The organism is Chitinimonas sp. (assembly GCF_036568685.1).
GTDB lineage: Bacteria > Pseudomonadota > Gammaproteobacteria > Burkholderiales > Chitinimonadaceae > Chitinimonas.
Map to the genome: position 1 here is coordinate 1 of NZ_DATCSC010000046.1, position 55,155 is coordinate 55,155.

The following is a 55,155-nucleotide window of genomic DNA, read 5'->3' on the forward strand; positions in this document are numbered from 1 at the left end:
TCCCCCTCTGGGCTGTAGCGGCAGACCCGGCTGCCACCCCACTGGGCGATCCAGATGCAGTCCTCGGCGTCCACCGTCATGCCGTCGGGTGAGCCTTCGGTCGCGGCATCGAACTGCCGCCACAGCTTGCGTGCGCCGAGCGAACCGTCCGGCTTGAGTGCGTAGACGTAGGTACGGCCCAGCCAGGTGTCGGAGTGGTAGAGGCGGCTGCCATCACGGCTCAGTGCCGGTCCATTGCAGATATGGTAGCCCTCGTCGTGCACCTGCCAGCTGCTATCCGGCGCAAACCGGGCCAGCTTGCCGGCGTCGCGGCCATAGTCATCGTTATGCATGGAGCCGAACCAGACCCCGCCCTGGGCGTCGGCCTTGGCGTCGTTCAGACGCACGCCGGCTTGGCCAGTGTAGGGGCGCAGCAGGTACTCGATCTGCAACGATGGCGCCAGGCGCAGTTGGGCGATGCCGTCGCGCATGCCGGCCAGAAAACCCTCGCCATCGCGCCGCGGCAGCAACCAGCACAGCCAGTCCGGCAGCGGCCAGCTCTGTTGCCGGCCGCTGGCCGGCTCCCAGGCGTGCAGGGTCGAGCGCTTCAGGTCAGTGAAATAGAGCCGGCTCTCGGCAGCATGCCAAAGCGGACCTTCGCCCAGTTCGGCCGCCACAGGCCACAGGCAACGTACCTCCATGCGGGTCTTGCTCCTAACTCAAACAAACTTCTGCCGCCGATAGATCTCGCTGTCTCGCGTCAGCGAGGCTCCCTCGCGGCGGCGAGGGCGGGGGGTGTGGATTCAATCAAGCAAAGGCCGATGGATTGGCTGCTGCCTCTAAGCGCCCGGCTATGCCGGGCGTAGCGCTAACGTAAACGGTTGAGACTTACCCAGGGAAGACATACGCGGTTTTTACTTGGGTGTAGAACTCTGCCGCATAGCGGCCCTGCTCGCGCGGGCCATAGCTCGAGCCTTTGCGACCGCCAAAGGGCACATGGTAGTCCACACCGGCTGTCGGCAGGTTGACCATGACCATGCCCACCTGGGCATGACGGCGGAAGTGGCTGGCATGCTTGAGCGAGCTGGTACAGATGCCGGCGCACAGGCCAAAGGGCGTGTCATTGGCCAGGGTCAGCGCGTGCTCGTAGTTGTCGGCCTTCAGCGCCACGGCAACCGGGCCGAAGATCTCCTCACGGGCAATGCGCATCTCGGGCCGGCCCAGGAACAGCGCCGGTGCCTGGTAGTGGCCGCGAGTGGCGCGCTCCAGCTGCTGGCCGCCATACAGGAGCTCGGCACCTTCCTCGCGGCCTATGCGCACATAGTCGAGGTTCTGCTTGAGCTGCTTGGCGTCCACCACCGGGCCGATATCAATACCGTGCTCCAGCGCGTTGCCCACCTTGAGGGCTTCGAGCTTCTTCTGCACGGCTGTGATGAAGCGGTCATGGATGCCGGCTTCGACGATAAACCGGCTGGAAGCAGTGCAGCGCTGGCCGGTAGAGAAGTAGGCGCCGTTGACCGCCGCGTTGACCGCCAGGTCCAGGTCGGCATCGTTCAGCACCACGAGCGGGTTCTTGCCGCCCATCTCCAGCTGTACCCGGGCACGCCGGGCGGTGGCGGTGCGCAGCACCTGCTCGCCCACGCCCACCGAGCCGGTAAAGCTGATTGCGTCCACCAGCGGGTGCTCCACCAGCCGGTTGCCGACCTGCCGGCCGCTACCCATGACCAGGTTGAATACCCCGGCCGGAATGCCGGCGCGGTGCAGCATATCGGCCAGCTGCCAGCCACAGCCCGGCACCAGTTCAGCTGGTTTGAACACCACCGTGTTGCCGTAGGCCAGTGCCGGCGCAATCTTCCAGGCCGGTATGGCCAGGGGGAAGTTCCAGGGGGCGATCACGCCCACCACGCCGATCGGCTCACGGCTGAGTTCCACTTCGATGCCGGGGCGCACCGAGGCGAGCTTTTCGCCGGGGATGCGTAGCGCCTCGGCAGCAAAGAACTTGAATATCTGCCCGGCGCGTGCGGCCTCGCCAATGGCTTCGGGCAGGGTCTTGCCTTCCTCGCGTGCCAAGAGGCGGCCCAGTTCTTCCTTGCGGGCCAGGATCTCGTTGCCGACCTGGTCCAGTATCTCCGCCCGCCGCTGCACCGGCCCCAGCGCCCAGGCCGGCAGGGCATCGGCAGCGGCCTGGATGGCGGCTTCAGTGTCGGCGACGTCGGCACGGGCGTATTCCCCGACCGGGTCGTTCGCGTCGGAAGGGTTTTCCGATACCGCCACGGTGCTGCCGGTCTGCCAGTGGCCGGCAATATAGTTCTTGAAGACATGGTTCATGGATTCAGCCTCGCTCATTGCTATCACGCTCACAGAACACCCATGCTGCCGACGGCATAGTGGTTACGCGCTCGCCCCAGGGGGTTGCGAAGGGGGGCGCCAAACTCGGGCAGCGCGACTTCGAATACATCGCCTTCCTCCACCCGTACGCCATCGGCAAAGCTCAAGGTGGCGGTGCCGAAGAAGTGCAGGTGCACGTCGCCGGGGCGCAGGAATTGCTGGTATTTGAAGTGGTGGAATTCGAGATTGGCGAAGTCATGGCACATATTGTCTTCACCGGTCAGGAAGGGCTTTTCCCAGCGCACCGTGTCACCGCGGTAGATGCGGCTGTGGCCTTCCAGGTGGCGCGGCAGGTTGCCTACCCGCAGCTCTGGCCCAACGGCGCAGGGCCGCAGCTTGGAATGGGCCAAGTAGAGGTAGTTCTGCCGCTCGGTCACGTGGTCGGAAAACTCATTGCCCAGCGCGTAACCCAGCCGCCATGGGTGGCCATCCGGCCCGATCAGGTAGAGTCCCACCAGCTCGGGCTCCTCGCCGCCATCAAGCGCAAAGTCTGGCGAGGGCAGGGCCGCGCCGGGTGCAGTTACGATGCTGCCGTCACCCTTGTAGAACCACTCTGGCTGTACCCCGGGCAGGCCGGGTTCGCTCTTGCCGCCACCCAGCCCCCACTTGAACATGCGCATGGAGTCGGTCAGCTGCTCTTCTTCGCCACCCAGCTTCTGGTGCATCTTGTCGCGTGCGGCGGCGCTGCCCAGGTGAGTCAGGCCGGTGCCGGTCACATAACAGTGCGCCGGGTCGGGGTGGTGCAGTGGGGGGAGTACACGACCCTCGGCCAGCAAGGCCGGGTAGTCCACCGCGGCGGCCAGTCCCAACTCCTCGATCTGGTGCGCCAGCGTGCGGCGAGCGCGTATGGCCTGGCTGGCGAGCTCGTAGGTAGTGGCAACGCCATGGACCGGGCTGGCCTGCCGGCCATCGCCGGACACGACGGCCACCCGGCTACCCTGGCCCTGGTTGTATTGGATCAGTCTGAGGCTGTGCATGGAGTCTCCTAGTTTTTGCCCAATATACTGAGTGCCAGCTATTCAAATCTAATGAATTAATTAGCCATTTCGATATTCATTTTGATATGTTTGGCCACCAAGACGGAGAAAACAATGGCGGCCAACTACTCGAACTGGTTTATCCGCGCCCGGCTCAAGACCCGGCAGCTGCTGCTGCTGGTGGGGTTGGACGAGGAGCGCAATATCCACCGTACCGCCGAGGTGCTGGGCATGACCCAGCCGGCGGCATCCAAGCTGCTCAAGGACCTGGAAGACATGCTGGAGGTGCAGCTGTTCGAGCGCCTGCCGCGTGGTATGCGGCCAACCTGGTATGGCGAGATCATGATCCGCCATGCCCGCATGGTGCTCTCCAACCTCAGCCAGGCCCACGACGAGATCACCGCCCTCAAGACCGGTCTGACCGGTCAGGTCAATCTGGGTGCCATAGTGGGGGTCAGCACCGCCTTGCTGCCGCGGGCCATAGCCCGCATGAAGCAGCAGTTTCCCTATGTGCAGATCAACGTCCAGCTCGATACCAGCAATGCCTTGCAACCGGCACTGCAGCAGGGGCGCTTCGACATCCTGGTAGCGCGTCTCTTTGAAGAGCACGACAAGAGCGGTCTCAATTACGAGCTGTTGGCCGAGGAACCGGTCTGCCTGGCAACCCGCCGTGGCCACCCCTTGGCACAGGGGGCGGGCCTGACCTTGCGCGATCTGATGTCGGCCGCCTGGGTGCTGCCGCCCAGCGGTAGCGTGCTGCGCCATCGCTTCGACCTCTTGTTCCGGCAACAGAACCTGGAGCCACCGCGCAATGTGATCGAGACCACGGCACTATCACTGACGACCGCCTTGCTGGAGGACAGCGATATGGTCACGGCCTTGCCCGTCGATGTGGTGCGCCACTATGCCGAACACGGCATGCTGGCCAGCCTGCCGATTGCCCTCGATTGCAAGATGGACGCCTTCGGCATCATCACCCGCCGTGACCAGCTGCTCTCCCCCTGCGCGGCCGCCATGCTGCGCACCTTGCGCGAAGTATCGGTGGAGATGTACGGCGAGTTGAGCGCGGCGTAAGTTAGCAAGATGCAACCGAAACCCGCGCTACGCTGCCCGCTCTGCGGCGGCCCCAACGACTGTGCCCCGGCCGCCTGCGGCAGCTTCGACCTACCCTGCTGGTGCCGCGAGGCCCGTATAGACCCGGCGGTGCCGGCGCGCATCCCGCCCGCACAGCGCGGGCAGACTTGCGTGTGCCCACGCTGCGCGGCGGGTGAAATGCCGCCGGCCAAGGCCGAAGATCTGCGCCGCTAACAAAAACCAGCGCAGCAGTTCTGGCTTCCCCGCAAGGTAGAGGCTGTGGTTGTAAAGTGCTAAAGCACCAACAACCACGCTCAGGCGTGCAAACGAAGACACGTGTGACAGGCGCGTGCCACGGACAGTACGGTTAGTAAGGCAAGTTTGCACAACAACGCCCGAAGGGTTTTGTTGGTGGCGCGCTAGACCCAGCCGCCGTCTACGGTGAACTCCTGGGCACTGCACATGGTGGCGGCATCGGACGCCAGGAACAGCACCATACTGGCCAAGTGTTCGGGCAACAGCTGGCCCTTCAGACACTGGCTCTTGGCGATCTCGGCGCGCGCTGCATCGTCCACCCACTGGCTGAGCTGCTTCTCGGTCATCACCCAGCCCGGTACCACGGTATTGACGCGGATATTGTCCGGTCCCAGGTCGCGCGCCAGTGCCCGGGTCAGGCCGTGGGTCGAGGCCTTGGCGGTTGCGTAGATCGGGTAGCCACCGGTTGCCAGTTTCCAGCCTACCGAGCCGAAATTGATGATGGCGCCACCACCGAGCCGGCGCATGCCAGCGATCACCGCCTGCGCGGCAAAGAAGGCCGGCCGCTGGTTGATGGCGATGCCGTTGTCCCAGAATTCCGGTGTCACGTCTTCGATACGGTGGCGCACATCGTTGGCGGCGTTGTTTACCAGCACTGCGATATCGCCATGCCTTGCCGCCACGCCGGCGATGGTGCGCTGTAGGGCCGCGATGTCACGCAGATCGCATTCGATAAAGTCCGGCCGCGGAAGGCCTTGCGCTGCCAGTTGCTCGCATAGCGCCAGGCTGGCCTCGCGCTGGATGTCGACAAAGGCGACCTGGGCGCGCTGGGCGGCAAAGGCGGTGACCAGGGCAGCGCCTATGCCGGTGCCGCCGCCGGTGATAAAGACCACCTTGCCCGCAAGGCCTGGGTAGTGAGCAGGGGTGAGTAGTGCTTGGGTCATGCTGGCTGTCTCCATTTTTGTGATATTAAAACTGATATCTTTCTATCAGAAATTAGCATTAGACCGTTATAGCTTACCCCGCTAGCATCCTCCGGTAAATGCAAGGGCACCGCCGGGTGTACCTGCTTATAAGAGGATGACAGATGAGCGACGAGAAGAAGAAAGGCCTGCGCAGTCAGGCCTGGTTTGGCAAGCAGGACCGCGACGGCTTCATGCATCGCAGCTGGATCAAGAACCAGGGCTACCCGGACGATATGTTCGACGGCCGCCCGGTGATCGGTATCTGCAATACCTGGTCTGAACTCACGCCCTGCAATGGGCATTTCCGCGAGCTGGCCGAGTTCGTCAAGCGTGGTGTCTACGAGGCTGGTGGCTTCCCGCTGGAGTTCCCGGTCATGTCGCTGGGCGAGACCCAGCTTCGGCCCACCGCCATGCTGTTCCGCAACCTAGCCAGCATGGATGTGGAAGAGTCTATCCGTGGCAACCCCATTGACGGCGTGGTGTTGCTGATGGGTTGCGACAAGACTACGCCCTCACTCTTGATGGGTGCTGCGAGCTGCAATCTGCCCACCATCGGCCTCTCCGGCGGCCCCATGCTCAATGGCAAGTTCCGTGGCCACGACGTGGGCTCAGGTACCGGCGTGTGGATGATGTCGGAGATGGTCCGGGCCGGGCAGATGACCATGGACGAGTTCGTCGCCTCCGAGAGCTGCATGCACCGATCCAAGGGCAACTGCATGACCATGGGCACGGCCTCTACCATGGCCAGCATGGTCGAAGCGCTGGGGATGTCGCTGCCAGAGAATGCCGCCATCCCGGCGGTGGACTCGCGTCGCTACAAGCTGGCACAGCTCACTGGCCGGCGCATCGTCGAGATGGTCAAGCAGGACCTGACCATGGACAAGATCCTGACCCGCGAGGCCTTTGAGAACGCCATTCGCGTCAATGCCGCCATCGGCGGCTCGACCAATGCCGTGGTACACCTTCTGGCCATTGCCGGCCGCATGGGCGTGCCGCTCAAGCTGGAGGACTTCGACCGCCTGGGCGCCGAGATCCCTTGCCTCGTCAACCTGCAGCCATCGGGCAAGTACCTGATGGAAGACTTCTACTATGCCGGCGGCCTGCCGGCGGTGATCCGCGAGATCCAGGGCTGGCTGCGCCCCGAGGCGCTGACGGTCAACGGCCGCACCCTGGTCGACAACAGCCGCGAGGCGCCCTGCTACAACCGGGAGGTGATCACCCCGCGCGACGAGCCCTTCAAGCCCGATGCGGGCATTGCCGTGCTCAAGGGCAATCTGGCGCCCAATGGCGCCATCATCAAGCCTTCGGCCGCCTCGCCACACCTGATGCAACACCGCGGCCGCGCCGTGGTGTTCGAGAGCATCGAGGAATTTCACGAGCGCATCAACGACCCGGAGCTCGATATCGACGAGCACTGCGTGATGGTGCTCAAGAACTGCGGCCCCAAGGGTTACCCCGGCATGGCTGAGGTCGGCAATATGCCGTTGCCGCTCAAGGTGCTGCAGAAGGGCATTACCGACATGGTGCGGGTATCGGACGCGCGCATGAGCGGTACCGCCTACGGCACCGTGGTGCTGCACGCCTCGCCGGAGGCGGCGGCGGGTGGCCCGTTGGCGCTGGTCCGGACCGGCGACATGATCGAACTTGATGTGGCCGGTCGCCGCCTGCACCTGGATGTGCCCGAGGCTGAGCTGGCCCGTCGGCGCGAGCAATGGCAGGCCCCCGAGACCCCCAAGCGGGGCTGGTACAAGCTCTATGTCGACCATGTGCAGCAAGCCCACCTGGGTGCCGACCTGGACTTCCTGGTCGGCGGCAGCGGCGCGGCGGTCCCGCGCGAGTCGCACTAGGTCCGCCCACAAACCTGCCTGGCAAGGAGGATGCAGAACGTATAGCAAGTCCGAATCCTGTTAGCGGCCAAACCCTGGCCACCGTCGTCGTTTCATAAAACCAGAACTGGAGACAACACGATGAATCTCAATCGCAGGAGCCTGTTGCAGGCTCTCATTTCTACCGGACTCTTGCTCGCTGGCGGCATGGCCATGGCCAAGCCTATCGTCCTGGGCTTTGCCCAGGTCGGTGCCGAGAGCGAGTGGCGCAGCGCCAACACGCAGTCGATCAAGGAGGCCGCCCCAGCCGCCGGCATCACGCTCAAGTTCAGCGATGCACAGCAAAAGCAGGAGAACCAGATCAAGGCCATCCGTTCCTACATCGCCCAGAAGGTCGACGTGATCGCCTTCTCGCCGGTGGTGGAGTCGGGCTGGGAGACCGTGCTGCGTGAAGCCAAGGCAGCCAAGATCCCGGTCATCCTGACCGACCGAGCCGTAGACGTGAAGGATGACTCGCTCTACGCCACCTTTATCGGCTCGGACTTCGTGGCCGAAGGTCGCAAGGCTGGCAAGTGGCTGCTCGACAACTACAAGGGCAAGGGCGATGTGAACATCGTCGAGCTGCAGGGCACCGTGGGCTCGGCACCGGCGATCGATCGCAAGAAGGGCTTCGAGGAAGTTATCAAGGGCGACGCACGCTACAAGATCATCCGTTCGCAGACCGGTGACTTCACCCGCGCCAAGGGCAAGGAGGTCATGGAGGCCTTCCTCAAGGCCGAGGGCAACAAGATCAATGTGCTCTATGCCCATAACGACGATATGGCCATTGGCGCCATCCAGGCGATCGAAGACGCCGGCCTCAAGCCCGGCAAGGACATCATCATCATCTCCATCGATGCGGTGAAGGGGGCCTTTGAGGCCATGATCGCCGGCAAGCTCAACGTCACCATCGAGTGCAACCCGCAGCTCGGGCCGCAGCTGATGGATGCCGCCAAGAAGGTGGTGGCTGGCGAGGCCCTGCCTAAGCGTATCGAGACCATCGAGGGCATCTTCCCGATGGAAACCGCGGCCAAGGTCTTCCCGTCCCGCAAGTACTGATCCGTGCCGGCAAGGTGGGAGGAGTCCTCGCCTTGTCGTTCCCCCATGCAAAACGGGCAGCTTGTACTGCGCCAGGCGCTGGTGTCGGGTGCCCGTATCCTAGGAGATCGTTTCGTGAAACTGCTGAAAAAAGTAATCGCTGCCGCCCTGGTGGCTGGCATTGCCGGCCAGGCACTGGCCGCCGACCTCAAGCTCGGCTACCTGGTCAAGCAGCCTGAGGAACCCTGGTTCCAGACCGAATGGGCCTTTGCCGAGAAGACCGGCAAGGAGTTGGGCTTTGAGGTGATCAAGATCGCCACGCCCGACGGTGAGAAGACCCTGGCTGCCATCGACAGCCTGGCCGCCAACGGTGCCAAGGGTTTTGTGATCTGCACCCCGGACCCCAAGCTCGGTCCGGCCATCATGGCCAAGGCCAAGTCGCTGGGGCTGAAGGTGGTGGCGGTGGACGACCAGTTCGTCAATGCCAAGAGCGCTCCCATGACCGAAGTGCCGCTGGTGATGATGGCAGCCAGCAAGGTGGGCGAGCGGCAGGGCAAGGAACTCTGGACCGAGATGAAGCGCCGTGGCTGGAAGCTGGAAGAGACCGGCGTGATGGCTATCACCGCCAATGAGCTCGATACCGCCCGCCGCCGCACCGATGGCTCCATGTCGGCGCTCAAGGCCGCCGGCTTCCCGGCCAAGCAGATATTCACCGTCCCGACCAAGAGCAATGACATCCCCGGCGCGCTCGACGCCGGCAATTCGCTGCTGGTGCAGCACCCCAATGTGAAGAACTGGCTGGTGATCGGCATGAACGACAACACCGTGCTGGGGGGCGTGCGTGCAACCGAGGGTAATGGCTTCAAGCCCGAGAAGGTGATCGGCATTGGCATCAACGGCGTGGATGCAGTGACCGAGCTCTCCAAGAGCAAGGCCACCGGCTTCTATGGTTCGCTCCTGCCCAGCCCCGATGTCCACGGCCGCACCAGCATCACCATGCTGTATGACTGGGTAGCCAAGGGCAAGGAGCCGGTCAAGTTCGTTGAGGTGACCGACGCGGTACTGATCACCCGTGACAACTTCAAGGCCGAGCTGAAGAAGAAGGGCCTGGGCGGCTAAGCCGCACTGGTATCACGTGGGCGGGAGCGCTGGCTCCCGCCCTGTTGTTCAACAGGCCGAGAGGCCCTTCCGAGCTGTCTTGCATGAGCCACACCGCTCCCTACCTGCGTTTTCATGATATCGGCAAGTCCTTCCCTGGCGTCCAGGCGCTGCAGCATATCGATCTGGCCTGCCGCGAGGGTGCGGTCCATGCCCTGATGGGCGAGAACGGCGCCGGCAAATCCACTCTGCTCAAGATACTCAGCGGTGCCTACCAGCCCAGCACCGGCCACTTGGAACTGGGTGGCCGCAAGGTCGCCTTCCATGGTGCTACCGATGCGCTCAAGCAGGGGGTGGCGGTCATCTACCAGGAACTGCACCTGGTGCCGGAATTGTCGGTGGCAGAGAACATCTACCTGGGCCAGCTCCCACAGCGCGGTGGTGTGGTCAGCGGCCAGAACCTGCAGGCGATGGCAGCGGCCCAGCTCGCCAAGCTGGGCGTGAATATCCACCCTGCCACCCCGCTCAAATACCTCTCTATCGGCCAGCGGCAGATGGTGGAGATCGCCAAGGCCTTGACGCGCGACGCGCGCGTGATTGCCTTCGACGAGCCGACCAGCTCGCTCTCGCAGCGCGAGATCGAACAGCTCTTTCGCGTGATCGGTGAATTGCGCGAGCAGGGCAAGGTAGTCATCTATGTCTCCCACCGCATGGAAGAGATCTTCCGCCTCTGCGACGAGATCACCGTTTTCAAGGATGGCCGCCTGGTGCGGCACTTCCCGACCACCACTGAGGTGAGCCAGGAACAACTGGTGCAGGCCATGGTGGGCCGCAACCTGGGCGATATCTACGGCTATGCGCCGCGCCCACAGGGCGAGGTACGGCTGGAGGTCCGCCAGCTGCTGGCGCCGGGCCTGCGTAGCCCCGTCGATCTCTATGTGCGCCAGGGAGAGGTGGTGGGCCTCTTCGGGCTGATCGGCGCGGGCCGTAGCGAACTGATGAAGGCCATCTTCGGTGGCAGCACGGTCAGTCAGGGCGAGGTCTGGATCGATGGTCAGCGCTGCGCCATCCGGCGGCCCTCGGATGCCATACGCCAGGGGCTGACCCTGTGTCCGGAAGACCGCAAGGGCGAGGGCATCGTCGGCATCCAGTCGGTACAGGACAACATCAACATCAGCGCTCGTCGCCGCTGGCTCAAAGCCGGCCTGGTGATAGACCGCAAGCGCGAAGCCAGCAACGCCGGCGAGATGATACGGCGGCTGGGCGTGAAGACCCCCAGCCCGCACCAGGCCATCGTGCACCTCTCGGGCGGCAACCAGCAGAAGGCCATCCTGGGCCGCTGGCTGTCCGAGGACATGCGGATCATGCTGCTTGACGAGCCTACCCGAGGTATCGACGTTGGCGCCAAGCACGAGATCTACAAGATCATCTTCGAGCTTGCCAGGAGTGGTGTGGCGGTGCTGTTCGCCTCCAGCGACCTGCCCGAGGCGCTGGGCCTGGCCGACCGCGTGGTGGTCATGCGCGAAGGCACCATCGCCGGCGAATTACTGCATGGTGAAGCGAGCGAGGCCACGGCCTTGAGCCTGGCCATGCCCCAGATGGAAGGCCGCGCCGCCGCCTGACGGGTTGAGGCGAGCCAACACAAAGACAAGTCAAAAAGACGATGGAGACAAGCAAGATGCAAGACCTCAACCTCGCCAGCGGCCAGGCCGCACCGCCGCCGGAACGCGCCGTGGCGGAGAGCGCCCTGAACGAGAGTATCTGGGCCAAGACCTGGGACCGCTGGGGCATGCTGGTGGTGTTCCTGGCCCTGTTTGTGGCCTGCAGCGTGTTCGTGCCCAACTTCCTTACCGCCATCAATATGCGCGGCCTGGCGCTGGCGGTCTCGCTTGCCGGCATGGTGGGCTGCGGCATGCTGTTCTGCCTGGCTGCCGGCGACTTCGACCTCTCGGTTGCTTCCATCGTTGCCTGCTCGGGCGTGGCTTGCGCTACCGTGATCAACCTCTCCGAGAGTGTCGGGCTCGGCATACTGGCCGGCCTGGGCATCGGGCTCGCCTTTGGGCTTGCCAATGGCTTTATCGTGGCCAAGCTCAAGATCAATGCCCTGATCACCACGCTAGCCAGCATGCAGATCGCCCGTGGGCTGGCCTACATCATTGCCGACGGCAAGGCGGTGGGGATCGCTGAAGAGAGCTTCTTCGAGATCGGCAATTCGGACTGGCTGTCGGTGCCCACCCCGGTGTGGATCACCGTCGCGAGCTTTGTGGTGTTTGGCTTTCTGATGAGCAAGACGGTATTCGGCCGCAATACGCTGGCCATAGGCGGCAACGAGGAAGCCGCCCGTCTGGCCGGCGTCAATGTGGTGCGGACCAAGATCATCATCTTCACCCTGACCGGTTTGATCGCCGCGCTGGCCGGCGTGGTGCTGGCCTCACGCATGACTTCGGGCCAGCCCATGACCTCGATCGGCTTTGAGCTGACGGTGATCTCGTCCTGCGTGCTCGGCGGTGTCTCGCTCAAGGGCGGGGTAGGGCGCATCTCCTACGTGATCGCCGGCGTGCTGATCCTGGGGACGGTGGAGAACGCCATGAATCTGCTCAATATCTCGCCCTTCGCACAGTATGTGGTGCGCGGGCTGATCCTCCTCGCAGCTGTCATATTTGACCGCTACAAGCAGCAGGCACGGCACTGATCATGGCCGCTACCGCCTCCCAACCTCTGCTCGAGACCTGCGGCCTCGGTAAATCCTTTCCCGGCGTGCGCGCCCTGCACCAGGTGGACTTTCGTCTCCTGCCGGGCGAGATCCACGTGGTCATGGGTCAGAACGGGGCCGGCAAATCTACCCTGATCAAGCTCCTGACCGGCGTCTACACGCCGGACAGCGGCGAGATCAAGCTCTCCGGCCAGACCATCCACCCCACCAGCCCTGAGGCCGCCCAGGCGCTGGGCATCAGCACGGTCTACCAGGAGGTCAATCTCTGTCCCAATCTCTCGGTGGCGGAAAACATCTTCATCGGCCGTCTGCCGCGGCGCTGGGGGCGCATTGATTGGGCCGAAGCGGAACGGCTGGCGACGCGCGAGCTGGCCGAGCTCAATCTGCATATCGATGTCAGCAAGCCCTTGGCCGACTACCCGGTCGCGGTACAGCAGATGGTCGCCATCGCCCGCGCCATGGCGCGCGAGGCGCAGATCCTGATCCTCGACGAACCGACCTCCAGCCTTGATGCCGGTGAGGTCAAGCAGCTCTTCGACGCCATGCGCTGCCTCAAGGAAAAGGGGGTGGCCATCCTCTTCGTCACCCACTTCCTCGACCAGGTCTATGCGGTAGCCGACCGTATCACCGTGCTGCGCAACGGCGAGCGGGTAGGGGAGTACCCGGTGGCCGAATTGGGCCGGCGCGAGCTGGTCAGCCGGATGGTAGGGCGCGATATTGCCGAGCAAAGCACCGCGGCGGCTCGTGCCGATCTTTGTGGCCAGGCAGCAGGGGCTGCCTTCCTCAGTGCCCGCGGTCTGGGGCGACATGGGGCGGTACGGCCGCTGGATCTGGAACTACGCGCTGGCGAGGTGCTGGGTCTGTCCGGCCTCTTGGGCTCCGGCCGTACCGAGACAGCCCGCCTGCTGTTCGGGGTCGATAGCCCCGATTGCGGTGAACTCTCCCTGGCCGAGGGCGGTACGCGCTTTCGCTCGCCGCGTGATGCCATTGAGGCCGGCCTGGGCTACTGCCCGGAAGATAGAAAGACCGAGGGCATCATTGCGGAGCTGACCCTGCGCGAGAATATCGTATTGGCCCTGCAGGCCAAGCGCGGCCTGTTCCGCTTCCTCTCCATGCGCAGGCAGCTGGCGCTAGCGCAGCACTATATCGAGCTCCTGGGCATCAAGACACCCAGTACCGAGAAGCCCATAGGCCAGCTCTCCGGCGGTAATCAGCAAAAGGCCCTCTTGGCCCGCTGGCTGGCCACCGAGCCGCGTATGTTGATCCTGGACGAACCCACCCGTGGCATCGACGTGGCGGCCAAGCAGGAGATCATGCAGCAGGTGCTGGTGCTTTGCGGAAAGGGGCTCGCCATCCTGTTCATCTCCTCCGAGACCGAAGAAGTGGTACGGGTCAGCCACCGCATCGCCGTGCTGCGCGATCGCGCCAAAGCGGGCGAGCTGGCGGGCGAAGAGATCGACGAACAGGCCGTGCTACGGCTGATCGTGGGAGCAGAAGCATGAGACACACGCTGCTCGACAAGCTGGCCCAGTGGGGCCGACATCCGCTGTGCTGGCCGGTGCTGACCTTGGTGGCGCTGCTGCTACTCAACTGGGCCTTCAACCCGCAATTCCTGCACCTGGAAATACGTAACGGCCGGCTTTACGGCAGCCTGGTGGACATCCTCAACCGCGCCGCTCCCTTGATGCTGGTGGCGCTGGGCATGACGCTGGTGATCGCTACCCGCGGCATCGACATCTCGGTCGGCGCCACGGTTGCCATTTCCGGCGCGGTGGCTGCCATGCTGATCGGCGGTACCCTGGTCATACAGGATGGCCAGCCGGTCTATGTCGCCAAGGTCCCCATGCTGCTTGCACTGCTGGCGGCCGTCGGTGCGGCCACCCTGTGTGGCTTGTGGAATGGCCTGCTCGTGGCCGGTGTCGGTATGCAGCCCATTATCGCTACCCTGATCTTGATGGTGGCCGGGCGGGGCATCGCCCAATTGCTCAGCAATGGTCAGATCATCACCATCTATTACCAGCCCTTCTTCTTTGTCGGCAACGGCTATCTGCTGGGCTTGCCGTTCCCGCTCTACATCGTGGCGGCCGTGTTCGGCCTCTTGCTCTGGCTCACTCGCCGCACGGCGCTGGGGCTATTCATCCAGGCTGTCGGCCTCAACCCGGTGGCCTCGCGCTTTGCCGGCCTCAACGCCCGCGCCATCCTGCTGTGCGTCTACGCCTTCTGCGGTTTGCTGGCGGGTATTGCCGGGCTGATTGTCTGCTCCAACGTCAAGAGCGCCGACGGCAATAACGCCGGTCTGCTGCTGGAGCTGGATGCCATCCTAGCGGTTACGCTAGGCGGCACCTCGCTAGCGGGCGGCCGCTTCAGCCTGGTCGGCAGCCTTCTGGGCGCCCTCATCATCCAGAGCCTGACCTATGCCATCTATTCGACCGGTGTGCCGCCCGAAGTCAACCTCGTGATCAAGGCCGCCGTGGTGTTCGCTGTCTGCCTGCTGCAGTCCGAGACACTGCGCCGCTGGGTCTTTCAACCGCGCCTCAAGGGGGAGGAAGCATGAAGCTCAAGCTGACTCCGCGTACCGTACCGCTCCTGGTGACGGTGCTGCTGTTCGTGCTGATGTTTGCCGTCGGCTCCTGGCGCTACGAGGGTTTCTTCGCGCCACAGGTCTTTCTCAACCTCTTTATCGACAACGCCTTCTTGCTGGTGGTCGGTGTAGGGATGACCTTTGTCATCCTCTCCGGCGGTATCGACCTCTCGGTTGGCTCGGTGATCGCCCTGACCACCATGGTCACCGCCTCCCTGGTCGAGCATCACCAATGGAGCATCTGGGCGGTCATCCTCCTGGTGCTGCTGATGGGCAGCGCGCTGGGCCTCCTGATGGGCGTGTTGATCCAGGTCTTCCGGCTGCAGCCCTTTATCGTCACCCTGGGTGGGATGTTCCTGGCGCGCGGACTCTGCTACCTGATCAGCATCGACGCCATCACCATCACTGAAGCGAGCTATAGCGTCATCTCGCAGCACCATATCGTGCTCTGGGCGGACAACTTCATCTCCTGGAACGTGGTGATCGCTCTGGTCGTGGTGGCGCTGGCCATCTACCTGGCCCACTACAGCGCCTTTGGCCGCAACGTCTATGCCATAGGCGGCAATGAACGTTCTGCCGTGCTGATGGGCTTGCCGGTGGCCCGTACCAAGATCCTGGTCTACACCCTCAGTGGCTTCTGCTCGGCACTGGCCGGCGTGGTGTTCAGCTTCTACATGCTCTCGGGCTACGGCCTGCACGCACAGGGCATGGAGCTCGATGCCATCGCGGCGGTGGTAATCGGTGGCACGCTCTTGAGTGGCGGCGTGGGCTATGTATTCGGTACCGTCTTCGGTGTACTTATCCTCGGCCTGATCCAGACCCTGATCATGTTTGACGGCACGCTGAGCTCCTGGTGGACCAAGATCGCCATCGGCCTCTTGCTGTGTGGCTTTTGCCTCCTGCAGCGGCTGTTGGAGCCCCGTGCCGGCCAGGGGGCATCGCGCTGGCGTGGCCTGCGCCGCAAGCGCGCCAAACAGGCTGCGCCCAGCGGCAACGGCCGGTTCGTGGGGGTGGATGGATGAGCGGTACGGCGGTAGCGGTGGACTGGGGCAGCACCCATCGGCGTGCCTATGTGTTCGGCGCGGATGGCACGCTGCTGCATCGCCACGCAGACGCCGAGGGCGTGCTCAAGATAGGCAGGGATTTTGCCGCCTCGCTCAACCGCCTGCTGGATGGGCTGCCAGGCCCGCGGGCGGGCAGGGTGGTGATGTCGGGCATGATAGGCAGCCGCTCGGGTTGGGTGGAGGCACCCTATCTGCCCACTCCTGTCGACGTGGCTGGCCTGGGCCAGGCCTTGCAGGCTGTGCCCTTTGATGGTGTCGAGGTTGCCATCGTGCCCGGTATCTGCGACGACACCGGGCCGGACGTCATGCGTGGCGAGGAGACCCAGCTCCTGGGAGCGTGGCTGCAGGAGCCCGTGGACGGTGTCTACCTGCTGCCGGGCACGCATAGCAAATGGGTGGCAGTGCGGCATGGCCGTCTGACCGGCCTGCATACCTTTATGACTGGCGAGCTGTTCGCCGGCCTGCGCCAGCAGGGCACGCTGGCGGGGGTACTCGGTGAGCGTGCCGATGTCTGGTCGGCTTTTGATGCCGGCCTTGCCGCCGCAGGAACGGGTGCCGCCAGCCGCCTCCTCTTCGGCGTCCGGGCTGCTGTCCTGCGGCAGCGCTTGGGGCCGGATGAGGCCCTGTCCTATCTCTCCGGCCTTTTGATCGGCATGGAATGGACCGACCCCTTGACCTCGGCACTGCGTAGCGAGGGCGAACTCAGGCTGGTGGGCGATACCACGCTCGCTGCGCTATACCGCCGCGCCGGAGAGTACTGGCAGACCCCCGTGCGCTGCATGGACCCGGACGCCGCCTATATCACCGCGGCAAGACGACTACTGGGCGGGAGCCAGAGATGAAGGAACTGATGCTACCCGCAATGCCCCTGGTGGCCATTTTGCGGGGCCTGCAGCCGGAGCGGGCGACCGAGGTGGGCGACATTCTCTACCAGGCCGGCTTTCGCCTCCTGGAGGTGCCGCTGAACCGCCCAGGCGCCTTGGCAGCCATGCAGGCGATGCGACGTCATCTGCCAGCGGATGCCCTGGTCGGTGCCGGCACGGTACTGAGCGTGGAGCAGGCCAACGCCGTGGCCGAGGCTGGGGGACAACTGGTGATTTCGCCGGATTGCAATCCGCTGGTCATTGCCCGGACCCGCGAACTCGGCCTGCTATCCATACCGGGTGCCGCCACGCCCAGCGAGGCCTTTGCGGCCCTGCGGGCCGGGGCGCATGCCGTCAAGGCCTTCCCGGCCGAAGGCTTGCCGCCCGAGGTTATCAAGGCCTGGCGCACCGTATTGCCGCCCGAGTTGCCCATCCTGCCGGTGGGCGGGATTACCCCCGAGCGGCTGATACCCTATCTGCGTGCCGGCGCCAATGGCTTCGGGCTTGGCGGGGCGCTGTACCAACCGGATTTGGCACTGCCGGAACTGGCCGAACGGGCAGCGGTCTTTGCTGCTGCATGGCGGGCTGCTGCCCAAGCCTGAAAAAACGGAGACGGTATATGCAAGGCAGACAATTTGGCCGCAGTGGCCGCAAAGTATCGGCCATTGGTTTTGGTGCCTGGGCCATCGGTGGCAGCTGGGGTGATGTATCGGAGCAGGACGCCGAAGCAGCGCTACATGCTGCCCTGGATGAAGGCATGACCTTTATCGACACCGCCGACGTCTATGGCGGTGGTCGGTCCGAGCGCTTGGTGGCCAAGGTGTTGAAGGCCCGTGGCCGGCCCGATGTGATGGTGGCCACCAAGGCCGGCCGGCAGATCAGCCCGCACGTGTCGGCGGGCTATACGCCGGCGGTGCTGGAGCGCTATATCGATGACTCGCTGCGCCGGCTGGAAGTCGACGCGCTGGACCTCTTGCAGCTGCATTGCCCCCCGACCGAGGTCTATTACCGTCCAGAGATTTTTGCCGCGCTGGATGGTCTGGTCGTGCGTGGCAAGCTCAAGGCTTATGGCGTGTCGGTCGAGAAGGTGGAGGAGGCGCTCAAGGCGCTGGAATACCCGATCAGCAGCGTGCAGATCATCTTCAATATGCTGCGGCACCGTCCGGCCGAGCACCTCTTTGCCCGTGCCCAGGCGCAGCAGGTAGCCATCATTGCGCGGGTGCCGCTGGCAAGCGGCCTGTTGACCGGCAAGCTGACGCAAGCCAGCACTTTTGCGGCCGATGACCATAGACAGTTCAACCGTCATGGCGAGGCCTTCGATGTGGGTGAAACCTTCTCCGGTGTGCCGTACGAGGTGGGGCTGGAGGCAGTCGAGGCCCTGCGGCAAGTGGCCGGCGATGTGGCCCTGGCCCAGTTTGCGCTGCGCTGGATACTGATGTTCGATGCAGTGACGGTTGCAATTCCTGGGGCACGCAACCGCCAACAGGCCGCCGCCAATGCGGCGGCGGGTACATTGCCGGCCTTGTCGGCCGAGCAGATGGACGAGGTTGAGCGCATCTATCGCACCCTGGTCAAACCCCACGTCCATCAGCGCTGGTGAGTTCGCAGGCCGGACGCCGGCGTGATGCACTGACGCCAGCGCCCGGCGCCATCAATGGTCAGCCCAGACCCTGCTTGGGGCGGCCGGCGGGGTTGGCCGAGCCCGGCATATTACGGCCGCCCTCGCCACGGCTTTCCCGGTCACCCTGCTGCTTGCCGCTAGCCGTAGTATTCCCCGACTGCTTCTGCTGGCGATGACCTTCGCCGCTCTCGATGCTCTTACGGCCATTGTCGAACGGCTTTTGGCCGCCGCTGGCCACGCCGCGTTCCTGACCCTGGCGGCGGGCTTCATCCCTTTGCTTGCTGGCGGTACTGGCCTGTTCGCGCTGCTTGTCCTGGTCCTGGGAGAAGTTGGTAGGCATGGTGCATCCTTTCCATAGTGTTGTCCGCATGGTTGGCAAGCTGGCGCGGTATTGCTCCCTCGTGGCGATGCGGATCGGCTGTGCCAGCCCTCTATGCCGGGCAAGGGGCATGCCTGCCGGTCCGGGGTGGGGCACGGCCAGCGCCCACATTTCTCTGTCCAGGGCGTGCTGCGCTTGCCGTGCCGTCTTCCCTCAAGCGCCGGCACGGCGTTTGCCGGGCGTAGGTGTCCAGACCAGCAAGGGAGGCAGCCATGACCACCATCGCATGGGACGGCAAGACCGTCGCCGCTGATACGCAGGCCAACAACAGCGGCCTGCGCTCGCGTACCAAGAAGTTGTTCCGGCTCAAGGATGGTGCCACCTACGGCTTTACCGGCGAGATACAGGATGGCCGGGTGGTCTACGAGTGGCTGGACAATGGCCAGCATGAGCCCAGGCCGACCGTCTCCGCCGGCTTTGTCGCCCTCTTGATCTGTCCCGATGGGCGGGCTTACACCATGGAAGACAAGCTGGTGCTGCTACCGGTACTCGAGCCCTTCCGGGCCATTGGTTCCGGGCGTAATTTCGCCATGGGCGCATTGGCTGTGGGAGCGGATGCGGTACGTGCCGTGGCGGCGGCCATTGCGCTGGATGTGTACTCGGGTGGGGAGATCGAAACCCTGCCGGTGGTACCCCAGATCAAGCAAGCGCAGGCCGATCGGGCGGTGTTGTAGGAAAACGCCTACAGGCGCTGTCGCCCTTTTCCTACCATCGAATCGGGTGTGCACAAATTGCCGCATCGGTGTGCAGAACCAACAATTCAGCCATAGCCACCCTCGATCTCGGGGCATGCCCCGGGTCGACCATAAAAGGAGCCATGGCCATGTTCGAAGAAACCTTCCGCCACGAGTCGACTGACCCTGCAATCTCCACCGTATTGTCGTTTGCCCGACCGGATGGTAGCCGTCGTCGCGCGGTCCGCCCGGTACTGGCCAGCGAAGATGGGCCCGACAAATTTGGCCAGCTGTACGGCGCATCCAGCGCTATGCGGCAGGTATTCGGCCTGATCGAACGGGTTGCCCCGACCGACGCCAGTGTGCTGGTGGTCGGCGAAAGTGGCTGCGGCAAGGAGCTGGTCGCCCAGACCCTGCACGACAAGAGTCCGCGTGCGGGCCAGGCCTTTGTGGCACTCAATTGTGGTGCCTTGCCGGCCAATCTGATCGAGGCCGAGCTGTTCGGTTATGAGAAGGGTGCCTTCACGGGCGCCGCCAAGACCCACCAGGGCTATTTTGAGCGGGCCGAGGGCGGCACGCTGTTCCTGGACGAGATCACCGAGATGCCGCAGGAGATGCAAGTCCGCCTGCTGCGCGTGCTCGAGACCGGGACTTTCACCCGTGTTGGTGGCGATCAGGAGATTTACTGCAATGTACGCGTGGTTGCCGCCACCAACCGCGAGCCCATGCAGGCTGTGGCCGATGGCTATCTGCGTGAGGATGTGCTGTACCGTCTGGCCGTCTTCCCCATCGAGCTGCCGCCGCTGCGTGAGCGTGACGAGGACGTACTGCTGCTGGCCCGCATTTTCCTCGACGCGCTGAATACCCAATACGGCACCGACAAGCGTTTCGCGGGTGATATCGAAGCTCGACTGCATGGCTACGACTGGCCCGGCAATGTGCGTGAGCTCAAGAACTGCATCCAGCGTGCCTACATCCTGGCGGAAGCCGTGGTGGAGCCCGATACCGCCAGCCCCTTCAAGCCGGCGGCCCGCACCATGACGAAAGATCCGCTGAGTTTCGAAGTGGGCGTATCCATTGAGGAAGCAGAAAGGAAGATCATTTTTGCCACGCTGGAGCGCTTTCAGGGCAACAAGCGGCGCTCGGCCGAGGTGCTGGGTGTCAGCCTCAAGACGCTCTACAACCGTCTCAACGAATATGCCGAGCGCGGCCTGATGGAGGCTGAACCGGCGCTGGCGGCCTGAGGACGCCGGGGAGAAGGATGGCTATGCAGACCCTGCGCACGCTGCTCGCTCAGAACGACTGGGAAGCCTGGCTGGCCGCCACCTGCATGCTGGTGGCCAGCTTCGCGGCCTTGCTCTTGTTCAAACGCCTGCTGCTGGGGCGGGTTCGTCGCTGGGCCAGCCGCACTGGCTGCGGCCTGGACGATCTCCTGGCCGAGGTGGTAACGGCAACCTACTCGCTGGTTCTGCTGATCGTGGCTTTGCACCTGGGCGCCAACCAATTGGTGCTACCCGCCCGGCTCGATACCGGGCTTGATCGGCTGCTCATGGTGGCCTTGCTGGTTCAGGGCGGGAACTGGTTGATCCGGGGCCTGCTGGGTTGGCTGCGCTACAAGGCGCAGCAAGGTGCAGGGCGCAATGATGCCGCCATGGCTACCCACCTCGCACTGGCCGGATTTCTCTTGCGGCTGGTGGTTTGGGCGGTGGTATTGCTGTCCATCCTGGCCAACCTGGGCTTCAACATCAGTGCCCTGATCGCCTCGCTGGGCATAGGCGGCGTGGCGGTGGCACTGGCGGTGCAGAACATCCTGGGCGACCTGTTCGCTTCCATGTCCATCGCGCTCGACAAACCCTTTGTGGCGGGCGATGCCATCGTCGTCGACAACATCTCCGGCATGGTGAAGCAGGTGGGTCTCAAGACCACGCGTGTCCAGTCCGACTCGGGAGAGGAGGTGGTGTTCGCCAATGCAGACCTGCTCAAGAGCCGCATACGCAACTACAAACGCATGAATGAGCGCCGCGCCGTATTCAGTTTTGGCGTGGCGCACGGTACGCCGTTGGAGAAATTACGCCGCCTGCCAGCCATCTTGCAGGAGATCGTCGAGCAGGTACCCGACGCGCGATTTGACCGTGCCCATTTGCAGGCACTCAAGCCCGGCAGTATCGACTACGAGGTTGCCTACTACATGCTCAAGCCCGCCTACAAGGTCTTCGTGGCCGCGCAGGAGGCGATCAACCTCGCGTTGCTGGAGCGACTGGCAGCCGAAGGCATCGCGCTCGCCACCACCGGTCCAGTCATCGAACTCGCCGGCCTCCTGCCGGCCGGACAGCGGCTGGATGGCCCGGCGGTGCGCACCGATAGCGCTGGTACGGCAAGGCCGCATGCGGCCCGTGCCTGAAGTGGATCAATTCGAGCAAGAAGAAGGAGGTGGAGCATGTTCGCCAAACAGAACAAGGGAGAGAACGCCATCCCGACGTTCGAGCCGGATGCAGACCTGCTGGAGTGCCTGGGTGCGGAGGCCTGGATATCCTTGCCGCCGCTGCCCTTGGCGGACCCTGACGATGATGCGGCCGAGACCGCTTAGAACTGTGCTGGTGGCCGATTGCGGTAAAGGCAGGGAGCCCGTACCGGTCCGGTACGGGCTCTCTTTGATCGGTACTGTGGGATCGGTAAGGTGTCTTGGCCAAGGCATGGGTGCCGCTACAAGACGGCACCCCGGAGCATGGCGCCTAAGCTACTCCCAGTAGGGGCGCACCCCGTAGTAGAGGTGTAATTGCTGGCCCCAGTAGAAGTTGGCCATGCTGGGCCAGTTGTGCTTGTTGAAGGTGGGTGCATGCTCGAGTTTGTCGCGGGTGGCATCCAGTACGAAACGCTTTTCGTCGATGTCCATGTCCAGGATCTGCCAGGGCAGGGCGAACAGGTGATCACCCAGACCGAGGAAACCACCTGCCTTCAGAACGGCATAGGCGATCCGGCCGCGTTGTACGTCAAGCATGATGCCCTTGAGTTCGCCCAGCTTTTCGCCTTGCGGGTTGATGACCTCGCAACCGACCAGATGCTCCGAGAGCGAAAGGAAAGGCCCGGGGCCCTGCGCCTGGTTGGTGACTTCGCGGCCGCTGGCGATCCTCACATTGCCTGGCAGCAGATGGTCTGCATCCTCGGCAGCGAAGTCGGTGTGGTCGAATTCAAACTTGGGTGCGGGATAAACCATGGTGTATCTCCTTGACCGTATTGACCTTTAGTGGGTGCAATAGGCATTACGGACCGCCCAGGCCCCTATACCCCTGTATGTTGCAAACTTCATGCCTTGGCGATCCTGTCCCGGCAGCACGCAAGGGGTGGCTTGAGCTGAACAGGGTTGGGTGAGCAGGATTTACCCGCTGGCGTGCAAGTCTCGCCAACAACAAGCGACCGGACACAGCAGGAGAAGGGCGATGTTGCAAGAAGCGACGGTAGCACCAGTCGAGGCGACCCAGACGGGGGTACGGTCGGTGCAGTGGGGGGGCGTGCTCGCAGGTACGTTCGGGGCGCTGGCCATCCAGCTCTTGGGAGTGTTGTGCGGCCTGGTGGTCGGCCTCTCGGTCGGCCAGGTCGGGCTGGATGATGCCGGGGTAGTCATATTGCCGCTGTCTGTGTCGCTCTGGCAGGCCTTCTGCACCGGCGTGGGCGTCTTCATCGGCAGCTTTCTGGCCGTGGCCATTCGTCCAGGTCTGGGCCGGCTGCAGGGCGTGGTGCATGGTTTCCTGGTATGGGCAACCACCACGGTACTGCTGGCCCTGCTCTCCTGTACCTCGGCCAGCCTGTTTCTCGGCGGGGTTTTCCACAACGCCAGCGGCTTCGTCAGCCGTGCCAATCTGCTTGATGCAGCACCGCGTAGCGACAGCGCCGGCATGCAGCTCGACGGCATGCTCAAGAATGCAGCCCGCGAGCTGGTACTGAGCACGGTCAACGTCCAGTCGGCGCGGGAGTGGCAGATCCAGATCGAATCGGGGGACCGAGAGCAGGCCATCAGCTACCTGGTCAAGGTCCTGGGCTTTCCGCACAGCCGCGCCGTGGTGCTGGTGGACCAGGCCTTGATCCTCTCCGGCAACCCTGAGCGCGCCTCGCAGCAGGCGCGGCAGGTGGCCAAGCGCAATCTGGAGGTGCTCAACCAGACCAGCAAGACCATGCTGGCCGCTGTGGCGGCGTCGTTGTTGCTGGGCATGCTGGCAGGGGGGGCTGCGGCGGGCGTATTGCCGCGCCGGCTTTGAGTCGACAGCTTCAGTCGATGAGCTGGTTCTTCAACGCGTAGGCCGTGACGTCCGCATTGCTGTTGAAGCCCATCTTCTCGAACAGGCGGCTGCGATAGGTGCTCACCGTCTTGACGCTGAGGCACAGCGTGTCGGCGATCGCGCTGAGCGGCTCGCCGGTGGCGAGTTTGCAGAGGATCTGGAATTCTCGTGGCGAGAGCAGCTCGTGCGGGTGCTCCGGCAGTGGCATGCCAAACTGCTCCAACAGTTTTTGGGCAATAGCCGGGCTGACGTAGCGCTTACCACGAGCCAGGGTATGGACCGCCGTCACCAGGTCTTCCGGGTCGCATTCCTTGTTCAGATAACCGCTGGCACCGGCCTTGATGAGGTTGAGCGCGTATTGCGACTCCGGGTAGGCGCTGAGCATCAGCACCGGCAGTTCGGGGCGTAGCGCCTTGATCTGCTTGAGCGCATCGATGCCCGTCTTCCTGGGCATGGAAATGTCCATCAGCACCACGTCCAGTTCCCGCTCGCGCACTTCCTGCACGGCCTCTTCACCGTTGGACGCCACGCTGACAACCTCGATCTCGGGATCTTCCGCCAGAAACTGCTTGAGTCCGGCGCAGACGATGGCATGGTCGTCGGCAATCATTACCTTGATCATCGTGTTTCTCCTGATCGCAGCGCCTAGGCCTGCTAACGGATGGTCGACCAAGCCCGTTCGCTTGGCAAGTCCGGGTCGCCGTCGTCCTCGCTGGACGCAGTAGTCTGCTGCGGACCTGACGCCAATTGGCTGCGCAGCAATTGCAGTACAGGTCCCAGCAGGGGGCGCAGACGCAATAGTCCACGTCGCCCACGCGGATGACTCAGTAGGGCCCCTGCAAGCAAGGTGAGGGGCAGCAAGAGAGTGGGGTGCCTGAGCAGTGCTGATAGCGCCCGCTGGCCCCGCTGCAAGGCCGTTGCCATGGTGTGCTGACGGCCTTGCAGGCTGTGTTGCAAGGTGTCACAACGGCGGCGCAAATCAGCGCGGCGCATGATCATGGTGCCAGAGTGCCCGGCTGCGCTTGAAGCGCATATCGTCCAGGCAGCGGGTTGCCAGATAGTGGGCCAGGCAGGCTAACAGCGCATCCGCCACACTGACCGTCAAGATGGCGAATGACCAGGACATTCCCGCCTCCTGCAGGGCGGCGATGGCCGCGAGGTTCAGCCCTAGCCAGCAGGTCATGGCGGCGATCATTGCCGCTACCAGCCAGCGAGTGCCAACCACCAGGCTGTGGACAGCGAGCTGGCCTTCCAGCTTCAGCAGGCCGATGCGCTCTTGGCAGTAGGGACCCAATTGCTCATGCAGTATGGCGCCTTGCGCAAGCAAGGTCCGCAGGGCTTCTTGGGACGAGGTCGGTTGCTCGGTTTCCATGGCGCAGTTCCGTTGAGCAGGCGCTTACCAGGACGCAAGCAACGTGCCGGCTTCAGGTCGCGGGCGAATCGGCTGGCTCGCGCGCCGGTAGGGGCAGGCGTACCTGGATGGTGGTGCCTTCGCCCGGCGCGCTATTGATGCGGAAGGTACCGCGCAGGCTCACGGCCCGCTGCCGCATGCCGGAGAGGCCATGCGAGAGCGGACTGTTCATGGCCGTGTCGGTCAAGCCGATGCCGTCATCCTTGATGGTCAGCTGGCAGTACTCGTTCAGTATCCGCAAGGTGACCCAGACCTGGCCGGCCTTGGCATACTTGGCCACATTGCTCAGTGCTTCCTGGGTAACCCGGAACAGTGTGATCGCCATCTGTTCGGGCAGGTCCGGCATCTCGACCGGGAAGTCCATGATCGGCCGCAGGTTGGCCCGTTCGCAGACCTGCTGCACCTGCCATTCCAGCGCCGGGACAAGGCCCAGGGTATCCAGGGCCGAGGGACGTAGCTCCTCGATGATGCGGCGTTTGATATCCACGCTGGTGTCCAGGTTCTGGATCGCATTCTCCAGCTTCTCGGCCAGCTGCGGCTCGCTGTCGCGCAGCTTGTAGAGCACATAGGTCACGTCCATCCGGGCAGAGATGACCAGGCTGCCCAGTTCGTCGTGGATATCGTGGGCGATCTTGGCCTTTTCGCGCTCCTGCTCGTTCTGCAGATCGGATGAGAGCTCCGAGAGCACGGCGGTCCGCTCTTCCACCAATTGCTCCAGCTCGTGCTGGCGGGCTTCCACCGAGCGCATCTCCTGGGTCTCGCTGCGCAGTTCACGCTGCGAGCGGGTATAGAGCAGCAGGAGCAACAAGAGGTTGATGGTCGACAATATCCCCACCCCAAGGCGGGTCACCATCACGTCCGACTTCCACTGCCGCATATCGTCCTGGTAGAGGCGGGAGGTACGGCCTATCGAGAGGTCGATCTCGCGCTTGAGCCGCTCGGTATCCTCACGGCCCAGGCTGTTGCGCATGCTGTTCCTGTCGCCCGGCTTGGCCAGCTTGAAGCCCGATTCCAGCCCCTGCATACGCCTGTCCACGCTGGTCCGCAGCAGGATCAGCTGCTGTAACTGCTCCGGCTCACGCTCCCAGATCTCGTGCAGACGCGCAAACAGACCATTCAAGCGGTCAGGTGCCAAGCGCCAGGCGGTCAGGTATTCGGTCTGTCCGCTCAGGTAATAACCCCGCTGCGCTGCCTCGGCCTCGGCCACCACGGAGCTCACTTCGCGCAGCAGGCCCTTGGCCTCGATGGTGTGGCCAAACTTCTCTGCGGCTACGGTCAGGCGTCGGTTCGCCAGTTCGGAAACGATCAGGAAGGTGGCGGAGAAAAGCACGCCCAAGGCTACGAAAACCGCGGTCGTAAAGCTCCGCCTGATTCGACTCATGGCTACCCTCGGTTGATGGATCGTACCGCCAGGCCTACAGCCTGACATACCGTGACCTGGTCCCGGCCCACAGGTCTGACCCCCGGTGGGCCGGGATGTTTCCTCCTTGGGCGGCAGGCCTTACATCGCCGGGTGTAATTGCTGCACGTCCGCGTCTTGTGCTTGCTGTAGCACCGGCTCGTCGGCCGGGCACGCTATCTGCAGCTCCACAGGCATGGGCATGGGCTGGCTGGTAATACCGGCAGGACTCGTGGCGCTGCCTAGGCTGGTTCATGCCCTCCCTTACAACACCCGGAGCATAGATCATGAGCGAAACCGCCATGCATTCCCAGCGCGACAAATCCTCCTTCAAGCCGCAGGGCAGCGAGGCCGACAAGCAAGCCACCCACGCCCAGGGTACCCGCCGCTGGCAGGAGGCGGCCGCCCGCAGCAAAACCCGGCAGCTGTCTGCTGGCGATGCCCAGCAGGCCTTCCATGAGGACCTGTCTGGCTTTATCGCCGAAGTGGAAAGCCTGCTTGGGCAGGGTACCAGCCTCTCTGCCGAGGCGCTGGCCGCTTCGCGGGCCCAGATCAGCGAGCGCCTGGCCGGGGTCAAGACCCAACTGGTCGAGCTGGGTGAGGAAGCCGGCCAGGGCACGGAGCAGATGGTGGATGCCGCACGTGGCTATGTACGCGAGCGCCCTTTGCAGTCGGTGGGTATCGCGCTGGGGCTGGGGTTGGTGGTCGGCTATCTGCTGCACCGCCGCTGAACATTCCTGAAGGCGTGGGCACGCCATGAAAACGCCTGCTGTACTCCCGCGCCTGGCCCGATGGATAGGCTGGCTGGTGGGTATCCTGGCCGCGCTGCTGATCGGCGCCACCTTGCTGCTGTACTACTTCCCCTGGGATCGCCTGCGTCCTCACATCGCCCATGAGGTCAGCACGCGTTTGGGCCGCCAGTTTGAAATGCGTGGCCCGCTGCAAGTCCATCTGGGCTGGCAGACCCGCATCGTGGCGCATGATCTCTATCTTGAGAACTCGCCCTGGAGTGCGGCGCGGCAAATGGCGAGGGTGGGCACGCTGGATTTGACGCTCGACCTACCCGCCTTGTTCCACCAGCGCATCGAGCTGCCCCGCATCGTCTTGACACAGGCCGACATACTGCTCGAGCGTGATCCGCAACGTGGTGGCAACTGGCAGTTCGATCGCCCGCCGGGCTCGTCCGGGCAGTGGCGGCTCGTGACCGGTCAGATGGCGCTGCGCGAGGGCAGGCTACGCTTTCTGGACCCCGCCGCAGATACCGCCTTGGTGGCCAATATGGGCATGCAGGGCGAGCATGTCGGCCAGCTAAGCGTAGCGATTGAAGGCCGCTACCGTAGCTTGCCTACCACTGCCTCAGTACAAGTGGCGCTGCCGGTTGATTGGCAGAATCTGGCCAGTACCTATTCCATCTCCGCGCAGGGGGAGGTCGGGGCCACTCGCTTCGAAGGACGGGGGACGGTATCCGAGCCAGCCCGGCTGGCCGGTTTGGATCTCGACTTTACCTTGCGTGGCCGCAGCCTGGCTGAGCTCTATCCCATACTGGGCCTGCCGTTACCCGCCACACCGGCCTACCGTTTGGCTGGCCGTCTGCAGCACCATGCCCAGTACTGGCAGTTGCAGGATTTCGACGGCAAGGTTGACGGCAGCGATCTTGCGGGTACTTTCAGCGTCGACCGCTCACGGCGACCGCAGCAGATCGTCGCCGACCTGGTCTCCAAACGCCTGGACCTCAAGGATCTCTCCGGCTTTGTCGGTGCCCGTTCGACCAACGGTACACCTGCCCCGCAGCCTGTGGGAAAGCTGCTGCCACATGGGCAATTCAATCTGGACAAGCTCAATGCGGCGGATATGGATGTGCACTTTGCCGGGCAGCATATTGCCACGGGCACGCTGCCCTTCGAGTCCCTGCATGCCCACTTGCAGTTGAGTGGCGGCCAGCTACGGCTTGCGCCAGTCAATCTGGGTGTCGCCGGTGGGCGCATAGCAGGCGTCATCCAGCTGGATGCTCGCCAACCCGCCATTCGTACCCATGCCGATCTGGCGGTGGAACGAGTGCAATTGCACCAACTCTTTCCTCGCCTGAAATTGCAGAAAGCCAATGTGGGCGCGATTGGTGGCAAGCTCAATCTGGCCATGCAGGGCAACTCGGTGGCCGACATGCTAGGCCAGGCCGATGGCAAGGTCCTGCTGCTGATGAATGGCGGGGCGGTCAGCAAACTCCTCCTGCGCCTCTCCAACCTCGACCTGGCCAATGCACTGCTGGTGCTGTTGGCTGGGGATCAGCAAGTGCCGGTACGTTGCCTGGCGGCCGAGCTGCCGGTGCAGCATGGTGATATGCAGGTCCAGACCCTGCTGCTCGATACCGACAAGCAACTGGTGGTAGGCGAGGGCAACATCGATCTGCGTAACGAAAAGCTGGCCCTGCGTCTACGCGCCAAACCACGTGATGCCAGCTTGGTGGCCCTGCGTGGCCCTATCCTGATCGACGGCACCTTTGCCCACCCTGCGGTGCATCCACAGCTGGGCCAGGCTGCCGGTCGCTTGACCCTGTCCGCCTTGCTGGCAGGCGTGGCTGGGCCGCTTGCGCTGGCACCGCTGGTGCAGCTGCGCAGCGGCGATACCGAGGACCATTGCAGCAGCCTGGTGAAGCGGCTACGCCAAGCGACCAGGGCAAGCCCGGCTGAGCAACGCTAGCGGATGGCGGCACGCTATATGCCTCTCCTGGTTTACCTTCTTTGCAGACAGGAGCAGCGTCATGAAGACATCAGCTATAGCAGCGGTTGCCATGATGGTTCTAGCCGCTTGCACGAGTACGGCAAGGCAGCCGGGGTCCAACATTATTGCAGATGACCACTACGGGGTCGTGACCCGGGTCGACACCAAGGCGGAGTCGGGTAGCAAGGGCGTGGGTGTCGGGGCGGTGATCGGCGGGGTTGTCGGCGGCGTGGTGGGCAACCAGGTGGGCAAGGGGAACGGCAATACGGCGGCCACCATTGCCGGTGCGCTAGGTGGGGCTTATGTGGGCGACAAGGTGCAGCGTAACGAAGACAAGCGCCTGGTCTACCAGGTGGAAGTCAGGCTGGACGATGGCCGTTATAGCACCGTGACGCTGGCCGACGGCTCTTTCCGCGAAGGGGATAGGGTGGAGCTGCGCAACGGTGCCTTGCTGCACCGTTGAATCGCCACCGTGCTCCCGAATCAGGCCAGCAGATAGGCGGACAGGCACCCATGAATCGGTGCCTGTCTGCGTGCCTGTCTGCTGTTGGGGGGAGCGGGCTGCCATACAGGTAGTCTGTGCTGCTTCAGTGGGTCTGGCGCCGCTGACCCGCTTCCTGTGGTGCCGGTGGGGGAGCGATACCGGCCAGGTTGCCGCCTTCCCCTTCCCATGTCTGTACAGGCTCGAGCGGGGCTTTGCGTTCGCCTGCCGGTGGGCTCAGGCGGCGCCGGCGTTCTGCCCGCCAGATACTGGCGATAAAGAGCGTCAGGCCGGCCCCTAGGCCGATGGCGATGGCATTACGTTTCATGATGGGCTCCTTGCAAAGATGGGGTGGGGTTCAGGCCGGGTTGTCCAGCAACCAGGCCAGCTCCTGCGGTCGGCCTTGTCCCGCTGCCAGCAGCGCTTCCAGCAGACGGCTGGTGGCAAAGTCCGTATCACCAAGCTGATGTAGTAGCGCACGATAGCTGTCTGCCCTGGCGCGTTCCGTAGCCAGGTTGTCGCGCAACATGTCTCCGACCGAGTCTCGCTCGGCATAGGCCGTAAAGCTGCGTATGGCGAGACGGTCGGGGCAGAAGTCCGGCTGCCCACCCAACTGCACGATACGGGTGGCAATGGCATCGGCGTGCCGCATGCACTGCTTGGCCTGCTCGGCGAAGTTGGCTGCCACCTTGTCTGCCCCCAGGCTGCTGGCGGCGTAATGATGCTGCTTGCAACGCAGTGCGCCGACCAGTTCGGTCGCAAGCGCACTGTCGAGCAGGGCGATGGTGCTGGCGGGTAAGGGGGCAGTCTGAGCAGGCATGGTTGTTTACCTGTGTGGTGCTAGCGTGGCTTGCTGCGCGTACCCAGCAGATAGCCTACCGCCGCACCGGCTACCGCCACGGCTGCGAGGCTGGCGGCCGGGTGCCGTGCCACGTAGTCGTAGTTGCTGTCTTCCATGGCGTGGCAATAGGCGGCGGCCTGACGGCTGTGTTCACTCAGCTTGGTACGGGTCTGGCGGGACATTTCGGTCAGTGCACTGCGCACCTTGCCTGTGGTGGTTTCGGTACCGCTGTTGTGTTGGTGTTCCGGCATGACGAGTCTCCTTGGGGGGGCTGGATGGCCGGCTAGCGGCGTATCAGGCCCAGCAGCAACGTGATGGCAAATATCAGCAGGAAGATGAAGAACAGGATCTTGGCGATCTCTGCGGCGCCGGCGGCGATGCCGGTAAAGCCGAACAGCGCCGCGACCAGCGCGATCACGAAAAAAACGGCGGCATAGTGCAACATGACAATCTCCTTTTCAGCCAAGGCGGTATGCGAGGCTCAGGTCTCGTGCCAGTGATGGGGAACGGAGTCCACCGTCGGTGTATGGCTGGTTGGCCCTGAGCGTGCATCGCCGGTACGGTGGGCTGTTTCCTGCGGCTGGATGAGCTTGGGTTCGGGCGGCATTGGCAGGTTCGGGTGCCAGGCGGCCGCAGGCACCACCGACCAGCAGGATGCTGCAGAGCAGAGGACCCAGCGTCACAAGGCGGTGGGTGGGGTTGGCGATGGGGTGAACGGATCGCATGATGCGGTCTCCCGGTTCTGCTCGGGCACCCGCCTTTTCCCTGGCGGGTGCCCAGGTGGGTCTACGACTTGAGCTGGATATCATTCTTGACCGACTTGACCCCCGCCACACCGCTGGCGAGCTTGCCGGCCTTGTCGATGTCGGCCTGGGTAGTGACGAAGCCACTCAGCTGCACCACGCCCTTGTAGGTCTCGACCTTGACGCCGGGCAATTTGGCATCGGTCACGATGGCGGTCTTGACCTTGGTGGTGATCACGCTGTCGTCTATGAACTGACCAGCGGTCTCCTTGCTGCCGGTATCGGCCTGCAGTGGCAGGCTGGCGGCCAGAAAGCCGCCCAGCAGCAATGGGAACAATGGATTGATGGTATTCATGGTGTTCTCCTTCACCTTGTCCGAATGGGGCGCTTTGCGCTGCTGACAAAACCCAACGAAGCGGTTCTGGCTTCCCCGCAAGGAGGGGCCGAGGTGGTAGGGGCTAAAGCACCAACAACCGCACTCAGGCGTGTGAGAGCAGGCGCGTGCAACGGACACTACGGGCAGTACGGCAAGCTCGCACGACAACGCCAGAAGGGTCCTGTCAGTGGCGCGTCTCCCAGTCCCGGAGTTGCTTCTCGACTTCATCCTTGGTGATGCCGTAGCTTTCCTGGATGCGGCCGGCCAATTGGTCTCGCCGGCCGGCGATCTGGTCCAGTTGGTCGTCGGTCAATCGGCCCCAGCGTTCCTTCACCTTGCCGGAGAATTGCTTCCAGTTTCCTTCAACGATGTCCCAATTCATGGTGGACTCCTTGTCAGTGGTTTAAGAGGCACGGTCAGTCGTGCGCAATCTCTATATGGCAAGCTGTGTGCCGGCTGGATTTTTGTTTTTAATCAAATTGTTAATCAACTTTGCGAAAGCCTGTCGCCACTGTTTCGGTAAGACTTTCCTCGTGCGCTGTAAAAGCTGCTGGCCAGGCTCAGAGCCAGTAGGCCCAGATACTGGCACCCCACTCCTTGATGCGCTGGCTCAGCGGTCGATGACGCCAGGCTTCGGCCGTGATGGACTGGGCAGCCGTCTGGTCCTGCTCGAACATCAGCAGCATCTGGGCCGCGAAGTCGCGGCTCAATACCTCGGCGTTGAGCTCGTTGTTGTGTAGGAAGCTGCGCCAGTCGAGGTTGGTCGACCCGAGGCTGGACCAGACGCCGTCAACGACTGCAGTCTTGGCGTGCAACAAGGCATCCTGGCGTTCATAGAGTTTGACGCCGGCGTCGAGCAGGGCCTGGTAGTGGGCTCGGCCGGCGTTCAGCGTCATCCAGGTATCGGTGGTGCCTGGCAGTATCAGGCGGACATCCACGCCGCGCCGTGCCGCAGCACACAAGACCTGCAGCAGCTGCGGGTCGGGCACAAAGTAGGCATAGGTCAGGTAGACCTGTTTCTCTGCATGGCTGATGGCCGATATCAGGCTCAGATAGACTTGGCTATAGGGGTCGTCGTAGCGGCTGGCAATGGCGCGTACCAATTCCTCGCCGCGCTTGGCGAGGGTAGGGAAATAGCCGCCGCCAGCTAGCGGCTGTCCCGACTGTGCTTGCCAGGTATCCAGGAAACTCTGCTGGAAGTCCCGCACCACAGGTCCCTCGATCTGCATATGGGTATCGCGCCAGGGTGGCGACTTTCCCCCATCCGTACCGTGGTGTTTGAAGGGGCGTGAGCCGCGCGAATACACCTTGCTGATATTGATGCCGCCAACAAAGGCGATCCTGCCGTCCACCACCAGGAGCTTGCGGTGGTCCCGGTTGTTCAGTAGCCATTTCCCCCTGGCCTGCAGAGGGTTGAGCGGGTTGAACTCCAGAACCCGCATCCCGGCTGCCCGCAGTTGCTCGAAGAAGACGCTAGGTGTTTCCAGGCTGCCCGCGCTGTCGTAGATCAGGTTGATCTGCACGCCTTGTCGCTGCTTCTTGCGCAGCAGCTCGGCAAACTGTCTGCCGATCTCGTCGTCGTCGAAGATATAGGTTTCCAGATTTATGTGTTCGCGCGCTGCCTCGATGGCCGTGAACATGGCTTGGTAAGTAGCCGGGCCATCCTGCAAGAGCTTGAGCCGGTTGCCGGTGACGATGGGCTTGTCGAGCAGGGCAGATTCGAAAGCCAGATGGCGATCCAGGATGTCGTTGCGTTGTTCCTGGCGCAGCCGCTCCAGGATGGCCGTGCTCTGCGCCGGGCTGAGCATCCGTGGGCCGCGCTGCAACTGGGGGGAGGCGGTGCCATTCTGCCGCAGCGTTTGCTGCAGGTCGGGCGGCGTGGCACAGGCGGTAAGCAGCAGACTGGCCAGCAGGGCAGCTACGTGAGCGCAGGTGGGGCAACGCATGGTAGGCCTCTCCAGTAGCTACCCGCCGGTTTTTACTTCAATGCCGCCTATGCCACAGGCCGCTCTGCGCATCTTTGCGGTAGCTGCGCTTCACCGCGCCCCAGGCCACACGGTGCGCAGTCTCCTCGCGGGAGGCATGGGCACGCCGACGTGCTGCACGGCGATAGGTATCCCAAGCCTGGTTGTAGGCTGCCAGATAGATGTGCTGGGCATGGGCCGGCAGTACATGCTGAACGCCGACCGGCAGATCCGCGATGCGTCGGTAAGGCATGTTTGGTCCCTCAATGGGCCTTCACGACCGTATTGTTCTGAACCGATTTCACACCTTCTACACCTTGGACAAGCTTGGTGACTTCGTCACTCAGCGCTTGGGTGCCGACTTCGCCACTGATGGTGACGGTACCGTCCAGGCTGTCAACATTCAGCGGCAGGGTCTTGAGCCCGGCGTGGGCGGCGAGGGCCGTCTTTACCTTGGCGGTCAGCGCGGCGTTGCCGATCTTGTCTCCCACGCTGGCGTTGCCCGGTTCGTTGCTGCTGACGCGTGGTGCGGGCGGTTCGGTGGCCGGCGTGGTCTCACCTACGGGCGGCATGCTGCTGGCGGTGGGGGGGACCTCGTCCTGTTCATGCTTGCCACAGGCAGTCAGGCCGATACCTGCGATCAGCGTGGCCAGAAGGCCGGTAAGGATAAATGAGCGTTTCATGGTTGCTCCTTGTTGAGTGCCGGTCGTCAACGACCGTGACATCTCCATGGGCAGCAACTGGCGTGCCGAGTGGCGAACGCCCGACGGCACAAGGCTTTCGAGGTCGCAAGCGAGAGGCGTGGGCGAGCGCGGCATAACTGTCTTGCCTGCGCTTGGTAAGACTTACCCGGTCCGCGTGTTCGATCCCGATACGGCATGCACTTTGCTGAGCCTAGGAGAGGTGGCAAGCATATGGTGAGGGTGGGTATGGATGACAATACGCATGACCGACGCCGACGAATTCGGCCGTTGATGGAGAAGGAGGATGTTCCATCCCTGAGGTTGGCGAGCGGGCTATCCGGTGCCATGGCCGTATCGGGTGCCGGTGGGGGGAGCGTGGCGGCTGTGTCGGCTGCCAGCGGGGGCGCTTTCATGCTTAGCGGCGGTGCCATGGTGCCGGCCGAGGTCGATGCGTTCTTTCATGCGCTGTATGCCGACCGCGAACTGCAGGGTGATCTGGTGGGTGACACCCGTCTTGCCTCGACCGTGCCTTGGCCGACCCTGTCTGGCGCTGCAAGCGGCCCGTTGCCGGCTGGCGACGGTTCGGAGGCCGATGCGCGGCAAGAGGCGGTACGTCAGCTGGACGAGGACTATCGGCAGTACCGGCGGCAGCGCTATGACGAGTCCTTCGATGAATTCACTGCCTGGCGACGGCGGCGCGATCTGGCCGCCTACCGGCGCCAACTCAAGGCGAGAGCCAGTGGTCAGGAGGACTAGGGACGCGTTGCAAAAGCGTCGGGCGCCGCGTTAGTGACAAAACCGGGGTTCTCAGTGTGACTGGCCACGCTGTTTACGTTGTTCCACTGCCGGTATGCGCATCATCTGGCGGTACTTGGTGACTGTGCGGCGGGCGACCTGCAGGCCCTGGCGGGTCAGATGGCGCATGATCTCGGCATCCGATAGTGGTTGGCTTGGCTTCTCTGCCTTTATCATCTCCCGGATCGCCGCGCGGATCGCGGTGGTGGAGCAACTGTTACCCCCTCTGGTCGCGAGCGCGCGGGAGAAAAAGTATTTCAGCTCGAACACCCCGGCCGGGGTCGCCATATATTTGTTGCAGGTGGCGCGTGATACCGTCGATTCATGCAGCGACAGGGCCTCGGCAATTTCCTTGAGCCCCATGGGTTGCATGGCCAGCGTGCCATGCTCGAAGAAGGCCTGCTGGGCTACCACGATGGCGTCCGCCACCCGCAGGATGGTATTGAAACGCTGCTCGATATTGCGCACTGTCCAGCGTGCCTCCTGCAAATGGGAAGCCAGCTCGCCATGGTGCGATTCACGGTGGCGATGGAACAGCTCCGCATAGAGCTGATTGAGCCGTATCTTGGGCACAGCCGCTGGGTTAAGGGTGGCGACCCAGCGACCATCCAACCGACGTACGATGATATCCGGCGTGAGGTAGTTGGCGGGTTGTGCGCCGAGCCGCCAGCCCGGTCGAGGATCAAGCTTGGCAATGAACCCACAAGCCTGCTGTACGGCCTCGACAGGCTGTTGCAGCTGTTGGGCGATGCCGGAGACGTCGTGCTTGACCAGGCGTTCAAAGCAGGTCTCGACAATCTGCAGCGGCAGCGCCGTGACCTCCTGCGGTAGCGCATGCAACTGTAGCTGCAGGCACTCCCGCACGTCACGGCAAGCCACCCCGGGCGGCTCCAGCGACTGCACCAGATTCAGAGCGAACTGCAGCTCAGCTGTATCCACCGCACCCAGCCCCGGTGTGGCCTGCAGGGCCTCAAGGCTGCTGCGCAGATAACCATCCTCGTCCAGGGTCTCAACCACCACGCCGGTCAGCAGGCGGTCGCGGTCGGACAGGTTGAGGAGGTTCAACTGGGCTTGCAGATGCTCGTGCAGGCTGGGTTCCATCGGCGCCTGCTGGATGGGGTCGCGCTCAGGGTCCTGGAGGCTGGACGCTGGGGCCGAAGCCCAGCTTGGTTCCTCGTGTTGCGGCGACATACCCTCACCCATATCGTGCTCGTCAGCCGGCAAGGTGGTTTCGTCGTCCATTCCGCGGTCGGCCTCGAGTATTTCTCCTGCATCATCCGCTTGATCAAGGGGGGCATCCCCCCATTCCAGAAAGGGGTTGCTGCTCAGGGCCTGCTGCAGCTCCTGACCAAAGTCCAGCGATGAGAGCTGCAATAGACGTACCGCCTGCTGCAGGCGCGGCGTCAGCGATTGGGTCTGTCGCGTTTCGAGTCGGAAGGCGGGGGCACTCATAGCGGCTCCTGATCTATGGCGTGGCGTGGCGGGGCAACGCGCTGGTTCATGCACCACGCAGTTGGCGCAGGGCGGCACTTTGCCTGGCCGTGGTACGGGCCGTTCGCAAGCGCCAGCTTTCGGCGCAGATCTCCTCCAGGCCGAGGCTAGGCCGCCAATGCAAAAGTTGTCGCGCTTGACGACAGTCTCCGTAGAGGACCGCCGGGCTGCCCGGACGCCGTGGCGCGATCTCAAAGGGAATGGCCTGACGGCTGCACTGTGCATAGGCGCGCATGACCTGGTAGACGCTGTGGCCGGTACCGCTGCCGATATTGAGCGTCAGGTTGCATGGCTGCGCCAAGAGCGGTAGTGCGGCCTTGCAGGCTTCGGCGAAGTCGCAGACATGGAGATAGTCGCGTATCGCACTGCCGTCGGCACTGGCGTAGTCATCCCCCTCCACCCGCAAGGGCCGTTGCGGGGCTTCGATCGCCTGGCGGAGGCGCTCGAGCAGATTGGGGCTGCCTTGCGGGCCTGCCGGCAATTGGCCGCTGGCATGGCTGCCGATCAGGTTGAACGGACGTAATTGCAAGATGTGCCAGTCGGGGTTCGCCGTTGCCAGATCGCGCAACATCTGTTCGCAAAAGGCCTTGCTACGGGCGTAACTGTCTTGTGGCTCGACCGGGTCTCCCTCGCGTGTAGGCAAGTCACCCGGCTCGCCATAGACGGTGGCCGATGAGCAGAACACCAACCGCCGCACCGCAAAGCGGTCCATGACATTGAGGAGGGCGATCAGATCACTGACATTGCGTCTGAACACCGTAATGGCTGCCGGTGCGGTATGAGGCAGGGTGGCGGCCAGATGCATCACCAGTTCGGGCTGGTGACGCAGGAACAGGGCGCGCAGCGTGGCGGTGTCGCCAACATCGCCTTCGACAAACTGGAAGGCGGAGCCCGCCAACTGGCACAGCGGTGCCAGCAAGGTGGGTGCGCTATTGCAATAGTTATCCAGGCCGATGACCTGGTGGCCGGCCAGACAGAGCGCCACGCTGAGGTGACTGCCTGCATAGCCGCTGGCGCCGGTGACAAGGATGCGCATGATGTCATTCCAGCGTGAGTTGAGTACAAGCCGGTATTCGCAAGCTGTATGCCAGATGCCCAGCTTCTTCCGCCAATTAGGCGGCATTCCACCACCCCGAATCCTTATGTCCGCCCCATCATTTCGCGGGCTGGCAGCGGGTCAGATGAGGCCGGCTTGGTAGCGGTAGCGGCGGAGAGCGCCACCTCTGCCAAGCCACTGGCGGCCTCGGTTGGCGGGCTTTTCGCGGCCTTGTTCGGGGTGGATGAATGATCGGTAGTGCGAACCACTGCGATCACGGGAGCTTGGAGACGGTTTTCTTCTTGCGACGGCGGAGCCAGAAGTGGGGTGGTGGCATGTTGTGCCCCGTTTTCCAGATGCCGCTTGAGCGGGCAAACGACATGCCCGGCTGCACAAATTACCGAAACAAGTGCAAGGAATGCATGGCTTGCCGGGGCGTTGGGCGGCGAGTTGTGATCAGCCCTGGCAGCGCCTTGGCCGCCTGATTGCAGGCCGTGGCAGGTGTGGCTGGCGGCTTGGCACAGCGCTTGCAGATAAGGTTTACGTGCCGTAGGCGCGATCCCCGTCAATCGACAAGAGGAGCGAACCCATGAAACAACTGCTAATCGCCTTGAGCCTGGCCATGGCTACCGGGCTGGGTATGAGTGCGTGCGCTGTCAGCAGTGGGCAGAGCACGGTAGGCCAATATGTGGATGATGCAACCATCACCACCCGGGTGAAGACGCGCTTTGCGGAGGACAAGGAAGTCGCCGCGACCCGTATCAAGGTGGAAACCCTCAAGGGGGTGGTCGAGCTCTCCGGCTTTGCTGTGAGCGAGGCAGAAAAGCAGAAGGCGGGGGACATCGCACGCGCCGTGCCGGATGTGAAATCGGTGCATAACAACGTGATTGTCCGTGCCCCGGCCAGCTGATCCCGTAGCGGTGTCATCAACCAGAACGGGTGGGCCTTTTAGGGTCACCCGTTTTTTGCCGCTAGACAGCGGTCTCAGTGTTTTTTGAGGGGGAGTTTTGTCTGCTTTTGAGGGTTTTCACCCAGTCTGGCCGGGTTTTGCTTGGTTTGACGGTGTTTTCCCGTTTGGGTCTTTCTATCTGGTTGATTTTCTATTAATCCCTGGTCTTTTTGTTAATGTTTTATGTAACTTTTATAAGTTAAATCTAACTTAATAAATACAGTTGAAGTTTACTTTATGTATTTAAGGAAATTTCGATATGGTGGTGTTCATGCGAATTCTGCCTTGTCACGGAATTTCACCCTGCATGGCTGGGTACGTCATTTGCCCTGTCCTCGATATCGCCGTTTGATCGCGGCGACTTGGATCATCCGTACCGAAAGGACAGACCATGAACAACGAAGCCATTATCGATACCCTAAACGACCTGATCGAGACTTGCCATGACGGCGCCTATGGGTTTGAGCAATCCGCGCAGTACGCCACGGCCAGCGAACTGAAGAACCTGTTCCGTATGCGAGCCGGCGAATGCAGGCAGGCAGCGGCCGAACTGGCGGCCCTGGTGACTGCGCAAGGCGGCACGCCGGACCAGGGAGGGACGGTATCGGGTGCCCTGCATCGAGGCTGGGTCAGCGTACGCAGCGCCGTAACCGGCAATGAAGACCTGGCCATCCTGGATGAATGCGAAAAGGGCGAGGACACCGCCAAGGCCCGCTATCGCAGGGCGCTCAGTGAGCCGCTTCCGGACGCGATACGTGCCGTGGTGAACCGGCAGAACCTTGGCGTGCTGCATAACCACGACGAGATCAAAGCCCTGCGCAACCGCTATCGTGCACAAGTGCGTGCCTGACTGTCGGACCTGCATTGCAGTCTGTTTGCTACCAATAGGAGGAACTCAGTCATGAAACTGCTCAAGCCCATTCACCCACTGGCAACTGCCTTGATCTTGGCGCTATTCATACCGGCCCATGCGGACGACATTGCCAAGGCCAGCAAGAGTTCGGCCGACGCCAGCTATACCGAAAGCAAGGCGGCCGCAGAGGCCACCTACGATGCGGCCAGGAAGCAATGCGACGCCCTGAGTGGCAATGACAAGGACGTTTGCATCAAGCAGGCCAAGGCCGATTACCAATCTGCCAAGGCGCAAGCCAAGGCAGAGAAGAAGTCCACCAAGGCCCAGGCCGAGGCCAATGAGGATGTCCGCCTGGCGCACTACAAGGTCGCCAAGGAGAAGTGCGATGCTTTGTCCGGTGACGCCAAGGATGCCTGCATTGCCAAGGCCAAGATCCGCTACAACCAATAGCACCGGCCGGTGCTAGCTACAGGTACGGCACCATGCAATTCACGGTGCCGTTTTTGTATTTGCTGCAAAGCCTGGGTGCCGGGATGGGATCAGAAGCGCAAGCGCAGGAAGGCACTAGGACCTTCCAGATGGACGTTCAGCCGGGCATAGCGGTCTGGATCATCGCGGTGGATGCGTACCTTGGTGTAGCCGTACTCGGCGCCCAGACCGATATTCTTGATTGGAAACCACTCCACGCCCAGTGCCCCGTTGTAGATATGGCCACGCGTCTCGCCACCGCGTTTGTACACACCGGAAGCATCCGCATAGAGCCGAACCGAGTCTGAAACAGCATGGCGCACGCCCAGCGTAACCAAGGGCGCAAAGGCGTCATCATGGTAGCTGTCGCTGCCGCTCACCTGTTGGCCATTGGCCGTCGCGGTGGCCGTCACATCGGCCCGCAGATTGTAGTAAGCCACCCCCACGCCGATACCGGCCACCGTATTACCCTGGCCGAACCACCAACGGTAGGCGCCATTGGCAATGTCCAGCTTGAATTCCGGGTGCAGGCTGGCACTCAGATCATAAATCTGGCCGCCCAGATTGAAGCTGCGACCGTCACTCAGCGCGGTATCGCGCTTGAACCGATAGTAATCGAAGGCCAGCCCCTGGCTATCGCCCAACAGCATATCGAGCCGTACGCGAGGAATGCTTCTTTGTCGGCCCAGATTGAGCTCGCCGGTACTGAGGGCCTGGGAATTGCTTGTGACTGTGAGTGTGGTGTCTGCACTGTCGGGCCGGAACGCACCTAGCGAGATGCTCATGCGGTCCAGCGCCGGGGATGGATCGGCCAGTGCGGTACCGGTCGTAAACAGGGTCGCCGCCAGTGTGCGGCAGGTTCGGGTGCTAGTCGTCATGCCAGTGCTCCAGAAAGGTGGTTCGATATGGACAACAAGGCAAAGCTCGGAGCAGAAAGCGGCAAGCGGCATGCCCATGCCGGGCAGACGGGGACGAAACCAGGCGAAGCGGCGGGGCCTCCCAGGCAACTGAGCTGCGAGCTGGCCAGCTTCGCCGGTGGCGATCCACACAGTCTGAAGCAGCACTTGCAAGGCCTGACGGGCGTTCTGAAGGTGGCAATAGGCCAGATGTGTGTGGATGAGGCTGGATTGTCGGTGGATCGACCTTCCCAACGCGTGGCTGGCGTGGTGCAACTGAGCTACAACCCGGTCCAGCTCAGCTACCCCACCTTGCTAGGGCTCTTTTTTGCCTGCCACGACCCTACCGTGAAGCATGAGCAGGCATCGCAGCTGCAACGCTCCATCATTTTTTTCCATAGTCCTTTGCAGGAGCAACTGGCGCGGCGGGAGATTGCCCGCCTGAGCGCGGAGCGGCGTTACCGATCGGCCATCCTGACCGAGGTATTGGCCGCGACCGACTTTGTGGTTCAGCCCAAGGGTCGCCACGTCAGTGGGGCCAGTGCGCCATTCGACTAGGCTTCCCACAGCCTGCCACCCGCGGTGCCGACGTGCAGTTGGTGCCTTACGCCGCACTTGAGGGCCAGGTTGTGGGCTTGGTGACCTACCGGAAAGTCGAAGCAGACCGGGTAGCGGTAGCCTGCGACCTTCTCGCTGACGATGTCGTACAGATCGAGGCTGAAGGGCAGGCTGCCGGCGTCCATCGGCTTGTGGCTGAAGCCGCCTATGACCAGGCCGGCCAGACGGGACAGTGCCCCGCGGCGTTGCAGATGCCAGAACATCCTGTCCACGCTGTAGAGCGCTTCGTTGATATCCTCAAGGAACAGTATCTTGCCCTCGCAGTTCAAGGCGGAGGTGCTGCCGGCCAGGGTCTCCAGGGTTCGCAGGTTGCCGCCCACCAGAAGGCCGCTCGCCTCGCCGGTACGGTTGCGTGGATGCGGGAGTAGTGGGTAGTCCATGGGCTCGCCGAGCAAAGCCTGCTGTATCGTGGCGATCGCCGCCAGGGCCGAGGCGTCGGCGAATGCCGCCGCCATCGGTGCATGCAGCGTGGCCATGCCGAGCTGCTGATGCAGATGGCTATGCAACACGGTGATATCGCTGAAACCGATCAACCACTTGGGGCTTGCGCGCAACCCCCGCAGGTCCAGCCGGTCCACGATGCGCACGCAACCATAGCCACCGCGGGCGCAATAGATGGCCTTCACCGCCGGGTCGTCGAGCAATTGCTGCAGGTCGGCAGCGCGCGCCTCGTCATTGCCGCCGAACGTACCCTCGCGCTGCCCCAGCGTGGCGCCGATTCTTACCAACAGTCCCCACTGCTGCAGTGCCTGGATCATGGGCTGGATCGCCTCCAGCGGCACGTGGCCGGCGGGGGAGGTGATGGCGACAAGATCGCCAGGTACCAGCTTGGGCGGCACGATGCCGCTGGTGATCTGAAGAGAGGGGGAGGCCATGCTGTTTCCTGTATGTGGGTCGGTAGCGGACCCTGGCTGGGGGGTGTTGGTTCAATCCACCCGGCCATACTGACGCCGTACCAGCTCCTGATCGCCATGATTGAAATGCCACCATTCGCTGCGTATCCCGGCAAAGCCGGCCTGCAGCATGGTTTCTCGCAGCAAGTGGCGGTTCGCCAGCTGTGCGGCGGTCAACTGGCCGGCTGCCAGCAACTGGTCCTCCAGCGCGGGGTGCGAACGTTCGCTCAGATCGTCAAAGCCGGTACCCATATCGAGCTCTTGGCCGGTGGCGTCCAGCAGGGTGACGTCGACCGCCTTGCCAAAGGAATGGATGGAGCCCCGTGCCGGGTCGGCCAGGTACATGCGCAAACCGGTGCCTTCCAGGTGCTCCCAGAGCATGATCTGCACCCGGTGCGGTCGCAGGGCGTCGAGTACCAGCAGGGTAAGGCCCGGCCGGTGTTGTGCCAGCCAGGTTACGGCTGTCGCCAGTCCGGCCGCCGCCTCGCGGTGCAGCCAGGCACCGTCGAAGCCGGTGTAGAGGGGGCGCCCAACAAAGTTGTCCGGTCCGGCGTAACGCAGGTCCACCTGCAGGCCGGCAATGCTGGCCAGGGACCGGAAGTCCGGGTGCTGCGCGATCGCTTCACAGGGAATGATGTACTGCGGCATGGGTGAGCTCAGCGGTAGACGTTCTCGAAGTCCACGCCGCCATTGGGCGCCATGGCAAAGCCCTTCACATCCTGCTTCATCGGGATATAGACGGTGGAGTGCGCGAGGGTGATCCAGGGCCGTTCCCGCTTGAAGATTGCCTGTGCCTTTTCGTAGTGCTGCAGGCGACGGGGCGTATCGGTCATGCCGCGGGCCTCGCCCACCAGGTGGTCGAACTCGGCATTGCAGAACTTGTAGCCGGCGGGGCTGGCGGCACAGGTCAGGTTGGGTGTCAGGAATTCATCGGCGTCACCGGTCTCGCCCGACCAGCCGCTCATATAGACGTCGTGCTCGCCATTGTTCGCCCGTCTGAGGTACTCGCCCCATTCATAGGTTTTGATCTTGGCGGTGACGCCTACCTTGGCCCAGTCCTGCTGGATCATCTGTGCCAGCAACTGACCGTTGGGGTTGGTCGGCCGAACGATGGGCAAGGCCCACAGCGACAGTTCAAAGCCATTCGGGTAACCGGCCTGGGCCAAGAGTCTCTTCGCCCGTGCCGGGTCGTATTCATTCTTCAGCTTGCGGTTGTAGCCGGGTATGCCGGGCGGAAAGGCGCTCACCGCCTGCAAGGCGTCGCCGCGGGGGAACAGGGCCTTGAAGATGGCGTTGCGGTCCAGTGCAATATCCAGTGCCTCCCGTACCTCGCGCTTTGCGGTCGGGCCGCGCTTCATGTTGTAGGCAAGGTAGGAGATATTCAGCGCCTGGGTCTTCATCAGCAACAGGTCCTTGCGTGCCGCAATCGCCTGCAGGTCGTTGTCACGCACCGGTGCGGTGATCTGGCACTCGCCGGCGAAGAGCTTTTGCACCCGCACATTGGCGTCCGGGCTGATCAGAAAGATCAGCTTGTCGGTCTGCTGCTTGCGGCCCCAGTAGTCGGGGTTGGCCTCCAGCCTGACGGCCTCGTCCTTCTTGTAGCTCACAAAGCGGTAGGGGCCGGTACCGATCGGGTAGTTGTTGATGCGGCTGGCCTGCCCTTCGCGCAGCAATTGTGCGCCGTACTCGGCCGACTGCATGCCGGCAAACACCATGGCGAAATAGGGCAGAAAGGCGACGTTGGGCTGCTTGAGGGTAAAGCGGACGGTGTGGTCATCCAGCTTGTCGATGGCGGCGAGCATGTCGCCCAGGCCCATGTTCTGCGGCAGCACGAAGGTGGCCGGGAAGGCCTGGTTGTAGGGGTGTTGGGCCTGGGTCAGCCGGCCAAAGGTAAATAGCACATCGTCTGCATTGAAGTCCCGCGTGGGTGTGAACCACGGTGTGCGATGGAAATGCACGCCCCGGCGCAAGGTGAAGGTATAAACCTTGGCGTCCTTGGATATCTGCCAGCTGCTGGCCAGTTTGGCTTCAAGCTCGGTACCACCGCGCTTGAAGCCAAGCAGGCCTTGGAACAACTGGCGGTTGACGTTATTGGTTCCGGCAGAGTCCCACAGGCCTGGGTCGAAGCCTTCGGGGCTGGCCTCGGCGCAATAGATCAGTGGCTTGGCCTGCACTGGGGTGCCCATCAGCAGGGCCAGGGTGGCAAGGAGTGGCGTAAGCCGGGAAACGAGGTACCGCATGAGGGCTCCGGGATGGCGACAAGGGTGCCGTTTTGGGTGGCAAGGATACGGGATGTGGCGTGCACCGTCGCCGCCCGGCAGCAAGGAGTTTGTCGCCTGGAGCGGCTAAGGGCAAACTGCGCGTTTTCGGCGCGGGCAGGAGCGGTTGTGGTGATAAGTTGGCGGGGCAGGGGCATGGCATTGCTGGCCTGGGGGTTGATGGCCAGCAGCTGGGGGCAGGCTGCCTTACCGGCTAAGATCGTGCAGCTCGCTCGTGATCAGGGCGTCGATACGCAACAACTCTCGGTACTGGTGCTACCGTTGGAACGAACCGGGGTCGCGCGCGGAGAAGAGCTGGCGCTGCAAGCGGCACGCCCCATGAACCCTGCTTCCACCATGAAGCTGCTGACTACCCTGGTCAGCCTGGAGCAACTGGGACCTACCTACCGCTGGCGTACCGCCCTGCTCAGCGAGGCGCCCGTGCAAGCAGGTGTGCTGCAAGGGCCGCTGTATCTGCGCGGTGGCGGAGACCCGGCACTGGGTTGGGAGCAACTGGGCAGCATGCTGCGTAGCCTGCGGGCGCAGGGGATAAGCCGGATCGAGGGCGATCTGGTGCTCGACCGGCAGTATTTCACGCCCAACCGACCGGACCAGCGGCAACCCCCCTTTGATGACTATCCCGACGCCTACTACAACGTTGTTCCCGATGCAGCACTGGTAGGCAGCAACCTGTTGTCGTTCAGCCTGAGCTCAAGCACCGATAGCGTCGATATCCAGATGCTCCCGCCCCTGGCCGGTGTGGTGCTGGAGAATGGCCTCAAGCTGACCGATATGTCCTGCCACGACTGGGGGGACGAGCTGGACCTGCCGCAGACCCGCCAGGACCCGGATGGCAGTCTGCACCTCACCCTGCTCGGCGGCTTTCCGCGCAACTGCAAGACTGACCTGCAGCTCAATGTATTGGACCGCAACGTCTACATCGAGCGCGTGGCCAAGGCGCTCTGGCAAGAGCTGGGCGGCAGCTGGCAGGGGAGTGTGCATGATGGCTCCGTGCCGGCCGGTGCGAGGCTGTTGGTCGAGCGCCGCTCGGAGACCCTGGCCGACCTCGTCAAGCAAGCCACCAAGCGCTCCGACAACACCATGGTCAGAACACTCTATCTGACGCTGGGGGTGGAGCGAGCACAGCGTCAGGGCAGCATGGGAGACACCCTGGCCGACGCCCGGCTGGCGGTGCAGGATTGGCTGACCAGGCACGATATCGACCCCACCGGCCTGGTGCTGGAGAACGGCGCCGGCCTCTCCCGGCTGGAGCGCATCACCCCAGCCCAACTGGCGGCCGTACTACGTGTTGGCGCCTTGAGCGACTGGTCGGCCGAATACCAGACCAGCCTGCCGATCGCCGCCCTGGACGGCACCATGCGTAACCGTCTGCATGGCACTGTCGCTGCGGGTAGGGCCAGGATCAAGACCGGCTCACTCGATGATGTTGCCGCTGTGGCTGGTTATGTACGTGACAGCGCAGATCGTAGCTGGGTGCTGGTGGCCATCGCCAACCAGCCGCAGGCCCTGCGTGCCCGGCCAGTACTCGATGCCTTGATCGAATGGGTGGCCAGCGGCCAGGCAGGCCAAGCAGCCAGACTGGGGCGCAAGCAGAAGCGGTCGCGCTAAGAACTTCAAGCTGCGATCTACAGTGCGGTCAACAAACCGCTGGCCTCGGGCTGGCAGTATTCAGGCATATGCGCCACTCGCATCACCGCCGTGCGGGTCAGCTCGCGCAACCGCCAGCGTATTTCGTCGCAGACGTCGGCGGTTTCCTGCACCAGTTCCTCCGCGTCGGGTTCGTGCAGCAGCGCGGTGACGTCGGCCAGTGGCAGGCTGCCCGGGCCAGTGCGCAAAAAGGCGGCCTTGATCAGGTTGAAGCGTTCCTGGATCTCGTGCGCAAAGGCCTGTACCAGTGCGTTGTCGCTATCGCCTCTGTGTAGGGTCAGTGCCTGGTCGACTTGCACCAGTAGACGGGCCGTCTGTTCCAGTGCCGCGGCGACGACCGCGACCTCGGGTAGCGTCGCGTGGGCATGGCTACCCTGGGTCTGGGACAGCGACTCCCCCAAGGCCGCCAGCACCTCGGGCGATAGACCGGGCGATAGCGCCTTGAGCGCGATTCCGGCACGGCGGGTGTCGACGCCTGATTTGTTGAGCAGGCCGGCGATCATCTCGGCGGTGGCCAACAGGTGGCCGGCCAGGGAGGTGTCCTTGCCCAGCACCCCGCGCGGATAGCCGCTGCCATCCCAGCGCTCGTGGTGCTCCAGCACCGCCCGTGCCGGCTCGGCGCCAACGCCACCCACCTCGTTCAATAACTTGAAGCCCACTACCGGGTGGGCCACGATGCCGCGCCATTCGCGGATCGTGACATGGTGGTTCGGGTCCAGCGTCTGCGGGTCGATGTAGAGCTCGCCCACGTCATGCAGCAGGCCGGCCGTGGTCAGGTGGCAGAGCGTGTCTTCCGGCACCCGCAGTCGCCGGCCCAGGCCGAGCGCGATCAGGGTGACCAGCACAGCGTGGCGCAACGGGCCGCCGTTGTTGCGCCGGCCCATGGTCAGCAGCAGTAGCGAGACCGAGTCCAGCGGCACGCTGCGTAGGTAGGCCAGCGACCACCAGCGCTTGTCGCTGCGACCTTCGGTGCCGGTCAGGCCAGCACCCAGGCCACAGAGTGCGCTCAGCTCGGGCCGTTCCTCCGCGATCTGCCGTACCAGCTTGCTCAATTCCTCGGCATTGACCGCATCGCTGACTTCCAGGCAGCGCTCCAGCGGCTGGGTCAGCCGGTGCTGCAGCAAACGCTCGCGCAGATGGGGCGTGATCTCCACGCCCCTCATCAGAAGCTTGATGCCGGAGTCGGAATAGATGTCGCAGGTGGTCAGTACGCTGTTTTCGGCCGATAGCTCGATCAGATGATCGACGAAATGGGCATTGGGCTTGGCATGGGCTACCTGGCTCACGATACGGGTTCCTCCCCGAGGCTTCCGGTCACGCACGCCTGCAAGCACCTGGCGGGGCTGCGACGGGGGTGTATCCGACTGGTATGGCGCCAAGCCACCTGGGGTTTGGCCAATCGACCACTCGTATGACTGAGCCTGCTTTTTTCGGCGGTCTGGGCTAAGTATAGAAACAGCTGGCCTGGACCCAAGCGCAAGCCGCTTGTCGGCCAGGAACTCGACCTCAGGGTAAACGGCAGCATACATGCCATATGGATAGTGTCATGCTTATGGAATAAACGGCTTGGGCAGCGTGCTGCCCGGTAGCCGTTTTTTTGTTTTTGAACCGCCTGATGTGAAAGCGCCACAACGATGCGACTGCTGCTCTCTTTTGCCCTGCTCTCCCTGTTCCCGCTGGCTGCCCATGCCGACCTGCTGGACGATGTCAAAGCCCGTGGGCAACTGGTCGTGGGTACCAATGCCGATGCACCGCCCTTCGGCTTTATCAATCCCGACAAGACCATTTCTGGCTACGACGTGGATATGGCTACCCTGGTGGCCAAGAAGCTGGGCGTGAAGCTGGTGGTACAGAACGTGGATCCGGCCGAGCGCATCAACTTCCTGCGCGCCAAGAAGGTCGACATGGTTGCCGCCATGCTCACCAAGACCGCTGAGCGTGAGCGCCTGGTCGATTTCTCCTACGGCTATTTTGTGACCGGTCAGCGCGTGCTGGCACGCAAGGGCCGCTACCCAGACCTGAAGTCGCTGGAAAGCAGCACCATCGGCGTTGCCCGCGGCACCACTTCGGAAGCGCAGTTCAAGCAGCTCTTCCCCAAGGCCACCCTGGTCTCGATGGACGACACCCAGGCCGCTGCCAACTTCATGGCGGCGGGCAAGGTGGATGGCATCACCGCCGACGAACCAGCGCTCGCCGGGTTGCAGGCCAAGATGGCCAACCGTCAGCAGTACGAGATCTCGGTCTTCTCGCTCTCGACTGAGGCTTATGGCATGGCCGTACGCAAGGGTGAGCCGCGCATGCTCAAGCTGATCAACGAGGCGCTGCAGGAATCGGAACAGAACGGCGAAGCCGTGCGTATCTTCCAACGCTGGTTCGGTCCGAACACCAATGTGCCGCTGGTGCGCTTCTTCAAGATCGGTGGCGGCGCCTGATCCTGGCTGCTCGCGGCCGACCCCATGCCGTCAGTGAAAAAGCCCGACCTAGGTCGGGCTTTTTTCTTGTCAGGCGTCAGAATTGCCTGATAATCGAAATGAAAATACGAATTTATTGGAATTTGGCGGAACTTCACTGGTTTTGCAGGGTTTATCTATTGTCCAAGATGACCCGTCCCGCTGCGTTCGGGTACACATAACAGAAGGGAGCTCAATGGACCATAACGTCACCCTGATCACCACTATCGCGGCCGGTTTCGGCGTCGCCCTCATCCTCGGCTTTCTGGCCGAACGCCTGCGCCTGCCGGCCCTGGTCGGATACCTGGTCGCTGGCATCATCATCGGTCCGGCTACGCCGGGTTTTGTTGCCGATGTACATATCGCCTCGCAGCTTTCCGAGATCGGCGTCATGCTGCTGATGTTCGGCGTGGGCCTGCACTTCTCGCTCAAGGACCTACTGGCGGTCAAACGCATCGCCCTGCCCGGCGCGGTGGTGCAGATGGGCCTGGCCACCGTGCTGGGCATGGCCATGGCCGCCTGGTGGGGCTGGAGTTTTGGTGGCGGGCTGGTGTTTGGCCTTTCGCTTTCTTGCGCCAGTACCGTGGTACTGCTCAAGGCGTTGGAGGCGCGGCGGGTATTGGAGACCATGAACGGCCGCATCGCCGTGGGCTGGCTGGTGGTGGAGGACCTGGCGACCGTGCTGGTGCTGGTGCTGCTGCCACCCCTGGCGGGTGTGCTGGGGGGCAATGCAGCCGCCACCGCGCTTACGCAGCCCCTGTGGGTGACCATAGGCCAGACCCTCTTGCAGGTGGGAGCCTTTATCGCCCTGATGCTGGTAGCCGGCCGCCGCGTCTTGCCGCAGATGCTCAGGCATGTGGCACGTACCGGCTCACGCGAGCTCTTTACCCTGGCGGTGATCGCCAGTGCCATCGGCATCGCCTATGGTGCAGCGCACCTGTTCCAGGTGTCGTTCGCGCTGGGTGCCTTCTTTGCCGGCATGGTGATGCGCGAATCGGAATTCAGCCATCGTGCCGCCGAAGAGTCGCTACCGCTGCGGGATGCCTTCTCGGTGCTGTTCTTCGTTTCGGTGGGCATGCTGTTCGACCCGGTCATCCTGCTGCAGGAACCGCTGCATGTGCTGGGTGTGGTCGCCATCATCGTGCTCGGCAAGGCCCTGGCCGCCGGTGCCCTGGTGCTGGCCTTCCGCTACCCGCTCAATACCGCGCTCACGGTTGCCGCGAGCCTGGCGCAGATCGGCGAGTTCTCCTTCATCCTTGCCGGTCTGGGCGTGACCCTGGGCCTCTTGCCGCAGGAGGGCATGAGCCTGGTGCTCGCCGGCGCACTGATCTCCATCGCCATCAATCCTTTCCTCTTCGCCGCCATAGAGCCACTGCGCCGCTGGGTGCTTAAGCATTCCAATACGGCCCGCAAGCTGGAGCTGCGGCAGGACCCCTATGCCGAGCTGCCCATGAGTACCGAGCGCCGGTACCTGGAAGGGCAGGTGGTGCTGGTAGGCTATGGCCGGGTTGGTCGCCGCATCGCAAAGGCGCTGGCCGAGCGCGGCATCCCCTACGTGGTGGCCGAGCAGAACCGCGAACTGGTTGAGGGCCTGCGCAAGCAGGGTGTGGCCGCGGTATCGGGTGATGCCGCCGATCCGTCTGTGCTGATCCAGGCCCACATCGCTGACGCTGCCATGCTGGTACTGGCCCTGCCCGATACGCTGCATGTCCGGCAGATGGTCGATACCGCCAAGACCCTGAACCCCGCCATCGAGGTCATTCTGCGTACCCATAGCGAGGATGAGTCCACACTGCTGCGCCGCGAGGGACTGGGGACCATCTTTTTCGGCGAGGAGGAGTTGGCCAAGGGTATGGTGCACCATGTGCTGGACCGCTTCTCGCCACCCGCCGTAGAGGCGGGGCACTGAACACAGCGAGTGCCGCGTTTGCGCGAGCGGCCAGCGGCTAAAGAAAAAGGGCATCGGTAATACCGATGCCCTTTTTGCCAATTGGCCTTTGTAGGTCAATGTGACGTCTTACAGCGACTTCAGGAAGGCCACGATGGCGTCGCGGTCCTGGGCAGTCAGCGCTTCGAAGCGTTGACGACTCTTCTCCGCTTCACCGGCGTGCCACAGAATGGCTTCCTGCAGCGTGCGGGCGCGGCCGTCATGCAGGTAGCCGACCTTGTTGTCGCCTTCCTGGATCTTGCCGGTGTAGCCGATACCCCACAGTGCCGGGGTACGCCACTGGCGACCGCTGGCCTTGCCTTCCGGCAGATTGTCGGCCAGGCCATCGCCCATGTCGTGCAGCAACAGGTCCGTGTAGGGACGGATGGTCTGGTTGCGCAGTTCGGCGAAGGGGTGGTTGTTGCCGGTCTTCATCTCCGGGGTATGGCAGGCCACACAGTTGGCGCTCACAAACGCCTTGCGGCCCGCTGCCACCTGGGTGGGGTTGACGATGTGCTCAGGCAGCGGCGCCACGCCCTTGGGGAAGCCGCTCTGCAGGCTGCGCTGTGCCGGTACGGCCAGGAGGGCCATGTACTGGGTGACCTTCTGCAGCTCGGCCTCGGTCACGCCCGGTTCGCCCACGCCGCTGCGGCAACCGGCAATACCGGCATGGCAGGACTTCTTGGGATAGACCGGCGAGGTTACCGACATATCGTGCAGTAGGGCCGAGGCGACCTGGTCGCGCAGGGTGGCCTTGGATGCCTTCCAGCCGAAGCGACCCAGGCGTACTTGGCCCGATTCCGGATCGAAGACATAGTTGGCCACGCCCTTCACACCATCGGCGTCCGGCGTAGTACGGGCACGTGCCACGATGTCGGCTTCCGGAATGGCTTCCAAGAGGCCGGTGCCGATCATGGGCTGGGCGCTACGCACCGAGTACAGCTCCGGCACCGGGCCGTCGAAGGCCAGGCGCGGCTTGCGCAGCTCGATCCGGGTACCGTCGTTGAGCAGCACGGTACGGGTATCAAAGCCGGCAACACGCACGCCGATCCCCCAGTCCTGTGCAACACCGCTGCTGGACTTGGCATTCATCTGGATACTGGCGCCGTACAGGCCGTGCGGGTAGAGCTTGCCGTCCTGGCCCAGTTGCGCCGTCTTGACGTTCATATTGTCCAGACGCTGGTTGAGGTCGGTCAGCGCATTGCTACGGCCGTTGTTGGTGTGGCAGCCCACACAGGTCGACTGGGCGAAGAACGGACCGGCCTTGTTCTGGGCTGCCGTGTACACATCGTTACCAGCCTCGGTGTGCTTGCCGGTGAAGAAGTCGGTGTGGATCAGGCGGCGGCCTTCGACAAAGCGCTGCATGTTCTGCATGCCAATATTGTTATGCGGCTGCTGGAACATGAAGTTGCCGTTGTCCGAGTAGTTGTAGGACACCGAACCATCGCCACCAGACAGGGTCTCCGCCGGCAGTGCGGCGTTCATCAACCGCGGCTGCACGCCGTAGGATGGGCGCAGGCCCACACCGACGACATAGGTCCATTCGCCGGCGTAGTAGCGGATACCACCATCGTCACCAATGCCCTGCATGACCTCCTTGGTCGAGAAGAAGGACGGCGAGACCTCGATCACGTCTCCCACCAGCAGCGCACGGCCCGGTACGTTCTTGCCATTGGGCATGCCGTCGGCGCCGATGTCGCCGTGGCCAGGGTAGCCATCCACGGTCAGGCTGCAGCCGTTGTTCAGCACATTGGCGTTCATCAGCTTGCCATTGGTGGGGTAGGGCACAGCCGGACAGAGCGTCACACTCTTGTCGGCCAACTCGCCCGGGGCCATCCAGCCGTAGCCGGTCACGCCGACCCGGTCAAAGGCGCGGAACCAGGCCACCCCGCCAGGCAGCTGGGCCTGGGTGAAGTACTGGTTGACCCGCAGGGTGGGCTTGGTCACGCCGGCAACGCGGCTGTTGTCGACGATCTCGAAGCCCCAGGTGCGATTCTTGAAGTACTGCGGCACAAAGGTCAGGAAGTTGCCCGGGCCCTTGTCCACCGGCTTGCCGGCGGCATCGACCGTCTCGTTCGGGCCGTAACCGGCTTCATTCCATTCCTCGCCCCGCTCGCGGCCATGGCGGGCCAGGCCTCGCACGCCAAAGCGCGTCACCAGGGTGCCATCCGGCAGGCTGAACTGCAGGGTCTCGATCGGGTCTTGCGGGGCGTACAGCGGGGTGATGGTCTCGTTGCCGGTGGGGGTGGTGTAGGCCAGCGGGGTCTGCAGCTGCAGCGAGTTGTCCGCACCCGGGGCACGCACCTCGACCTCGAACAGCGAATAGCCGTAGGGGGTGGAGCGCTTCACACCCTGGATGCGCAGATAACGACCCTTGGCGCGCAGGTTGAACAGCTCCTCAGTACCCCCCTTGCTGTCGTACACATGGCGGACCGCGGTCCAGTTCTGACCGTCGGTGGAGACCTGGACTTCGTACTCGGTCGCGTGGGCGTTTTCCCACACCAGCTTCATGTAGCCGATATCACGGTTCACACCCAGGTCGATCTGCAACCAGGCGTTATCTACCGAGGTACTGGACCAGCGCGAATTCAGGTTGCCGTCGATGGCCTTCTCGGCACCCAGGCCGCCATTCTCTGCGCCGGAGGTGGTGGCGCCAACAGGTACCAGCACGGCGCTAGGCGGCACCGGCTGGGTGGGTACGTTGGGGTCGGTTGGTTGGGTCGGTTGCGTGGGTTGGGTTGGCTGGCTGCTGCTCGGCGAACCGGTATAGGCCTGGATCTCGAAGATCGAATAGCCGTACTGGCTGGAGCGCTTGATGCCCTGCATGCGCAGATAGCGGCCATTGGCGCTCAGGTCGCGCAGGTTCTCCACGCCACCCGGGCTGCCGGTCACGGTACGTACCGTGGTCCAGTTGCTGCCGTCGCTCGATACCTGCAGCTGGTAGCTTTCAGCGTGGGCATTTTCCCAATTGATCTGCACCCGGGTGATGGTCACGTTCTTGCCGTAATCCAGGGTCAGGTACTGGTTATCGGCAAAGGCACTGCCCCAACGGGTATTGAGGTTCTTGTCGATGGCCTTGTCGGCGCTCAGGTCGCCGCGTTCCTGGCCACTGGCGCTGGCGCTGACCGGGGTCAGGGCCGTCTCGGTACCGCTGGTCTGGAAGGGCAGGCTGACATAGAGCTGGCCCAGCTCGGTCAGTTGGCCGTTGGCGCCCAGCAGATTGACGTTGGGGATGTTGTTGCTGCGGCCAGAGAACCAGGCGTAGCGGGCCACGGCCGGTTCGCTTTCCAGATAGGCCACCGCATCGGTCATGTATTGCTTCTGGACTGCGACGGTGATGGCCGAGCTGGGCTGTTTGTCCCCACAGGCGAACTCGGTAATCCACAGTGGCTTCTGGTACTTACGGTAGCGGTCGACAATGAACTTCAGTGCCGGCACGTCACAGGCATACCAATGGACCGGGATGAAATCGATCTGGCAGTCCTTGCAGTTGGCAAAGAAGGCGTCGAGGTAGGCGATCGGGTCGGTATAGGTGACGCCGTTTTCGCTGACGCAATCGTTGCCACCGCAGTAGTTCACGGCTGGCGAGCCCAGTTGCAGACCACGCTGCTTGGCCACTGCCTGCAGCACAGGCCACAGCGAGGCGGCCTTGCTCGGCGTCATATTGGCTTGCGACTTGAAGTTGGGCTCATTGAAGCCCAAGAGATAGCGCGTGCCGGCCGGAATGGCAGCCAACAGGTCAGCCTGGGTGGGGTTGCCGCCCCAGGCCATCGGCACAAACTCCACGCCAGTTGCGGAGTAGGTCGAGGCAACGCCGGCTTCAGGTTTGGGCGACCAGTTGTACCACCAGGCCAGGCCCGGGGCCAAAGCGCTCTGGTCGGCCGCGCTTTGCTCACCATAGGCAAGGCCGCGCTTGCTGCTCTTGGTCTGGGCCACCGTGTCCGCCGCCATGGGGGCTACCGCGGCAGCCATATTCGGGCTCTGGGCCGGCTTGGCGGAACTATCGTCCCCGCCACAGGCGCTGAGCGTATAGCTCAGCAACAGGGTGGCAAATAGCTGCCACGCCTGCCTAGGTCGTATCTGAATATTGCCACTCAGTCTCATGCTGATTCTCCTGGGTTCATGCACCACACCATGACAGGTTGCCCCCACCCATGAAGTGAGTGGAAACGGTTCCGAAATGTTAATGGCATGTAAATACAATGACTAATGAATATTTTGCTTCAGCGAGCTCAATTTAATTTACATACCAAGCGCTTGAATTTGTGAAATGAGGGCGTGAAATGCCCGTCGTAGCAGGCTTGTTTATGACGAGGGCAATATTTGCAGGTCTTGGGACGATTGTTTTTCGCTATGACATGGGTTGTGGAAAACCGCTAATCGACGATGTGCAGGCCGAATTCAGCTACGGACTGCGGTGAGGGAAAGG

General features: G+C 63.2%; 55 protein-coding genes. 29 read left to right on the forward strand and 26 right to left on the reverse strand.

Annotation, left to right across the window (positions count from 1 at the left end; genetic code table 11):
* From VIM95_RS07025 to araD1, 3 genes are all read right to left on the reverse strand, one after another.
* On the reverse strand, positions 1-680 hold a 680-nt coding region (locus VIM95_RS07025), incomplete at its 3' end, for an SMP-30/gluconolactonase/LRE family protein (RefSeq protein ID WP_331984318.1).
* 187 nt (positions 681-867) lie between these two features.
* Entirely contained in the window at positions 868-2,325 is a 1,458-nt protein-coding gene (locus VIM95_RS07030) for an aldehyde dehydrogenase family protein (protein ID WP_331984319.1), read from the reverse strand.
* Between the two features lie 11 nt (positions 2,326-2,336).
* Complete coding sequence (gene araD1, locus VIM95_RS07035) at positions 2,337-3,344, reverse strand: AraD1 family protein (RefSeq protein WP_331984320.1); 1,008 nt, start codon at positions 3,342-3,344, stop codon at positions 2,337-2,339.
* Between the two features lie 114 nt (positions 3,345-3,458).
* Here araD1 and VIM95_RS07040 point away from each other — a divergent pair, with 114 nt between their 5' ends.
* Entirely contained in the window at positions 3,459-4,418 is a 960-nt protein-coding gene (locus VIM95_RS07040) for a LysR family transcriptional regulator (protein WP_331984321.1), read from the forward strand.
* 9 nt (positions 4,419-4,427) lie between these two features.
* Positions 4,428-4,652, forward strand: a complete 225-nt coding sequence (locus tag VIM95_RS07045) for a cysteine-rich CWC family protein (protein WP_331984322.1) — start codon at positions 4,428-4,430, stop codon at positions 4,650-4,652.
* A 185-nt stretch (positions 4,653-4,837) separates the two neighbouring features.
* Here the strand turns inward: VIM95_RS07045 and VIM95_RS07050 are convergent, their stop codons facing one another.
* The gene (locus VIM95_RS07050; RefSeq protein ID WP_331984323.1) at positions 4,838-5,617 is read right to left on the reverse strand and encodes an SDR family oxidoreductase; all 780 of its coding nucleotides are present in this window, start codon (positions 5,615-5,617) and stop codon (positions 4,838-4,840) included.
* Positions 5,618-5,760: 143 nt separating this feature from the next.
* Here VIM95_RS07050 and VIM95_RS07055 point away from each other — a divergent pair, with 143 nt between their 5' ends.
* From VIM95_RS07055 to VIM95_RS07105, 11 genes are all read left to right on the forward strand, one after another.
* Complete coding sequence (locus tag VIM95_RS07055) at positions 5,761-7,485, forward strand: IlvD/Edd family dehydratase (protein ID WP_331984324.1); 1,725 nt, start codon at positions 5,761-5,763, stop codon at positions 7,483-7,485.
* A gap of 120 nt (positions 7,486-7,605) precedes the next feature.
* Positions 7,606-8,562 (forward strand): ABC transporter substrate-binding protein, encoded by a 957-nt coding sequence (locus VIM95_RS07060; RefSeq protein WP_331984325.1) that lies wholly within the window; start codon positions 7,606-7,608, stop codon positions 8,560-8,562.
* 114 nt (positions 8,563-8,676) lie between these two features.
* Positions 8,677-9,660: an arabinose ABC transporter substrate-binding protein gene (locus VIM95_RS07065; protein ID WP_331984326.1), complete on the forward strand. Its 984-nt coding sequence runs from the start codon at positions 8,677-8,679 to the stop codon at positions 9,658-9,660.
* Positions 9,661-9,743: 83 nt separating this feature from the next.
* Positions 9,744-11,261 carry an L-arabinose ABC transporter ATP-binding protein AraG gene (gene araG, locus VIM95_RS07070; RefSeq protein ID WP_331984327.1) on the forward strand — a complete coding sequence of 506 codons (1,518 nt, stop codon included), beginning with the start codon at positions 9,744-9,746 and terminating at the stop codon, positions 11,259-11,261.
* A gap of 56 nt (positions 11,262-11,317) precedes the next feature.
* Entirely contained in the window at positions 11,318-12,331 is a 1,014-nt protein-coding gene (araH, locus tag VIM95_RS07075; RefSeq protein ID WP_331984328.1) for an L-arabinose ABC transporter permease AraH, read from the forward strand.
* A 2-nt stretch (positions 12,332-12,333) separates the two neighbouring features.
* A complete protein-coding gene (locus VIM95_RS07080) occupies positions 12,334-13,854 on the forward strand; it encodes a sugar ABC transporter ATP-binding protein (protein WP_331984329.1) in 1,521 nt (506 codons plus the stop codon).
* Positions 13,851-14,906 carry an ABC transporter permease gene (locus VIM95_RS07085; RefSeq protein WP_331984330.1) on the forward strand — a complete coding sequence of 352 codons (1,056 nt, stop codon included), beginning with the start codon at positions 13,851-13,853 and terminating at the stop codon, positions 14,904-14,906. The genes VIM95_RS07080 and VIM95_RS07085 overlap by 4 nt, the downstream gene beginning before the upstream one ends.
* Positions 14,903-15,955, forward strand: coding sequence for a galactofuranose ABC transporter, permease protein YjfF (gene yjfF / locus VIM95_RS07090; protein ID WP_331984331.1), 1,053 nt, complete (start codon positions 14,903-14,905; stop codon positions 15,953-15,955). The genes VIM95_RS07085 and yjfF overlap by 4 nt, the downstream gene beginning before the upstream one ends.
* A complete protein-coding gene (locus VIM95_RS07095; protein ID WP_331984332.1) occupies positions 15,952-16,839 on the forward strand; it encodes a 2-dehydro-3-deoxygalactonokinase in 888 nt (295 codons plus the stop codon). The genes yjfF and VIM95_RS07095 overlap by 4 nt, the downstream gene beginning before the upstream one ends.
* Complete coding sequence (locus VIM95_RS07100; protein ID WP_331984333.1) at positions 16,836-17,462, forward strand: 2-dehydro-3-deoxy-6-phosphogalactonate aldolase; 627 nt, start codon at positions 16,836-16,838, stop codon at positions 17,460-17,462. Before VIM95_RS07095 ends, VIM95_RS07100 begins: the two co-directional genes overlap by 4 nt.
* A gap of 17 nt (positions 17,463-17,479) precedes the next feature.
* Positions 17,480-18,460, forward strand: a complete 981-nt coding sequence (locus tag VIM95_RS07105) for an aldo/keto reductase (RefSeq protein ID WP_331984334.1) — start codon at positions 17,480-17,482, stop codon at positions 18,458-18,460.
* A gap of 58 nt (positions 18,461-18,518) precedes the next feature.
* Here the strand turns inward: VIM95_RS07105 and VIM95_RS07110 are convergent, their stop codons facing one another.
* The gene (locus tag VIM95_RS07110) at positions 18,519-18,821 is read right to left on the reverse strand and encodes a hypothetical protein (protein ID WP_331984335.1); all 303 of its coding nucleotides are present in this window, start codon (positions 18,819-18,821) and stop codon (positions 18,519-18,521) included.
* A 251-nt stretch (positions 18,822-19,072) separates the two neighbouring features.
* Between VIM95_RS07110 and VIM95_RS07115 the strand changes: the two genes are divergently transcribed.
* The 4 genes from VIM95_RS07115 (at position 19,073) to VIM95_RS07130 (ending at position 22,121) form a co-directional block, all read left to right on the forward strand.
* A complete protein-coding gene (locus VIM95_RS07115) occupies positions 19,073-19,534 on the forward strand; it encodes a hypothetical protein (protein WP_331984336.1) in 462 nt (153 codons plus the stop codon).
* A gap of 149 nt (positions 19,535-19,683) precedes the next feature.
* Positions 19,684-20,778, forward strand: a complete 1,095-nt coding sequence (locus VIM95_RS07120) for a sigma-54 dependent transcriptional regulator (protein WP_331984337.1) — start codon at positions 19,684-19,686, stop codon at positions 20,776-20,778.
* 23 nt (positions 20,779-20,801) lie between these two features.
* A complete protein-coding gene (locus VIM95_RS07125) occupies positions 20,802-21,935 on the forward strand; it encodes a mechanosensitive ion channel family protein (RefSeq protein ID WP_331984338.1) in 1,134 nt (377 codons plus the stop codon).
* A 36-nt stretch (positions 21,936-21,971) separates the two neighbouring features.
* Positions 21,972-22,121 (forward strand): hypothetical protein, encoded by a 150-nt coding sequence (locus tag VIM95_RS07130; protein WP_331984339.1) that lies wholly within the window; start codon positions 21,972-21,974, stop codon positions 22,119-22,121.
* A gap of 150 nt (positions 22,122-22,271) precedes the next feature.
* Here the strand turns inward: VIM95_RS07130 and VIM95_RS07135 are convergent, their stop codons facing one another.
* On the reverse strand, positions 22,272-22,748 hold the full coding sequence (locus tag VIM95_RS07135; protein ID WP_331984340.1) for a PRC-barrel domain-containing protein: 477 nt from the start codon (positions 22,746-22,748) through the stop codon (positions 22,272-22,274).
* 223 nt (positions 22,749-22,971) lie between these two features.
* Here VIM95_RS07135 and VIM95_RS07140 point away from each other — a divergent pair, with 223 nt between their 5' ends.
* Positions 22,972-23,787: a hypothetical protein gene (locus VIM95_RS07140; RefSeq protein WP_331984341.1), complete on the forward strand. Its 816-nt coding sequence runs from the start codon at positions 22,972-22,974 to the stop codon at positions 23,785-23,787.
* 10 nt (positions 23,788-23,797) lie between these two features.
* Here VIM95_RS07140 and VIM95_RS07145 read toward each other — a convergent pair whose 3' ends face one another.
* The 3 genes from VIM95_RS07145 to VIM95_RS07155 all read right to left on the reverse strand — a co-directional run bounded on the left by VIM95_RS07145 (position 23,798) and on the right by VIM95_RS07155 (position 26,600).
* Positions 23,798-24,430: a response regulator transcription factor gene (locus VIM95_RS07145; protein WP_331984342.1), complete on the reverse strand. Its 633-nt coding sequence runs from the start codon at positions 24,428-24,430 to the stop codon at positions 23,798-23,800.
* Between the two features lie 357 nt (positions 24,431-24,787).
* The gene (locus tag VIM95_RS07150; protein ID WP_331984343.1) at positions 24,788-25,180 is read right to left on the reverse strand and encodes a hypothetical protein; all 393 of its coding nucleotides are present in this window, start codon (positions 25,178-25,180) and stop codon (positions 24,788-24,790) included.
* 52 nt (positions 25,181-25,232) lie between these two features.
* Positions 25,233-26,600, reverse strand: a complete 1,368-nt coding sequence (locus tag VIM95_RS07155) for an ATP-binding protein (RefSeq protein WP_331984344.1) — start codon at positions 26,598-26,600, stop codon at positions 25,233-25,235.
* A 305-nt stretch (positions 26,601-26,905) separates the two neighbouring features.
* On the opposite strand from VIM95_RS07155, the gene VIM95_RS07160 reads away from it, so the two are divergent.
* The 3 genes from VIM95_RS07160 (at position 26,906) to VIM95_RS07170 (ending at position 29,799) form a co-directional block, all read left to right on the forward strand.
* Positions 26,906-27,349: a DUF883 family protein gene (locus VIM95_RS07160; protein ID WP_331984345.1), complete on the forward strand. Its 444-nt coding sequence runs from the start codon at positions 26,906-26,908 to the stop codon at positions 27,347-27,349.
* A gap of 25 nt (positions 27,350-27,374) precedes the next feature.
* Positions 27,375-29,315 carry an AsmA family protein gene (locus VIM95_RS07165; protein WP_331984346.1) on the forward strand — a complete coding sequence of 647 codons (1,941 nt, stop codon included), beginning with the start codon at positions 27,375-27,377 and terminating at the stop codon, positions 29,313-29,315.
* A gap of 169 nt (positions 29,316-29,484) precedes the next feature.
* Positions 29,485-29,799 carry a glycine zipper 2TM domain-containing protein gene (locus VIM95_RS07170; RefSeq protein ID WP_331984347.1) on the forward strand — a complete coding sequence of 105 codons (315 nt, stop codon included), beginning with the start codon at positions 29,485-29,487 and terminating at the stop codon, positions 29,797-29,799.
* A 124-nt stretch (positions 29,800-29,923) separates the two neighbouring features.
* Here the strand turns inward: VIM95_RS07170 and VIM95_RS07175 are convergent, their stop codons facing one another.
* The 9 genes from VIM95_RS07175 to VIM95_RS07215 form a co-directional block, all read right to left on the reverse strand.
* On the reverse strand, positions 29,924-30,145 hold the full coding sequence (locus VIM95_RS07175) for a hypothetical protein (protein ID WP_331984348.1): 222 nt from the start codon (positions 30,143-30,145) through the stop codon (positions 29,924-29,926).
* 30 nt (positions 30,146-30,175) lie between these two features.
* On the reverse strand, positions 30,176-30,637 hold the full coding sequence (locus VIM95_RS07180; protein ID WP_331984349.1) for a ferritin-like domain-containing protein: 462 nt from the start codon (positions 30,635-30,637) through the stop codon (positions 30,176-30,178).
* A 20-nt stretch (positions 30,638-30,657) separates the two neighbouring features.
* Positions 30,658-30,909 carry a hypothetical protein gene (locus VIM95_RS07185; protein ID WP_331984350.1) on the reverse strand — a complete coding sequence of 84 codons (252 nt, stop codon included), beginning with the start codon at positions 30,907-30,909 and terminating at the stop codon, positions 30,658-30,660.
* Positions 30,910-30,941: 32 nt separating this feature from the next.
* Entirely contained in the window at positions 30,942-31,103 is a 162-nt protein-coding gene (locus tag VIM95_RS07190; protein ID WP_331984351.1) for a DUF1328 family protein, read from the reverse strand.
* A 341-nt stretch (positions 31,104-31,444) separates the two neighbouring features.
* On the reverse strand, positions 31,445-31,756 hold the full coding sequence (locus tag VIM95_RS07195) for a BON domain-containing protein (protein ID WP_331984352.1): 312 nt from the start codon (positions 31,754-31,756) through the stop codon (positions 31,445-31,447).
* A gap of 205 nt (positions 31,757-31,961) precedes the next feature.
* Complete coding sequence (locus VIM95_RS07200) at positions 31,962-32,159, reverse strand: CsbD family protein (RefSeq protein WP_331984353.1); 198 nt, start codon at positions 32,157-32,159, stop codon at positions 31,962-31,964.
* Positions 32,160-32,337: 178 nt separating this feature from the next.
* The gene (gene cls / locus VIM95_RS07205) at positions 32,338-33,723 is read right to left on the reverse strand and encodes a cardiolipin synthase (protein WP_331984354.1); all 1,386 of its coding nucleotides are present in this window, start codon (positions 33,721-33,723) and stop codon (positions 32,338-32,340) included.
* Between the two features lie 37 nt (positions 33,724-33,760).
* Positions 33,761-33,994 carry a ChaB family protein gene (locus tag VIM95_RS07210; RefSeq protein ID WP_331984355.1) on the reverse strand — a complete coding sequence of 78 codons (234 nt, stop codon included), beginning with the start codon at positions 33,992-33,994 and terminating at the stop codon, positions 33,761-33,763.
* A gap of 10 nt (positions 33,995-34,004) precedes the next feature.
* Positions 34,005-34,424 (reverse strand): BON domain-containing protein, encoded by a 420-nt coding sequence (locus VIM95_RS07215; protein ID WP_331984356.1) that lies wholly within the window; start codon positions 34,422-34,424, stop codon positions 34,005-34,007.
* Positions 34,425-34,670: 246 nt separating this feature from the next.
* On the opposite strand from VIM95_RS07215, the gene VIM95_RS07220 reads away from it, so the two are divergent.
* Entirely contained in the window at positions 34,671-35,180 is a 510-nt protein-coding gene (locus tag VIM95_RS07220) for a hypothetical protein (protein WP_331984357.1), read from the forward strand.
* Between the two features lie 51 nt (positions 35,181-35,231).
* Here the strand turns inward: VIM95_RS07220 and rpoN are convergent, their stop codons facing one another.
* Together rpoN and galE are read right to left on the reverse strand one after the other, a co-directional pair.
* The gene (gene rpoN, locus VIM95_RS07225) at positions 35,232-36,671 is read right to left on the reverse strand and encodes an RNA polymerase factor sigma-54 (RefSeq protein WP_331984358.1); all 1,440 of its coding nucleotides are present in this window, start codon (positions 36,669-36,671) and stop codon (positions 35,232-35,234) included.
* A 46-nt stretch (positions 36,672-36,717) separates the two neighbouring features.
* Positions 36,718-37,746 (reverse strand): UDP-glucose 4-epimerase GalE, encoded by a 1,029-nt coding sequence (galE, locus tag VIM95_RS07230; RefSeq protein WP_331984359.1) that lies wholly within the window; start codon positions 37,744-37,746, stop codon positions 36,718-36,720.
* A gap of 589 nt (positions 37,747-38,335) precedes the next feature.
* Here galE and VIM95_RS07235 point away from each other — a divergent pair.
* The 3 genes from VIM95_RS07235 (at position 38,336) to VIM95_RS07245 (ending at position 39,998) form a co-directional block, all read left to right on the forward strand.
* Positions 38,336-38,656, forward strand: a complete 321-nt coding sequence (locus VIM95_RS07235; RefSeq protein WP_331984360.1) for a BON domain-containing protein — start codon at positions 38,336-38,338, stop codon at positions 38,654-38,656.
* A gap of 430 nt (positions 38,657-39,086) precedes the next feature.
* Entirely contained in the window at positions 39,087-39,545 is a 459-nt protein-coding gene (locus VIM95_RS07240; RefSeq protein WP_331984361.1) for a PA2169 family four-helix-bundle protein, read from the forward strand.
* Positions 39,546-39,596: 51 nt separating this feature from the next.
* Positions 39,597-39,998, forward strand: coding sequence for a hypothetical protein (locus VIM95_RS07245; protein ID WP_331984362.1), 402 nt, complete (start codon positions 39,597-39,599; stop codon positions 39,996-39,998).
* An 89-nt stretch (positions 39,999-40,087) separates the two neighbouring features.
* On the opposite strand, the gene VIM95_RS07250 is transcribed toward VIM95_RS07245, so the two are convergent.
* Positions 40,088-40,894: a hypothetical protein gene (locus VIM95_RS07250; RefSeq protein ID WP_331984363.1), complete on the reverse strand. Its 807-nt coding sequence runs from the start codon at positions 40,892-40,894 to the stop codon at positions 40,088-40,090.
* A 27-nt stretch (positions 40,895-40,921) separates the two neighbouring features.
* Between VIM95_RS07250 and VIM95_RS07255 the strand changes: the two genes are divergently transcribed.
* Positions 40,922-41,470, forward strand: coding sequence for a peptide-methionine (S)-S-oxide reductase (locus tag VIM95_RS07255; RefSeq protein WP_331984364.1), 549 nt, complete (start codon positions 40,922-40,924; stop codon positions 41,468-41,470).
* Here VIM95_RS07255 and VIM95_RS07260 read toward each other — a convergent pair.
* Genes VIM95_RS07260 through VIM95_RS07270 form a run of 3 tightly spaced genes read right to left on the reverse strand, consistent with a single transcriptional unit; the run spans position 41,467 to position 44,663 of the window.
* A complete protein-coding gene (locus VIM95_RS07260; protein WP_331984365.1) occupies positions 41,467-42,405 on the reverse strand; it encodes an LD-carboxypeptidase in 939 nt (312 codons plus the stop codon). The two genes, VIM95_RS07255 and VIM95_RS07260, sit on opposite strands and share 4 nt — an antisense overlap.
* Positions 42,406-42,456: 51 nt before the next feature.
* Positions 42,457-43,071: a M15 family metallopeptidase gene (locus VIM95_RS07265; protein WP_331984366.1), complete on the reverse strand. Its 615-nt coding sequence runs from the start codon at positions 43,069-43,071 to the stop codon at positions 42,457-42,459.
* Between the two features lie 8 nt (positions 43,072-43,079).
* Positions 43,080-44,663 carry an ABC transporter substrate-binding protein gene (locus VIM95_RS07270; RefSeq protein WP_331984367.1) on the reverse strand — a complete coding sequence of 528 codons (1,584 nt, stop codon included), beginning with the start codon at positions 44,661-44,663 and terminating at the stop codon, positions 43,080-43,082.
* A gap of 174 nt (positions 44,664-44,837) precedes the next feature.
* Between VIM95_RS07270 and dacB the strand changes: the two genes are divergently transcribed.
* Positions 44,838-46,310: a D-alanyl-D-alanine carboxypeptidase/D-alanyl-D-alanine endopeptidase gene (dacB, locus tag VIM95_RS07275; RefSeq protein WP_331984368.1), complete on the forward strand. Its 1,473-nt coding sequence runs from the start codon at positions 44,838-44,840 to the stop codon at positions 46,308-46,310.
* Between the two features lie 17 nt (positions 46,311-46,327).
* Here the strand turns inward: dacB and VIM95_RS07280 are convergent, their stop codons facing one another.
* Positions 46,328-47,635: an HD-GYP domain-containing protein gene (locus VIM95_RS07280; protein WP_331984369.1), complete on the reverse strand. Its 1,308-nt coding sequence runs from the start codon at positions 47,633-47,635 to the stop codon at positions 46,328-46,330.
* A gap of 348 nt (positions 47,636-47,983) precedes the next feature.
* Between VIM95_RS07280 and VIM95_RS07285 the strand changes: the two genes are divergently transcribed.
* Together VIM95_RS07285 and ybaL are read left to right on the forward strand one after the other, a co-directional pair.
* On the forward strand, positions 47,984-48,781 hold the full coding sequence (locus VIM95_RS07285) for a transporter substrate-binding domain-containing protein (RefSeq protein ID WP_331984370.1): 798 nt from the start codon (positions 47,984-47,986) through the stop codon (positions 48,779-48,781).
* 214 nt (positions 48,782-48,995) lie between these two features.
* Positions 48,996-50,708, forward strand: coding sequence for a YbaL family putative K(+) efflux transporter (ybaL, locus tag VIM95_RS07290; RefSeq protein ID WP_331984371.1), 1,713 nt, complete (start codon positions 48,996-48,998; stop codon positions 50,706-50,708).
* A 108-nt stretch (positions 50,709-50,816) separates the two neighbouring features.
* Here ybaL and VIM95_RS07295 read toward each other — a convergent pair whose 3' ends face one another.
* Entirely contained in the window at positions 50,817-54,830 is a 4,014-nt protein-coding gene (locus VIM95_RS07295) for a di-heme oxidoredictase family protein (protein ID WP_331984372.1), read from the reverse strand.
* Between the last annotated feature and the right edge of the window lie 325 nt (positions 54,831-55,155).

Bases quoted from the DNA above. Each gene is read 5' to 3' on its own strand.
- VIM95_RS07135 (WP_331984340.1), bottom strand. From the start codon at position 22,748: ATGGTTTATCCCGCACCCAAGTTTGAATTCGACCACACCGACTTCGCT.
- VIM95_RS07260 (WP_331984365.1), bottom strand. From the start codon at position 42,405: ATGGCCTCCCCCTCTCTTCAGATCACCAGCGGCATCGTGCCGCCCAAG.
- VIM95_RS07085 (WP_331984330.1), top strand. From the start codon at position 13,851: ATGAGACACACGCTGCTCGACAAGCTGGCCCAGTGGGGCCGACATCCG.
- VIM95_RS07130 (WP_331984339.1), top strand. From the start codon at position 21,972: ATGTTCGCCAAACAGAACAAGGGAGAGAACGCCATCCCGACGTTCGAG.
- VIM95_RS07055 (WP_331984324.1), top strand. From the start codon at position 5,761: ATGAGCGACGAGAAGAAGAAAGGCCTGCGCAGTCAGGCCTGGTTTGGC.
- VIM95_RS07285 (WP_331984370.1), top strand. From the start codon at position 47,984: ATGCGACTGCTGCTCTCTTTTGCCCTGCTCTCCCTGTTCCCGCTGGCT.
- araD1 (WP_331984320.1), bottom strand. From the start codon at position 3,344: ATGCACAGCCTCAGACTGATCCAATACAACCAGGGCCAGGGTAGCCGG.
- VIM95_RS07120 (WP_331984337.1), top strand. From the start codon at position 19,684: ATGTTCGAAGAAACCTTCCGCCACGAGTCGACTGACCCTGCAATCTCC.
- VIM95_RS07040 (WP_331984321.1), top strand. From the start codon at position 3,459: ATGGCGGCCAACTACTCGAACTGGTTTATCCGCGCCCGGCTCAAGACC.
- VIM95_RS07030 (WP_331984319.1), bottom strand. From the start codon at position 2,325: ATGAGCGAGGCTGAATCCATGAACCATGTCTTCAAGAACTATATTGCC.
- VIM95_RS07185 (WP_331984350.1), bottom strand. From the start codon at position 30,909: ATGCCGGAACACCAACACAACAGCGGTACCGAAACCACCACAGGCAAG.
- VIM95_RS07100 (WP_331984333.1), top strand. From the start codon at position 16,836: ATGAAGGAACTGATGCTACCCGCAATGCCCCTGGTGGCCATTTTGCGG.
- VIM95_RS07115 (WP_331984336.1), top strand. From the start codon at position 19,073: ATGACCACCATCGCATGGGACGGCAAGACCGTCGCCGCTGATACGCAG.
- VIM95_RS07080 (WP_331984329.1), top strand. From the start codon at position 12,334: ATGGCCGCTACCGCCTCCCAACCTCTGCTCGAGACCTGCGGCCTCGGT.
- araG (WP_331984327.1), top strand. From the start codon at position 9,744: ATGAGCCACACCGCTCCCTACCTGCGTTTTCATGATATCGGCAAGTCC.
- VIM95_RS07160 (WP_331984345.1), top strand. From the start codon at position 26,906: ATGAGCGAAACCGCCATGCATTCCCAGCGCGACAAATCCTCCTTCAAG.
- VIM95_RS07050 (WP_331984323.1), bottom strand. From the start codon at position 5,617: ATGACCCAAGCACTACTCACCCCTGCTCACTACCCAGGCCTTGCGGGC.
- galE (WP_331984359.1), bottom strand. From the start codon at position 37,746: ATGCGCATCCTTGTCACCGGCGCCAGCGGCTATGCAGGCAGTCACCTC.
- yjfF (WP_331984331.1), top strand. From the start codon at position 14,903: ATGAAGCTCAAGCTGACTCCGCGTACCGTACCGCTCCTGGTGACGGTG.
- VIM95_RS07215 (WP_331984356.1), bottom strand. From the start codon at position 34,424: ATGAAACGCTCATTTATCCTTACCGGCCTTCTGGCCACGCTGATCGCA.
- VIM95_RS07155 (WP_331984344.1), bottom strand. From the start codon at position 26,600: ATGAGTCGAATCAGGCGGAGCTTTACGACCGCGGTTTTCGTAGCCTTG.
- cls (WP_331984354.1), bottom strand. From the start codon at position 33,723: ATGCGTTGCCCCACCTGCGCTCACGTAGCTGCCCTGCTGGCCAGTCTG.
- VIM95_RS07125 (WP_331984338.1), top strand. From the start codon at position 20,802: ATGCAGACCCTGCGCACGCTGCTCGCTCAGAACGACTGGGAAGCCTGG.
- VIM95_RS07270 (WP_331984367.1), bottom strand. From the start codon at position 44,663: ATGCGGTACCTCGTTTCCCGGCTTACGCCACTCCTTGCCACCCTGGCC.
- araH (WP_331984328.1), top strand. From the start codon at position 11,318: ATGCAAGACCTCAACCTCGCCAGCGGCCAGGCCGCACCGCCGCCGGAA.
- VIM95_RS07210 (WP_331984355.1), bottom strand. From the start codon at position 33,994: ATGCCTTACCGACGCATCGCGGATCTGCCGGTCGGCGTTCAGCATGTA.
- ybaL (WP_331984371.1), top strand. From the start codon at position 48,996: ATGGACCATAACGTCACCCTGATCACCACTATCGCGGCCGGTTTCGGC.
- dacB (WP_331984368.1), top strand. From the start codon at position 44,838: ATGGCATTGCTGGCCTGGGGGTTGATGGCCAGCAGCTGGGGGCAGGCT.
- VIM95_RS07220 (WP_331984357.1), top strand. From the start codon at position 34,671: ATGGATGACAATACGCATGACCGACGCCGACGAATTCGGCCGTTGATG.
- VIM95_RS07175 (WP_331984348.1), bottom strand. From the start codon at position 30,145: ATGAAACGTAATGCCATCGCCATCGGCCTAGGGGCCGGCCTGACGCTC.
- VIM95_RS07150 (WP_331984343.1), bottom strand. From the start codon at position 25,180: ATGGAAACCGAGCAACCGACCTCGTCCCAAGAAGCCCTGCGGACCTTG.
- VIM95_RS07045 (WP_331984322.1), top strand. From the start codon at position 4,428: ATGCAACCGAAACCCGCGCTACGCTGCCCGCTCTGCGGCGGCCCCAAC.
- VIM95_RS07140 (WP_331984341.1), top strand. From the start codon at position 22,972: ATGTTGCAAGAAGCGACGGTAGCACCAGTCGAGGCGACCCAGACGGGG.
- VIM95_RS07105 (WP_331984334.1), top strand. From the start codon at position 17,480: ATGCAAGGCAGACAATTTGGCCGCAGTGGCCGCAAAGTATCGGCCATT.
- VIM95_RS07240 (WP_331984361.1), top strand. From the start codon at position 39,087: ATGAACAACGAAGCCATTATCGATACCCTAAACGACCTGATCGAGACT.
- rpoN (WP_331984358.1), bottom strand. From the start codon at position 36,671: ATGAGTGCCCCCGCCTTCCGACTCGAAACGCGACAGACCCAATCGCTG.
- VIM95_RS07295 (WP_331984372.1), bottom strand. From the start codon at position 54,830: ATGAGACTGAGTGGCAATATTCAGATACGACCTAGGCAGGCGTGGCAG.
- VIM95_RS07095 (WP_331984332.1), top strand. From the start codon at position 15,952: ATGAGCGGTACGGCGGTAGCGGTGGACTGGGGCAGCACCCATCGGCGT.
- VIM95_RS07145 (WP_331984342.1), bottom strand. From the start codon at position 24,430: ATGATCAAGGTAATGATTGCCGACGACCATGCCATCGTCTGCGCCGGA.
- VIM95_RS07265 (WP_331984366.1), bottom strand. From the start codon at position 43,071: ATGCCGCAGTACATCATTCCCTGTGAAGCGATCGCGCAGCACCCGGAC.
- VIM95_RS07060 (WP_331984325.1), top strand. From the start codon at position 7,606: ATGAATCTCAATCGCAGGAGCCTGTTGCAGGCTCTCATTTCTACCGGA.
- VIM95_RS07110 (WP_331984335.1), bottom strand. From the start codon at position 18,821: ATGCCTACCAACTTCTCCCAGGACCAGGACAAGCAGCGCGAACAGGCC.
- VIM95_RS07195 (WP_331984352.1), bottom strand. From the start codon at position 31,756: ATGAATACCATCAATCCATTGTTCCCATTGCTGCTGGGCGGCTTTCTG.
- VIM95_RS07200 (WP_331984353.1), bottom strand. From the start codon at position 32,159: ATGAATTGGGACATCGTTGAAGGAAACTGGAAGCAATTCTCCGGCAAG.
- VIM95_RS07165 (WP_331984346.1), top strand. From the start codon at position 27,375: ATGAAAACGCCTGCTGTACTCCCGCGCCTGGCCCGATGGATAGGCTGG.
- VIM95_RS07190 (WP_331984351.1), bottom strand. From the start codon at position 31,103: ATGTTGCACTATGCCGCCGTTTTTTTCGTGATCGCGCTGGTCGCGGCG.
- VIM95_RS07180 (WP_331984349.1), bottom strand. From the start codon at position 30,637: ATGCCTGCTCAGACTGCCCCCTTACCCGCCAGCACCATCGCCCTGCTC.
- VIM95_RS07235 (WP_331984360.1), top strand. From the start codon at position 38,336: ATGAAACAACTGCTAATCGCCTTGAGCCTGGCCATGGCTACCGGGCTG.
- VIM95_RS07250 (WP_331984363.1), bottom strand. From the start codon at position 40,894: ATGACGACTAGCACCCGAACCTGCCGCACACTGGCGGCGACCCTGTTT.
- VIM95_RS07255 (WP_331984364.1), top strand. From the start codon at position 40,922: ATGGACAACAAGGCAAAGCTCGGAGCAGAAAGCGGCAAGCGGCATGCC.
- VIM95_RS07245 (WP_331984362.1), top strand. From the start codon at position 39,597: ATGAAACTGCTCAAGCCCATTCACCCACTGGCAACTGCCTTGATCTTG.